This window comes from Streptomyces sp. NBC_01006 (assembly GCF_045162725.1).
Classification (GTDB): Bacteria; Actinomycetota; Actinomycetes; order Streptomycetales; family Streptomycetaceae; genus Streptomyces.
The window spans coordinates 402,402-460,072 of record NZ_CP108700.1; the positions used below are offsets into that span (position 1 = coordinate 402,402).

Sequence of the window (57,671 nt, forward strand, 5' to 3'; positions counted from 1 at the left end):
CACCCCCGACATGCAGGAGTACACCCTGGACCGGGTGCACCACCGCGACTACTACCTCGACCTGCGCGCCCTGCCCGCCGCGGGCCGCACCTGGCTGAACACTCCCCGCCCCACCTACGAGGCCGGCTCGTCCTTCAGGAAGGACCCGCTCCCCACCCTCGCCATCACCCGGGCCTACGACATCCTCATCCACCTCAACCAGATCCAGGCAGCCACGAACATCGCCCCATGACCGGGTGATGCCGGCCGAACCGCCCCGCTCCAAAGCTCCCGCTCTGAGCCGTACGGAAAGGCCCTGCCGCGGCGGTGAAGCCGCGGCAGGGCCGTGTGTGTGTTCCGTCGGTCAGGACGAGGAGGAGACCCCCTCGTCGAGAGCGACGACCAGCGGATCCGATTCCTGCGCCAGATAGTCGTGCCCCGGGTACTCCAGGTGGAGGTGCCCGGTCGGGTCACCGTCCTGCGCGAAGCCCTCGATGTTGGCGGCCAGGTAGGCCAGGGCATCGAGCCCGCCACGCACCTCCAGGGTCTCTCCGTCCGCGAGGACGGAGATCACCGCTTCGGCGTCCGCCTGCCGGAAGACGACGCGCGTCAGCGACCGGCTGTAGGGAGCCGGGTCGGCGACGTGGGAGAGACCCGTCTCGCCGAGGCCCCCGCGCACCTGCCGCCCGAAGGCGTACAGCTCGGCCCGGGACCCCGAGAGCGCAAGCTCTCCGGTCGCGTCACTCACCAGGACGTTCAGCATGGTTTCCCCTATGTTCCCTTCGGCCACCAGTCACCCGGCCGGATCGTAGCCGGATCGATCGGTGTGTGCGGATCCGCCATCGGGCCCTTGTCGATCGTCTTCTTGCCGATCTGGACTTCCAGGTTGAGATGCGGCTTGAGCTGCTGGACGTGCGTACTGTCCGGGTTCACGTCGAACCGGGCGATCTTCTTGAGTACCCGGCCGCTCTCGTCCGTGTGCTCCGCCATGAACTGGACACCACCGCTGCCGGACCGCACGATCCGCACCGGACCGCCGCCGCTGACGTGCGCGATGGCCCGGTCGATGGCCTCCTCCATCGAGATGCCGCAGTTGTGGACGAAGACCGGGGTCTGCCCCGCCACCACGTAGTACGTGTGGTGGCTGGCCACGGTGAGGTTGTGGACCCGCTTCTGTTGGGTCCAGGACTTCACCTGGGTGACCTGGACCCAGGTGCCCGAGGAGGTCTGGAGCCAGGAGCCGGCCTTCAGCTCGGCGGCGGTGATCCACGCCTTCAGGGTCGGGACCCAGAACGGGTGGCCGTCGGTCGCCGTGATGGTCTCCGACGCGTCGCCCCGGTCGCCATCGGTGTCGATGGTGACTTCCACCAGGTTCTTCCGGCCCTCGCCCACGATCTTGGCGACGACCGGCTCAGCCGTGGTGGTACCGGTCTTGGCGTCCGTGGAGACGACCTCGTCGCCGATCCGGACGTCCTCGATCGCCTTGGTCGAGCCGTCGGCGAGCAGCACTTGGGTGCCGGGCACGAAGCTGTTGCAGGTCTCGCCCTGCTCGGCCTTCTTGGCGGCTCCGCCGTGACCGCCGCCGTCGCCCTTCGCCTTCTCCTTGTTGTCGGCCTTCTTGGGCTCTTCGGCCTTCTTGGCCTTGCCGCCCTTGTCGGCCTTCTTGGCCTTGGCCGCGGCGTCCTTGGCCTGCCGCGCCGCGGTCGCCGCTGCCTCGTCGGCCTTCTTGGCCGCTGCGGCCGCGGCCTCTTGCGCGGCTCTTCTCGCCGCGGCCGCTTCCTCCTCCAGTTTTCGGGCCCGTTCGGCCGCTTCCTCGATCTGCCTCTTCCACTCGGCCAGGTCCTCGGCGTACTTCGCCATGGCCTGTTCGTAACGTTGGGCCCGGGAGATGATGTCCCGCGCGAGCTTCAGCTTGCCCATCCAGCTGTTGAACGCGTCCCAGGCCCGGTCCAGCGCCTTGAGGATCCGCTTGGCCTTGCCCGCGAAGGGCAGCGCCGCCTCGAAGGCGAGGCCCGCACAGGCACCCCAGTCGCCGCCCAGGCATGCCCGGATGTCGTTGTATCCGGACACGTCCTTCAGGATGCTCACCGCGACGTCGAGGGCGACGTCGAGCGCGCTGCGGCCGTTGGCCCAGTTCGCCCAGGCCAGTTCGGCGTCCGAGAAGTCCTTGATGGGCATGACCGGCGGGGCGATGGACTTGCCGGTCGGGTCGGTGAAGGTCACCGGCGAGTTGTTCGCGTAGGCGTAGGGCGCCATCTGCTTGGGCTCGTTGAAGTCGACCACGGGGTCGACCGACAGGAACCGTCCGGTCGCCGGGTCGTACTCGCGCGCACCCAGGTGGACCAGACCCGTGGACTCGTCCAGCTCCCCGCCGATGAAGCCCTTCTTGCCGGGCCAGACCGATGGGGCCTCGCCGCGTGCCTCGCCGAAGGGGGTGAACTTGCGGCGGGTGACCGCCTGCGTGGCGGCGTCCACGGCCGTGGTGGCCGTGCCGTTGTTGTCGCTGAGCAGGTACGAGGTCGACGTCACGCCGTCCTTGACGGTCTTGACCATCGTCGGGCCGGCGGGGTGGGCGTAGTACCGGTTGCTCTCGAACTTGCCGGCCTTGGTCAGCTTCACCTCGGTGCCGGGCAGGTAGAGCGTGGTGCCCGACGGATCCCGCTTGATGAGCCTGCTGCCCGCGGTGTCGTAGACGAACTCGGTCGTCTGCGAGCCCTCGGTGACCTTCGCGAGGTGCCCCTCGATGTCCCATTCCAGGTTCTGAGTGTTGCCCTGGACGGTCCGCGAGCGGGTGTTGCCGATCTCGTCGTAGGTGTAGGACTCGGTCCGCGAGCCACCGGGACCGGCGGTGTCGACCTTCGCGAGGCGGTTGGCTCCGTACGTGCCCGGGGTGCCGTGACCGTACGTGCGGATGACGTCCTTGGTCAGGTCACCGGTGGGAGAGTGCTTGGTCTCCTTGGTCCGGTTGCCGGCCGCGTCGAAGCCGTAGGACGACCAGTACGGGTTGGGACCGCCCACCTTGGGGGTGGAGCCCGGGCCCACCGCGCCCGGCTGGGCGGCGCAGTCGTCGGTCGCCGTCCAGGCGTCCGACATACGGCGCATGTAGTCGTAGGCGAAGCACTGCGTGTCGGTGGTCGCGGAGGCCTCCGGGCCCTCCTTGTCGGAGATCTTCAGGATGTTGCCGACCGTGTCGTACTCGTACGACGTGTCGTTGATCCGGCCCGGCGCCTTCTCCCGGTCGTTGACCGAGCGCGTCAGCCGCCGGGTCTGCTCGTCGAAGAAGTTGCTGGTGTACAACTGCGAGCCGGCCGGGCCCGCCTGCGTGCGCAGGACGTCGCCCATGGGCGAGTAGTCGATCTTGGAGACGAACGACTTGCCCGCGACGCCCATGGTGGTGGGCAGTTCGTAGCGGTTGTACGTCATCGTGACGCGCTCGGCGGGCAGTCCGCCGGCCGCGGGCAGCTGCGACCACGCCGTCAGACCGGTGTTGGGCCGGTAGCCGGCCGAGGACTCGTACGTGCCCGCCAGGCCGCCCTCGGACTGCGGGATCGTCACCGACGTACCGGTGGGCCGGTACTCGGTGTCGTAGCCGGTGACCGACGTGGTGTACGCGTTGCCGTTGACGTACCGGGTCGAGGACACGGCGAGTCCGAGGGCACCGGGGAGGGTGTCGTAGACCATCTCCGTGAGCTTGGGACCGCTGAGCGAACCCTCGTGCGTGGCCGTGGTGCGGCCCAGGGCGTCGTAGGCGAAGGCGATCGTCTTGCCCCGGGCGTCGGTGATCGACTCCAGGCGGTCGCCCTTGCCGTACGCCTTGGTCGCAACGCCCTTCTCGGGGTCGGAGACGCGGGTCTCGCGGCCGCGGATGTCGTACTCGAAGGACCAGGTGTCCCCGGCCTCGTTGACGACGCTCTGGAGCTGGCCCCGGCGGTCATAGGCGTACCGGGTCGTGTCGTACGGGCCGGTCGGCGAGTCCGAGCGGAAGAAGCGCAGCTCGGTCTTGCGGCCCTGGCCGTCGAGGAAGGCCTGGGTCGGGGTCTCGCCCTTCGGCGGGTCGACCGTGATCGAGTCGCCGCCGTAGCGGCTGGTCGTGCGGGAGGTCTCCTCGCCGAACTTCCGGGAGATCTGCGCGACCGAACGGCCCGACCCGTCGTACTGGGTCAGGGTCGAGGCCGGCACCTGGTTGTCCTTGGGCTCCCACTGGACGCCGGAGGGAGCACCGGCGGTGTAGTAGGCGCCGTTGGACTTCCAGACCTGGCCGAGGCTGTTGTAGAAGGTGTCGGCGATGATCCGACCGCCTCCGAGGGCCTCCATCTGGGTCTGGCGGATGCGCAGGCTGCTGTCGAAGATCTCGTAGCTGCTGCGGTACGTACCGTCGTCGAGCAGGCTCTTGGTCGAGATGACCACCGGCCCGTCGGTGCGCACGTCGTAGCCGAACTCCGCGTCCGGGGACTTGGTGTCGGGGTTGCGGTCCGGGGACCAGGCCTTGCTCACGCGGCCGAGGCCGTCGTACTGCATCACGGTGCGGCGGCCGTTGGTGTCCGTCTTGGCCAGGATGGAGCCGCGTCCGCGGTCGGTCTCCATGGTCTGGGTGTGGCCGAGCGGGTTGGTGCTGACGGTCTTGGTGACGATCTGGTCGGCGGCCGGCGTGTAGTCGACCTTCGTGACCTTGCCGAACGAGTCGGTGGTCGTCTTCGGACGGCCGTAGGCGTCGAAGGTGACCGATCCGTCCGTCACGTAGACCGGCTGACCACCCGCGTACCCGGACAGGGACTCGGTGCGGGTGACGTTGCCGACGGCGTCGTAGTAGACGCGCGCGTCGGACATGACGTCCTCGGGGCGCTTCACGTCGGTGGCGTCACAGGCCTTGCCGAGGGACTCGATCCGCTTCTGGCGGCCGATGATCCACAGGGATTCGTCCGACTCGTACTCGAAGCGGGTGCAGCTGTCGTCCTTCGGGTCGGCGACGTCGCCGAGGTCCGAGACGGTCTTCGGCAGACCGCGGTCGTCGAAGACCGTGTCCTGCGCGGTGCGGCGCCAGCCGCGGTTGTCCGACAGGAGGATCCGGGAGGCCACCTTGGCCGTGCCCCGGACGTAGGCCTCCATCGGCTCGATGCCCTCGCGGGCCCGGGAGGCGGTGGGTCCGTGCAGCCACGGCATGTACGTGGTCGCCGCTTCCAGCCGGCCGCCCTCGCCGTCGTACGCGAGCACCTCGCGGGTCTGGCCCGCGAAGAGGCGGTGGTCGGCGACCTCGTTGCCCTCGGAGTCCTTGACCTTGACCGACTTCTTGCCGCCCGAGGGGGCGGCGCGGTCGCCGTCGAGGCCGCGGAAGAACAGGCTCTCCGTCATGGCCCGCTTGTCGGGGGCCTCGCCGATCAGGGTGCGGACGCGCTCGTAGCCGCGCCACTGCGACCACGTGCGGGTGTTCGCCCGCATTGCCTCGGTCTCGTCGTCGTACGCCCACGCGGGCGCGCCCAGGTACTGGTACTGGGTGACGCGCGTCGGGGAGTTGCCGTTGCGGTCCTCTTCGGAGACCGTGTCGACGACGTGTTTGTGGAACCAGTCGGTGGTGTAGAGCTTCTTCTCGCGCTTGGGGTCGTTCGGGTCCGGTATCTCGTTGATCACCGGGTAGCAGCGCAGGGTGTTCGACTCGTGGGAGGCGGGCAGGATCTTGGGGTCCGAGGCCCGGCACTCCGGGTCGCGGTAGGTCACGTTGACGGTCGAACCGGTCTCGGTGTCGATCGCCATGATGCGGTAGCGCAGGTACGGCGGCTTGCCGTCGCCCATGCCGTCCACGCGGTTCGGGAGCTGCTTGCCGCGGAAGTTGACCGGCGGGAGGGTGATCTCCTGGCCGTTGCGGCCCGTGTGCTGGACGGCGGAGAGCCACAGCGGGTAGTCGGTGCCGTCACCGGTCTGCGGGAAGTCCTGGGTCAGCTTCCAGGTGTCCACCGGCTGGTGGGCGGTGCCGTTCCAGACCTTGGTGGTGATCTCGGTGAGGCGCTTGCGGGAGAAGAAGGTCGGCGTGAAGCGGGCCTTGCACTCCTCTCCCGCCCCGCAGAGCTGGTCGCCGGGGGTGTCCGGCCACATCTTGGCGATGTTCCAGTCGACCTCGGGCTTGAGCTTGCCCTCGGCGCAGTCGAAGTCCTTCGTCTTCAGGCAGCGCTCGGCGACGGTGAAGTCGACCTGGGCGGGCGCCGGGGCGAAGAGGTTGTCCTTGCGCAGGCCGTAGGAGACGTGGTCGAGCCAGCCGGCGCGGTCGTAGGCACGGTTGGTGGAACCACCGGCGATCTTGTAGTTCGACCCGTAGTGGTTGACCTCCTTGTTGTACCAGTAGGTCATCGCGTTGCCGCGGGGGTCGACGACGTAGTCCAGGTTCCAGCGGTAGGCCTGGTCGCAGACGGAGCCCGCGAAGTCACCGGACTTGAAGCAGTCCTCGCCGGGGTGGTTGCCGTAGACGGGGACGAGCAGGGCCGAGTTGGTGACCGGCTTGCCCGAGGTCCAGCCCGGGACCTTGTTCAGGCCGAAGTGGAACTGGATGCCCTGGGCGGTGGTGACGCGCCAGTGCTCGCCCTTCTTGTCGCCGTTGTCGGCGCCGGTCAGGAGCTCGACGCGTGAGCCGTCGTCCTGGGCCGGACGCCAGACGCCCGTCTTGTCATCCCGTACGAGCTGGGTGGAGCCGCCGTTGAGGGACATGGTGACGGCCGAGACGGCGTGGCAGAGGTCGCCGGTGTCGTCCTTCGGGTTGTTGAAGCCGGAACCCTCCTTCTTGTCCTGGCTGCACGGCAGGAACGAGCGCTCGATGAAGTTCGAGCCCAGGTCCCAGCCGTCGCCGACCCAGGAGGTCTGCTGCGAGGACGCGGAGGTGCGGCCGTCGATCTGCGCACTGGAGTAGCCGAGCGCCAGAGACGGGCTGGGGCCGCCGAGGGAGGCGGGGATCTCCAGCGGGTACGACCAGGAGAAGTCACCGGCGGAGCCGCCGGCCTGCCAGGTGCCCGTCGCGCTGAGCGAGGTGGCCTTGAAGGTGCCGTTCGCGCCGTCGGCGCTCGGCGCGGCGGCGAGCACCATCGGTGCGGCGCCGGCGGCCGAGGCCAGCATCATCGGCTGGGCGACCGACGGTGACGCCGACTTGGCGAAGGACCCGGCGGCCGGGGCCGAGGCCTCGCGGGCCGGGGCCTCGACGGTCGCCGTGAGCGTGCCGGTCTGCGCGTCGTTCCGCGTGGTGACGGGCGTGCCGTTACGGCACTCCGGCCGCTCAGGGGTGGTCAGCGCACAGGCGGGCAGGGCCGTGAGGCGCAGGCGCGAACCCCAGCTGCCGCCGTAGGCGTTCTTGAAGGCGTTGTAGTCGAGCTCCACCGACACCGGGGCGTCCCCGGTGCGGGCATCGGTCCGCTGCACGGTGAGGAGCAGGCCGTTCGGAACGCCGGCCCGGTCGGCCTGGGCGCGGTCGTGCAGGTCGACCCGGACCTTCACGTCGTCCTGGGCCTTGACGTCGTCCTGGGCCGGGGCACCGGGCGCGGGGGCGGTGAAGGCCTGCGGGCCCTTGGGCGCGCTGCGGGTCTGCGGCTGCGCCGTCGCTGCGGCGGCGAGCCGTACCGGCAGCGCCCCGGCCTTCACCTTGGGTGCGGCCGGAGCTTCGGGGCCGCCCGCCGCGGGCGCGGCGAGCGTCCCGGCGCGGGAGGCGGTGGGGGCGGCGGCCGCGGGGACCTGGACCTCGGCGGAGCCTGCTGCGGGCCAGGCGACCTTGGGGGCGCCGGTCCACTTGTTCCGCTGGGATTCCGCGGGGCCGGGTGCGGGTTTGCCGGTGACCGGCTTGCCCCCGACCTTGGTCAGTTTCTGCAGCTCCGGCTTGGCCGCGGCAGCGGCCGTCGCGGGCGGTGCGCTGAGTCCTGTGACGAGCAGGCTGACGGCAAGGGCTGGTATCGACCAGCCGAGCGAGCGTCTGCGCCGCCTGCCCTTACCGTACGAATTATGATTTGGCAAAGTAGATTCCGTGAAAAGTCACGCGTGAAAGCAATATACACGCTGTTTCGACAAGGACTCAAAAAGTAACAGCGAGGAGTGCGTCACACTTTATTACCGCCGTTGCCGCCGGTTTTCCGGAGCCTTTGACTGCACCAAGAACGGGCAAAGGCGGACAGGAAGCCTATGGAATAGGAATTTCCCCTTCCGCTTTATTCTTGGTGCATCCCACGTGAGAAGCTCACCCGGTCTTATTCGAGCCATCCGCGCGCGGAAGCCGGTTCCCGGGGCGCGCGGGACGACTTCAAGGAACACCCGTGAGACCACCCCTGGCGCGGCTCCGCGCCATCGGCCAGCCACGCCTGCGGGCATCGGCGCTGGTCACCACCGTGGCCCTGACTGCCGGCCTGCTGGCCGCGGCACCCGCCGCCCTGGCGGCCGGTGCCCGCCACGCGGCCGCCGGAAGCGAGGCTCCCGCCGCCCGGATCGATGCCGAAAGGGCGGCCGCAGAGGCACAGCGGACCGGCAAGCCGGTCGAGATCGTGAGCGGGCGCACCGAGACCGACGACGTCTGGGCCAACCCCGACGGGACCAAGACGGCCAATCGGGCTCTGGTGCCCGTCCGAGTCCGCAAGGCCGGAAAGCTGATTCCGGTCGATACCACGCTGGAGCGCGGCTCCGACGGACGCATCGCACCTAAAGCAACGGCAATGGGCCTGACCTTCTCCGGCGGCGGTGAGGCTCCGCTGGCTGTGATGTCGGAAAACGGCCGTGATGTCTCCCTGTCCTGGCCCAAGCCGCTTCCCGAGCCGAAGCTGGAGGGCGACAGCGCCGTCTACCCCGAGGTCCTCCCCGGAGTCGACCTGCGCGTCAGCGCGACCGTCGACAGCTTCTCCCACGCCCTGATCGTCAAATCCCGCGAGGCGGCGGCCAATCCAGCCCTCGCGCAGCTCGACTTCGGTCTCAAGGCCAAGGGACTGACCGTACGCGCCGAGGCCGACGGCCAACTGCGCGCGCTGGACCCGAACGGCCAGACCGTATTCGGCTCGGCGAAGCCGCAGATGTGGGACGCGGGCGGGCAGAAGACCGCCGAGCCCCAGGCCCAGCCCCAGACCCAGACCCAGGCCCCCGAGGCCGCCGCCCCGGCGACCCCCGCCGCCAAGACGCCGCGCTCGGCCGCCGCCGCAGCAGCGGCAGCCCCGCAGGCCGCCCCTCAGGCGCCCGCAGCCGCGGCCCCCGCACCCCCCGCCGCCCCGGTCGAGGGCGTCACCACCGGCTCCAAGCAGGCCGACCTCGGCATCCGGCTCTCCGGGTCCACGCTGACGCTGACCCCGGACCAGAGCCTGCTGCGGGCCCCGGACACCACGTACCCGGTCGTCATCGACCCGACCTGGGACGCCTGGAAGCAGGCCTGGACGATCGCGTACAAGCACAACGCGTTCCCGTCCTCGTCGAGCACCAACTACTGGAACGGCGGCACGCTCAGCAAGGACGCCCGCGTCGGCTGCGCCAAGGACGCCGCCAACGGCAACGCGGTGATCTGCGCCAAGACCTTCTTCCAGGTCGGCATGACCGACTACTGGGACAAGCAGATCATCGAGTCGACCCTGCGCATCAAGCAGAAGTCGGCCGGCTCCTGGAGCTGCAAGTCCGGTGACATCCAGGTCTGGGACACCGGCACCATCTCCAAGTCCACCACCTGGAACAACCAGCCGAACTGGGTCCGGATGGTCGACGCGACCGGCCAGTCCTACGGCGGGCGCAACTGCCCCGGTGACGGCGACCTGATCGAGCTGAACGTGAAGTCGGCCGTAGCGACGGCCACCCAGAAGCACTGGGGCAACTGGACGTTCGGTCTGAAGGCGGCCAAGGACACCGTCGACGTCTCCTGGCGCAAGCTCGACCCGAACAGCGCCCGGATCTCGGTCACCTTCAACACCACCCCGGAGAAGGTGACCGAGCGGTCCACCGACCCCTCCGTCCCCTGCACCGGCGGCATCATCGGGACGACCGACCAGGTCGTCCTGCGGGCCCGCGTGAAGGACAAGGACAAGGAGGACATCAATCTCTGGGCCGAGTTCCACTACTGGAAGGACGGCACCTCGACCCAGACCAAGGTCGAAAAGAAGATCACCAACGGCAATGTGGCCCAGCTGCCCATCCCCGCGACCGGGCTCGACGGCACCTACCGCTGGGACGTCCGGGCGCTGGACAAGGTCGGCACCCCCGGCCCCTGGGCGGGTCAGTGCACCTTCACGATCGACCGCACCCGGCCGGACAAGACCCCGTCCGTGAAGTCCGTCCAGTTCCCCGAGAACGAGGACGATCCCGAGAAGACGGGCTTCGCCCGCACCGAGGGCGTCTTCACCCTGGGCGCCAACGGCGTGAAGGACGTCACCGCCTTCGAGTGGTGGACCGACTCCAACCCCAAGGTCAACAAGGTCGCGCCGACCACCCAGGGCGGCTCGGTCGACGTCAAGTACACGCCGACCACTGCCGGTCCGCAGCGGCTCTTCGTCCGCAGCCTGGACGCCTCCGGCAACCGGTCGAACCTGAAGGAATACCTCTTCTACGCCAAGCGCCTGGCCACCCGTGACAAGCACGGCGACCTCAACGGCGACGGCACGGTCGACATCTGGAGCGTCGACCCGGGCGCCGGCACCCTGTGGCTGCACCCGGGCAAGGGCGACGGCACCTTCGACCTGTCCCGCCAGCTCGACCAGGGTTCCTTCGCCGACGCCACCTCGCTGGCGCACCGCGGCAGCTGGAACGAGGACTACTACGAGGACCTCGTCGTCCTGCGGCCCGGTCCCGACGGTTCGCGCAAGAACCTGTACGTCTACCCGAACAAGGGCGACGGCGATCTCGAAACCGCGGACGCCAACCGCCAGGAACTCCAGGTCGGCAACCCCGACGCGGACGACCACTGGGCCAATGCCGACCAGGTCGTCTCCATCGGCAGCGTCAACGACGACAACGGCGACGGGCGCACCGACGACAACGACCAGCCCGACCTGCTGGTCAAGTCCGGCGACCAGCTGTGGCTGTACCTCGGTTCCACGGTCGGCTTCCTGGACGCGTTCGGCGAGCCCGTCGGGCTCGGCAACGCCGACTGGAAGAACATGACGATCATGGCGCCCGGCGACCTCAACGGCGACCAGCTGCCCGAGGTCTGGGCCCGCGACACCGTCAGCGGCAAGATCCACCAGTACACCAGCCGCCGCACCACGGAGCCCGGCGCGACCACCACCGCCGACCTCGCGGTCTTCGGTGAGCCCTCCGCCCGCGAGAGCGCGATCGCCACCGGATTCACCGGCGCCGCGTACCCGCACCTGTCCAGCAACGGCGACTTCGAGACCGACGGCTTCGCGGACCTGTGGTCCCGCGGCGGCGACGGCCGGATCACCGAGTTCCCGGGCCGGGCCGCGTCCGCCGGCTCCGCCTTCGCGGCGGGCCGTCCGCTGGTCCTCGGCGGCACCTCGTGGTCCGAGTGCCAGGCCTTCACCTCGACGGCCACCGGCACGCACACGCTGTGCGGTCCGATCCTGTCCAAGTTCCTGGCCAAGGGCGGCACGTCGCTCGGCTACCCGACGACCGACGTCCTCGTCCCCGGCGACGGGGTGGGCCGGTACGTGAACCTCCGCGGTGCGGGCGCGACCAGCGACAACGGCTCCATCTACTGGCACCCCAGCAGCGGTGCCTGGGTCGTGTGGGGCGCCATCCGGGCCAAGTGGCTCAGCATGGGCGCCGAGAAGTCCATCATGGGCTACCCCACCTCCGACGAGGTCAAGAACTTCGACGGCGCGGGCTACAACTCCACCTTCTCCTCCACCGCGGGCGGCAAGGGCGGCATCTACTGGTCCGCCGAGACCGGCGCCTGGTCCGTCCACGGATCGATCTTCAACAAGTACACCTCGCTCGGCGGCCCGGCCAGTTACCTCGGCTACCCGACCACGGACGAGACGAACGTGGGCGACGGCAGCGTGGCCCGCTTCAACCACTTCCGCAAGCGCTCCGACTCCGCCGACACCGGCTCCGTTTACTGGAGCAAGGCCAACGGCTCCTGGTCGGTGTTCGGTTCGATCCGCAAGAAGTGGATCGCGCTGGGCGGCGAGAAGAGCACCCTCGGCTACCCCACCTCCGACGAGTACGACGTCGCGGGCGGCCCCCGGGAGGACTTCGAGAAGGGCTACATCCGCCACAACCGCACCACCGGCGCCACCGTCGAGCACCAGCCCGCCGACCGGACCGCGCACCTGCGGACCGACCTCTCGGGCGACTTCAACGGGGATGGCCGCAGCGACCTGGCCACCGCGTACGACTACGGCGACGGCACCACCGCGCTGTGGGTCTTCGACGCCCTGCCCAGCGGCGGCTTCTCGGAGCCGACGGTCCGCTGGACCAGCGCCAAGGGCGGCTTCTCCGCCGACCAGGCCAAGTGGGTCGCGGGTGACTTCAACGGCGACGGCCGGGCCGACATCGGCGCCTGGTACGGGTACGACGACGGCAGCACCGCGCTGTGGAACTTCGTCTCCAACGCCACGGGCACCTTCACCCCGGTGAAGAGCATCACCGTCGCCAAGGGCGTGTACACCTGGGCCAAGTCCCAGCCCCTGGCGGGTGACTTCAACGGCGACAAGCGGGCCGACCTCGCCCTGATCCAGGATTACGGCAACGGCGACACGGGCGCCCACACGTGGACGTCCAAGGGCGACAACACCTTCAACGCCTCCGTCGCGAGCTGGCGCACAGGCGCCGGCAAGTGGTGGATCGACTACGCCACCTTCCGCGTCGGCGACATGAACGGCGACGGCCGGGACGACTTCCTGGCCATGTACGGCTATGCCTCCTACGGCACGGCCCTGTTCACCGGACTCGCCCAGCCGAACGGCGGCTTCGCCGCCCCGGTGAAGCACTGGGCGAAGCCCGCCGGGGTCTGGGAGTACGCGAAGACGAAGCTGGCCGTTGGCGACTACGACGGCGACAAGCGCGCCGACGTCGCCCTGATGTACGACCACGGTGACGGCCACTCCTCGCTGGACACCCTGCTCGGCAAGGCCGACGGCACGGTCGGCGAGAACGTCCGCAGCTGGGACACGCCGGAGGGGAGCTGGTACGGCACCAGCGCCGCCCTGCCGGTCTCGGGCGACACCGACGGTGACGGCCGGGAGGACATCGGCATCGTGTACAACTACGCGAGCGGCGCCTCCAGCGCCTTCACGTTCAAGAGCCGCCCGGACGGCGGCTTCGAGAACAGCCTCCAGAGCTGGCAGGCCCTGCCCGGCACCTGGTGACCCCGCCGGCTCCGCGCCGGTAGGCCCCCAACGGCCCCGCACCTTCACCGAAGGTGCGGGGCCTCGCCGCTCACGGCCAAGAGGCAGTGCAGCGCTGGACGACCATCTGACCCGGATCCGCCCCCTCAACGGCAACATGGTGTTCACCACAACGCACACCCGGGGTAACAACCGCTTTCTAGCGTGACCGACCGTGGGATCACGGCCGTGAACAGGGTTGCCGGAAACCACTCATGACGGCCCATCGTCCCCGTCCTGTCAACGGCGCCATACGGGGCTCCGCATCGCATCACCTGCACCCAGCCCCACCGGGAGGCGTGGCATGAGCACCACCGAGTCACGACAGACGACGACAGAAGCGACGAGGACCGCTGCCGACCAGGCGGTCAAGGAGACGCTGGAGGACTACACCCTCCGTTTCGCACCCCGCAGTTACCGCCGCTGGACCCCCATGGTCGTGGCCACCACGGCCCTCGGCGGCATCGCCTACATGGCCGACTTCTCCATCGGCGCCGGCATCGGCCTGGCCCACGGCACCGGCAACGCGCTCGTGGCCATCGCCGTCGCCGCGGTCGTCATCTTCATCACCGGATTCCCACTGGCCTACTACGGCGCGCGCTACAACATCGACCTCGACCTGATCACCCGCGGCTCCGGCTTCGGCTACTACGGCTCGGTCGTCACCAGCGTCATCTTCGCCAGCTTCACCTTCATCTTCTTCGCCCTCGAAGGCTCGATCATGGCCCAGGGCCTCAAGCTTGGCCTCGGACTGCCGCTGTGGCTGGGCTACGCCGTCTCCACGCTCATGGTGATCCCACTGGTCGTCTACGGCATGAAGGCGCTCAGCACGCTCCAGGTGTGGACCACCCCGATCTGGCTGCTGCTCATGGCCGGTCCGCTGGTCTATCTGATCGCCAACGACCCCGGCACCGTCGACCGCTTCCTGGCCTACCCCGGCACGAACGGCGACGGCGCCGTGAACACCGCCTCCGTCATGCTCGGAGCGGGTGTGTGCCTGTCCTTGATCGCGCAGATCGGCGAGCAGATCGACTACCTGCGCTTCATGCCGCCCAAGACCGAGGCGAACAAGCGCACCTGGTGGACCGCCGTGGTAATGGCCGGCCCCGGGTGGGTCGTGCTCGGTGCGCTCAAGCAGGCCATCGGTGTCTTCCTCGCCGTCCACATCATCGCCGAGGTCGGACCGGCTGCCGCGCCCGAGCCCATCCAGCAGTTCCGCAGCGCCTTCGACGCGATGATGCCGTCCTGGATGGTCGTCCCGCTGGCCGTGGTCCTGGTGGTCATCAGCCAGATCAAGATCAACGTGACGAACGCATACTCCGGCTCACTGGCCTGGACCAACTCCTTCACCCGCGTCACCAAGCACTACCCCGGCCGTATGGTCTTCGTCCTGGTCAACCTGGCCTTCGCACTCGCCCTGATGGAGGCCGACATGTTCAGCTTCCTGGGCAGCATCCTGGGCTTCTACTCGAACTGCGCGATCGCCTGGGTGGTCACCGTGGCCACCGACATAGGCATCAACAAGTACGCGCTGAAGCTGTCCCCGCTCCAGCCGGAGTTCCGCCGGGGCATGCTCCACGCGATCAATCCGGTCGGCGTCGTGGCCTTCGTCGCCGCCTCCGGCCTGTCGATCGCGATGTATTTCCACCTCCTCGGCGACACCCTCCAGCCGTACTCGCCCGTGGCCGCAGCCGTCATCGCCTTCGTCGTCACCCCGCTGATGGCCGTGGTCACCAAGGGCCGCTACTACTTGCGCCGCACCGACGACGGCATCAGCGAGCCCCTGCTGGACACCGACGGGAACCCCAGCGCAGCCACCCTCGACTGCCACGTCTGCCACCAGCCCTACGAGCGCCCCGACCTCGCCGCCTGTCTCACCCACGACGCGGTCGTCTGCTCGCTGTGCCTGAGTACGGACAAGATCGGCGACCACGTCCTGCCGGCCACCGTGTAGGACAGCCCCGTTCGGGGTGAGGTGCGGTCGATGACCGACGTAAGTGCACCCGGCGCGCCCTGTCCGAGCTCCGTCAGCGGCTCAGCAAGTCGATCTCCACCAGCTCCTCCTCGGACAGGAGCCCCCCGTGCAGCGCCTCCAGGTTCTGGTCCAGCTGGATCACGCTGCTCGCGCCGATGATCACCGACACCACCCGGGGGTCGCGCAGCACCCAGGAGATCGCCAGCTGCGCCAGACTCTGTCCGCGTCGCGCCGCCAGCTCGCCCAGTGTCCGCAGCCGCTCCAGCTTGGCGCCGCTCAGCGCCTCCTCCTTGAGGAAGTGCCCGACAGACATCCGCGACCCGGCGGGCACCGCGCCGTCGAGGTACCGACTCGTCAGAAGGCCCTGTGCGAGCGGTGAGTAGGCGATCAGGCTGGTGCGGGGTCACCCACCGCGTCCAGCAGTCCGTCCTCCGGGGTGCGGTCGAGGATCGAGTAGCGGGCCTGGTTCAGCAGCACCGGTGTGCCCAGCTCCCGCAGGATCGCCACCGCCTCGCGGTGCTGCTCGGCCGGATAGTTGGAGATGCCGGCGTACAGCGCCCTGCCGGAGCGCACGGCCGTGTTCAGCGCCCCCATGGTTTCCTCGAGCGGGGTCTCGGGATCGTGGCGGTGCGAATAGAACACGTCCACGTACTCCAGACCCGTACGCCGGAGTGACTGGTCCAGGCTTGCCAGCAGGTACTTGCGGCCGCCACCGTCCCCGTAGGGACCGGGCCACATGTCGTAGCCCGCCTTGGAGGCGATGAACAGCTCATCCCGGTACGGACGGAAGTCCTGTACGAACAGGCGGCCGAAGTTGCGCTCCGCGCTCCCGTACGGCGGGCCGTAGTTGTTCGCCAGGTCGAAATGCGTGACGCCCCGGTCGAAGGCCCGGCGCAGCACCGCCCGCTATTTGGCGACGGTGAACCCTTGATCCGTTCCGTACTTGGCACTTGCGGCCCTCCAGGCCTCCAGCCCCTGGGCCAGCGTCGTAGAGGAGACGTACGCCTTGCCCACGGTGTCGTTGAAGACGGAGTTCGCGTACACCTGGTACGGCAGGTACGACCAGCCCGCGGCGACGTCACGGGCCGCGTCGGCCAGGATCCGGTTGGCCTGCTGCCCCCCGAAGTAGGGGAACGGGCTGTCCAGGAAGGCCTGCGACTCCAGGTCGGCCCGCGTGGCGGGGAAGGCGCCCTCGGAGACGCGGGCCGTGGCGCCGGCTCCCGTGGTCGCGTACTCGATGAAGGCGTAGGCCAGCGCCTTGTTCTTCGATGCCTTCGGCACAGCGAGGGAGCTACCCCCGTTCTCCGCACCCGCCTTGGCACCCTTGGTCCACTGCGGGAGGGGCGCCACGCGCCAGTCCCCCGACGCGGCAGGTGCACCCGAGACGAAGTTGGCGGGCATCCAGGCCCCCATGGACAGGGTGGCGATGTTGCCGTCCGACAGACCCTTGTACCACTCGTCGCTCCAGGAAGTGACCGGCGCGAGCAGTCGCTCGTCGATGAGTTTTTGCCAGGTACCCGCGTACCGAGCCGTGCCGGTGTCGCCGAAGTCGATGCCGATCTCGGTGCCCTCCACCTTGTACGGGCGTCCGCCCGCCTGCCAGATCAGGCTGGTCGTGGCGCCGGCGTCCCCGGTGTCGTTCGTGATGTAGAGCTTCGGGTCGGCCTTGTGCAGGGCGCGCGCCGCTTCGACGTACTCGTCCCAGGTGGTGGGGACGGCGATGCCGTACCGGTCGAAGACCTTCTTGTTGTAGAACAGCGCCATGGGTCCGGAGTCCATGGGGAGGGCGTAGATCCCCTTGCCGTACTTGACCGCGCTCCAGGGACCGGTGGTGAAGGCCTGGTCGTGGGCGGATGCGCCGTAGGAGGAGAGCTCCTCCAGGGATTTGCCGATGGCGAACTGGCCGACGGCGTAGTACTCGACCTGGGCCACGTCCGGGGCTCCCGAACCGGCGGCGACGGCGTTCTGCAGCGCGGTGTACTGCTTGTCTCCCGTGCCCGCGTTGACGAGCTCGATGTCCACCTTCGGATACTTCTTCTCGAAGTCGGCGGCCACCTTCTTCAGCGTGGGCTCCCACGCCCACACCGTCACCTTGCCTCCGGCTTCGAGTGCTGACGCCACGTCCTTCACGGAATTGTCGGCCCCCGGGTCCGGTGAACCGCAGGCGGTCATGCCGAGGGTCAGGGCGCACGTCGCTGCGACGGCGGCGTAGATCCGGCGGCGGCTGTTCGTTCTCATCGGTGGTGCTCCTGGTTCGGTGTGCGGATGAGGTGGGTCGGGACGAAGCACGGAGCCGGGCGCGTCACTCCTTGACGCTGCCGGCGGCCAGGCCTGACTGCCAGTAGCGCTGGAGCAGGAGAAAGATCACGACGATCGGCGCGATGGTGAGCAGGGATCCGGTGATGATGAGGTCGAACACGGGCTCGCCGCCCGCAGTCCTGGCCTGAGCGCTCCAGGCGTTGAGACCAAGAGTGAGCGGGTACCAGTCCGGATCCTTGATCATGATCAGCGGCAGGAAGTAGTTGTTCCAGGTCGCGACCATGGAGAAGAGCAGAACGGTCACGGTTCCCGGCATCAGCAACGGCAGGGCGACCCTGAAGAAGATGCGCAGCTCGCCGGCGCCGTCGATGCGGGCGGCTTCGAGCAGTTCGGAAGGGACCGCTTCCGCGGTGAACACCCACATCAGGTAGAGCCCGAAGGGCGAGACCAGGGAGGGGATGATCACTGCCCAAGGGGTGTTGGCCAGGCCCATGCCGCTGAACATCAGGAACGTGGGGACGGCGAGGGCCGTGCCGGGGACGGCCACGGCCCCGATGACGACGGCGAACACGGCCCGGCGGCCCGGGAACTCGTACACGGCCAGCGCGTATCCGCCGAGGACCGCGAGCAGCGTCGCACCACCCGCGCCGGCTGCGACGTACAGCAGCGTGTTGAGCGTCCAGCGGACGAAGGCGCCGTCGTCGTAGGTCAGCGTGCGGGAGATGTTGTCCCAGAGCTGGAAGTCCTTGCCGAGCCACAGGCCGAAGGAGTCGAGGAGGTCCTCCTGGTCCTTGGTGGCGTTGATGACCAGCCAGACGAGAGGCAGGAGGGTGTAGACGAGGACCAGGGCGGTCACCAGGGTCAGCGGGATGCTGGGCCCGGGGTCCAGCGGGGTGTGGGGCCGTCGGCGGCGACGCGGCGACGACGGACGGGGTGGTCCGGCGGCAGGGGGCCTTCGTGATCCGACGGCAGCGATGTTCGAGTCCGCGCCGGAGTGGACGGTGCGCTCCCTGGTGTCCGAGGAGACACCGGTGGGGTCCGTGATCATGTGCTCAGCCCTTCCGCATGCCGCGGAGCTGCACCGCGTAGGCGATGACCGCGGTGAAGACGCCCATCACGATGGCGACGGTCGCCGCGTAGTTGTGCTGCTGCCCGGAGAAGGCCAGCGAGTACGTGTAGAGGTTCGGGGTGTAGTCGGTCGTGATCGCATTGGGAGCGAGGTTCTGCATGATGTTCGGCTCGTTGAACAACTGGAAGCTGCCGATGATCGAGAAGATCGTCGCGATGACCACCGCACTGCGGATGGCCGGCAGTTTGATCGCGGCGACGATGCGCCACTCCCCGGCGCCGTCGATGGCCGCCGCCTCGTAGAGGGAGCGCGGAACCACCTTCAGGGCGGCATAGAAGATCAAGGTGTTGTAGCCGACGAACTCCCAGGTCACGACGTTGCCTATGGAGGCGAGCACCAAAGAGGGCGAGAGCGGATCCGGCAGGGCCAGGCCGAACGCGTCGTTCAGGTTGCCCACCAGGCCGAACCTGGAGCCGTAGATGAACCCCCACATCAGGCTGGCGACCACGGCCGGTACGGCGTAGGGCAGGAAGACGGCCACCCTGAAGAAGGCCTTGCCGTACAGCCGGCCGCTGTCGATGGCGAGCGCGACGAGCAGCGCGATCCCCAGCATCACCGGCACCTGGACGAGCAGGAACAGCCCGACCCGTGCCGATCCCTCCCAGAACCGCGCATCGGTCAGCGCTTGGAGATAGTTGTCCGCGCCGACGAACGAGGTGCCTCCGATGAGCCGGTCGCGCATCAGGCTGAGGTAGAACGCGTACCCGATGGGAGCCAGGAAGACCAGGGCGAACACCGCTGCGAACGGTCCGGCGAACCACCAGCCGACGAGGGCGTTCCGACGTGCGCGTGAACGGGAACGGGGCGGGGAGACTGCTTTTGCCGGTGCCGGCAGGAGCGTCATGGTGGGTCCTTGTGTCAGTGACCTACAGGTCCGCGACGGAGGGAAGAAGTGACGGCCTCGGGCCGGAATCGGCCTCATTGGGCAGGACCTGATGAGAAATGTTTACGTAACCATCGGTCCCGCGATGGTGGCACTCCCACTTGGGAGCGTCAAGCACCTTGCGCCCGCCGGGCCGAAAAATGCCGACCCGGGGCGTCACAGGTGAAGTTGGGTGAAGGAGCGCCACCCGGGCCGGCCGTGACGATTCACGTCCGACTGCTTGACAGGCCCTGACGCGGCTCCCAGACTCGCAGCCAGCCACTGGATGTTTACGTAAACATTGCAGAGATGGAACACCGACTTCACCGCGCACCCCACTCCATCCGCCGGCCATCACGAGGTACTCATGCGACGTCACCCCGCTTACCTGGCAACCCTGTTCGCCGTTGTGGCAGCCCTGTTCGCGATCCTGCCCGGCGGTCTCGGCACCGCCGCGGCTTCCCCCTCCCCCGTCACCGTCGTCAACGCGACGCAATTCACCGATCCCGCCGGCCGGCCCGTCCACGCCCATGGCGGAGGGGTCATCAAGGTGGACGAGTACTACTACTGGTTCGGAGAGGACCGGAACCCTGACAACAGCTTCCGGTACGTCTCCGCCTACCGCTCCACCGACCTCAAGACATGGGAGTTCCGCGGCCACGTCCTGTCCCAGGCCACCGACCCGGAGCTGGCCACCGCCAACATCGAGCGCCCCAAGGTGATGTACAACCGCGCCACCGGACAGTTCGTCATGTGGATGCACAAGGAGGGCAGCGCCACCGACTACGGCGAGGCCCGTGCCGCGGTGGCCGTCTCCTCCACGGTCGACGGCGACTACTCCTGGCACGGGAGCTTCCGGCCGCTGGGGCACATGTCCCGGGACATCACCACCTTCGTGGACACTGACGGCACCGGCTACATGATCTCCGCCGCCAATGAGAACGCGGACCTGCACATCTACCGGCTCACCGCCGACTACACCGGCATCGAGACCCTGGTAAAGAAGTTGTGGGCCGGCCAGTCCCGCGAGGCTCCGGCCCTGTTCAAGCGTGACGGTGTCTACTTCCTCGTGACGTCCGGTGCCACCGGCTGGTCCCCCAACCAGCAGAAGTACGGCACTGCGGACAGCGTCACCGGCGCCTGGAGCTCGCTGAGGGACCTGGGCGACGGCAGGACCTACGGCTCCCAGACGGCCTTCGTGCTCGCGGTCGAGGGCACCTCCGGTGCCACCACCCACCTGTACATGGGCGACCGCTGGGGCAACTCGATGGGCGGAACGGTCAACGATTCGCAGTACATCTGGCTCCCGTTGAAGTTCCCGACCAGGACCACCTTGTCCATGGACTACTACCCTCAGATCATCATCTCCACGGAAGCCGGCACCGTGCGGGGAATCGGGGACTGGAACACCCTGACGGCAGCGCACAGCGGCAAGTGCGCCGACGCCGCCGACTGGTCGGTGGCCGAAGGCGCCGCGCTGATCCAGTGGACCTGCACGGCGGGCAGCGTCAACCAGCAGGTGTGGTTCCAGGGCTTGGGAGACGGCACGGTGCGGATCATGCTCCGCCACAGCGGGAAGTGTCTCGCGACGCGTCCCCCGATGACGGCGCCGGCGTCGTCCAGACGACCTGCGGCGACGCGCCCGGACAGAAATGGAAGACGTCCCAGGCAGGCCCGACCGGCATGCGGCTCGTCGCCCAGCACAGCGGTAAGTGCATCGACGTCGCGAACCAGTCCTGGGCCGACGGCGCGCGGCTCATCCAGTGGACGTGCAACGGCGGCGACAACCAGAAGTGGCGGCGCTCGGCCGTCTGACCGTCGCGCCTGCGCCCCGGCACCGGTGGGGCCGTGTGAACCCACGGCGTGGGTCACGGCCCCACACGACCGCCGGGGCCGTCAGTCCTCGACGGGGCCGAGGTCGGGCGCTTCCCGGAAGGCCACGTTTCGTTCCCGGCCGGGTGCGTGCAGTTCGAGTACGACGACTTCGTTCGCACCCGCACGCAGCACCGGGCCGGGTACGTAGAGCGAGCGCTGGGGACCGCGGGACCAGTAGCGGCCGAGGGCGAAGCCGTTGACCCAGACGCAGCCCTTCGTCCAGCCGTCGAGGTGGAGGAAGGTGTCGGCCGCCCGGTCCGCGTCGAAGGTGCCACGGTAGAAGGCCGGTCCGATCGGCGTGGCCGACCTGGCGCCGAACGGAAGGTCCTGCGGCGCGGTGAGCGGCAGCGGACGGCTGGTCCATCCGTCGAGCGGGGAGCCGTTCAGCAGAACGCGGCCGAGCAACCCCTTGCGGTCGTGGATGCCCTGGCCGTAGTTCACGCGCCCCTGGTTCTCCACGAGAACGGTCAGGACGGTGCCCGGCCGCGGGACCGCGAAACTGAGGGAGTGCTCGTGCCTCTCGCGCTCCAGCACCCCGACGGGCTGGCCGTCGAGGAAGACCTGGGCGCGGTCGCGCACCTGCTCCAGTTCGAGCAGAGCGGGCCCCGCGTCCGGCAGGTCCGCCTCGTACAGCACGAACCCGTAGTTCTGCCCGAGTTCCTCCATCGTCAGCGGACGGCGTGAGGCGACGGCGTCCCCGAGGGCGGGCGCGGCGTCCAGCAGACCGATGCTCTCGGTCAGCTCCACCGCCGCCAGGCTGAACTTCCCGGCACGTGAAGGCGGGAACTCCGCCGGGACCGGGGCGTATTTTCCGATGACCTTGCGGAAGGCGGTGAACTTCTCGGTCGGGTCTCCGGCCTCGTCGAGAGGGGCGTCGTAATCGTAGGAGGTGACGGTCGGCCGGTAGGTGTGCTTGTCGTTGGCGCCGTTCATGAAGCCGAAGTTCGTACCGCCGTGGAACATGTAGAAGTTCACGGAAGCACCCGTCGCGAGCAGCTCGTCGAGCTCCTGGGACGCCTGCTCCGCGCCGCGGACGACGTGGTTTCCGCCCCATCGGTCGAACCAGCCGATCCAGAACTCCGTGCAGAGCAGCGGCCCGGACGGCCGGTCGGTGCGCAAGGTGGCGAGGTGCGCAGCCGACCGGCTGCCGAAGTTGGCGGTGGCGAGCACTCCCGGCAGCGCCCCTCGTTCCACGTCGGCCGGCTGGTCACAGGTGAAGAGAGGGACGTCGACCCCGTGGCGGTACAGGGAATCGGCGAGGTGTTCCAGGTAGGCGGTGTCGTCTCCGTACGCCCCGTACTCGTTCTCCACCTGTACGGCGAGCACCGGCCCGCCCCGGGTGGCGAGCCGGTCGTGCAGCGGGGGCAGGAGCCGGCCGAAGTAGTCGTCGACTGCGGCGAGGAAGTGCGGGTCGCGGCTGCGCAGCCGCATGGACGGGTCGGCCAGGAGCCATGAGGGCAGGCCGCCACCCTCCCACTCGGCGCAGATGTAGGGGCCGGGCCGCAGGAGTACGTGCAGCCCCTCGGCGGCGGCGAGATCGAGGAACCGGGGCAGGTCGAGGCCGCCGTCCATGCGGAACACGTCGGGCCGCGGCTGGTGGAGGTTCCACGGGACGTACGTCTCCACCGTGTTGAGCCCCATGAGACGGGCCTTGTGCAGCCGGTCGCGCCAGAGGTCGGGATGGACACGGAAGTAATGGAGTCCGCCCGAGAGGATGCGGAAGGGATCGCCGTCGAGCCGGAAACCGTCGTCTTCGATCTGGAGAAGGGGCATGCGCGTGCTCCTCAGCTGAGCAGGGATGCGCGGATCGCGCCGTGGGACTGTCGCCTCTGAATGTTTGCGTAAACATTCGCGACATGGCAAGCCCTGCCATCCCTTCCATGTGTCTGTCACGCTCTACGGCCGGGTCGTGCCCAGGAGCAGCTGCCCCACCGAATCTCTCAGGACGGAGCACGCCTCGGGGTCCAGGCCGTCGTCGGAGACGAAGTAGTCGATCTCCGACAGGGCGATGAACCGGCTGAGGCCCACGACCCCCCATTTGGTGTGGTCCGCGACCACGGCCACCTGAGTGGCGCAGTCGATCATCGCGCGGTTGGTCTGGGCTTCCGCGAGGTTCGGAGTCGTCACTCCGGCGCGTTCGGACACGCCGTGGGCGCCGACGATGAGCAGGTCCACCTGGAGCGAGCGGATCGCCTGGTCGGCGAGAGGTCCGACGAGAGAGGCCGACTTGGTGGGAGTGCCGCCGGTCAGGAGCAGCGTGGGGCCCGCGGGGCCCGGCTCGGCCCCGGTGGGACGCAGGAGCTGGGCGACCGGCAGGGAGTTGGTCACCACCGTCAGACCCGCGACGTCCCGGAGCCGCGCCGCTACCGCGTAGGACGTCGTCCCGCCGGAGATGGCGACGACACTGCCCGGTTTCACGAGAGCGGAGGCCGCCTCGGCCACCGCCGACTTGGCCCGCGACTCCATACCGGCTTTCGTTTCGAACGGTGGTTCGTCTCCCGTGGTGACGGAGGCACTGATGGCGCCCCCGTGCACCTTCGACAGGGAACCGGTGCGGGCCAGTACATCGAGATCGCGGCGGATGGTCATGTCCGAGACACCCAGCTGCTCCACGAGATCGGCCACGCGCACGGCACCGTCGCGGCGCACGATGTCGAGGATGAGAGCCCTCCGCTGGGGTGCGAGGCGTGCTGACTCGGTCACGATCTCGTCCCCGTTCCTGTGAGCGCCGTCCGTGTGCGCCGTCAAAGTCACACGGCATTCCTCACAAACGAACAGTCTACGTCGCCGGGCTTCGGCCTCACCGCGTTCTCACACGATGCGCCGGGCGCCGACGGCCGGGGAGACCGGGAACAGGTGCGGAGCCTGGTACCCGGCCGCACGGAACGCAGTGGTGACAGCGGCGCCGATCACCTCCACCCGGCCCGCCTCCGCCAGCACGATGACGGACCCGCCGAAACCGCCACCGGTCATGCGAGCCCCGAGAGCCCCGTGCGCCAGGGCCGTGTCCACCACGAGGTCGCTCTCCGCACAGGAGATCCGGAAGTCGTCGCGCAGCGACGCGTGACCGTCCGTGAGGATCGGCCCCAACGCCGCCAGGTCCCCGGCCCGAAGGCGGGTGACGGCCTCGGTGACCCGTGCGTTCTCCGTCACCACGTGCCGGACCAGGGGCACCAGGTGGGCGGGGAGCGCTCCGGCTGCCCCGGGCAGGTCCGCGGGAGTGAGGTCGCGCAGTGCCGCCAGCCCGAGCAGACGGGCGGCCTTCTCGCACCCGGCCCGCAAGGCCGCGTACGCGCCGTCGCCGAGGTCGTGCTTCACGCGGGTGTCTACGACCAGCAGTCTCATCCCCTGTTCCTCCGGAGCGAACGGGACCTGCTCGTGGGCGCCGGCACGGATGTCCAGGTGCAGGGCCGCGCCGGCGGTGCAACAGGCGGAGGCCAACTGGTCCATGGCCCCGCACGGCACCCCGGCGAAACCGTTCTCCGCGCGCTGGCCGATCAGCGCGAGGGCGGGTGCGCTCAGCTTCATCCCGTAGAGGTCGTTGTAGGCGAACGCGACCGCGCACTCGAGCGCGGCGGAGGACGAAAGGCCCGCGCCGGCGGGCACGGTGCTGTCGATGTGGAGGTCGGCGCCCCCGAGCCGGTGTCCGGCCTCGCGCAGCGCCCAGACGACCCCCGCCGGGTAGGCGCCCCATGTGGTGACGGCTCCGGGGGTGAGTCGGGCGACGTGGAGGTCGATGACCGGGCCGTCCCCCTGGGCGCTGTGCAGCCGCAACCGGCCGTCCTGTCGCCGCCGCGCCGCGACCAGGGTGTGCTGGGGGATGGCGATGGGCAGCGCGAAGCCGTCGTTGTAGTCGGTGTGCTCGCCGATCAGGTTGACCCGGCCGGGCGCTGCCCAGACCCCCTCCGGGTAGGCGCCGTAGATGCGCCGGAAGGCCTCCTTCACGCGGTCACCTCGCGTACGCGGGTGCCGTCGTCAGCTCCCGCGACGTCGGAGTACCGCAAGGACACGGCTGCCGGCCCGCGGGCCGCGGCCTCGCCGGTGATCAGGGTCGGATCGTCCGGCACGGTGACCGCGTGGCCGGCCGCGGGGAGCCGGGCCGTGACCGCGCTGCCGGTGCAGCCTGCGCCACCGGTGACGAGGTACCTGCTCATGACGCTGCCTCGCGGAGCCGCCGGGCCGCGTCTTCGGGGGCGATGTCGTTGACGAAGGAGTCCATTCCGGATTCGACCCCGGCCAGGAACTTGAGCTTGCCTGCCGACCGGCGGACCGTGAACAGCTCCAGGTGCAGGGCGAGTTCCTGTCCACCGGTCTTCGGCGCCTGGTGCCAGGCGGAGATGTAGGGGGTCGGGGCCGCTTGCGCGGGCTCCCCTTCTTGACGGAACAACCGGTCGAACCTGCGCAGCAGCTCCAGGTACATCCCGGGGAACTCGGCGCGTTCGGCCTCCGAGAGGTGGGTGAGGTCGGGGACGCGGCGATGGGGGTAGAGGTGCACCTCGTACGGCCAGCGGGCGGCATAGGGGACGAACGCCGTCCAGTGCTCCCCCGCCAGGACCACGCGCGACGTGGCGACCCGGGCCTCGGCCAGCAGGTCCTCGAAGAGGTTCCCGCCGGTGACGGACCGGTGCGTGTCGGCGACGGCGATCATCTTGGCGGTCCGCGGCGGGACGAAGGGAAAGGCGTAGACCTGCCCGTGCGGGTGCGCGAGGGTGACGCCGATCTCCGCGCCGCGGTTCTCGAAGCAGTACACCTGCTCGATTCCGGGAAAGGACGACAGCCGCGCGGTGCGGTCCGTCCAGGCGTCGAGTACGAGCCGGGCGCGGTCCTCGGTCAGATCGGCGAAGCTCGCTCCGTGCTCGGGCGTGAAGCACACGACTTCGCAGCGTCCGACGCGCCCCGCCAGGGAGGGGAAACGGTTCTCGAACACGGCCACGTCGTAGTCCGCCGCCGGTATCTCGCTGTGGCGCCCGTTCCCGGAGGGGCACAGGGGGCAGGCGTCGGTCGGCGGGAGGTGGACGCGTCCCTGCCGGTGCGAGGCGATCGTGACCCAGTCGCCGGTCGCCAGATCCAGGCGCAGCTCCGGGTTGCTGTCGACGGGCTCCGGCGCACGCCGGTCGACCGTGTCGCGTTCGGCGCTCTCGTCGAGGTCGTAGTAGATCAGCTCGCGACCGTCGGCGAGCTTCGTCGTGGTTCTCTTCACGGAAACGTGCCCGTCTCTCGGAGTACGGTACGGCGGCTATGGCGGGCCATACGTCGACAAGAGTAAACAGAAAACAACTGAAGTCAACGTGCGATCCTGTCGGCTGCGCGAGCGGCGGTGGGCGCTGCGGGGCGAGCCCGTCGTCTTGCACCGCCGCAGCAGGACGAAAGCGCCGGCCAGGGCCGCGGCGCCGCCCACGGCGCCACCGACGAGACCGGTCCGGCCGGACGAGGAGGCGGACGGCCAACCCGTGGGGGTGGGGCCTTCACGCGCGTTGCGCGGGGACCGGCCTTCCGGTACTGCGCTCTCAGGCGCTCACCCGTGGCTGAAGCTGCCGCGACCGCCAGCGGTGGGTACCGGCAAGGTCGCCCCGCCACCGGACGGGTGGACGACGCTCCGTGAGTTGCGGTCTCCCCGCGGCCGACTCACTGTGTCGCCGTTCCGCACTTTCCTGTTGCTCGACCGTCACGGCCGACCATAACGCCATGCCGTATATGCGACCAAGAGGTGCCGGCGAATGCATTGCACCGCTGCCGGATGCGCCAAGAGGCGTGCAGCGTAATCAATTTCCGGGCGAATCCTCGCCCGGAACAATTGCTTGACACCCGCCTGATGCATGGTCAAACGCACGACGCGCCCTCATATGAGCGTCGAAATGCCGCTTTGGTTCTGAACGATTCGGGGCGCCGGCGCGCATGGCTCCGGATGAATACGCGCGAAGGCGGACGATGGCAGGGCCCACCCGGCCATGGTGCGCCGCCCGGCGTCACGCCCCCCGGGTGTCCGCCAGGATCAGCCGGCCGACCTGCTCACCGAGGACGGTGCGTGCCTGCTCGGCGAGTCCGTCGTCTGACACGAAGTAGTCGATCTCGGACAGGCCGGCGAACCGGCTCAGCCCGACGACGCCCCACTTGCTGTGATCGGCCACAACGGCCAAGCGCGTCGCGGCGGAGATCAGGGTGCGGTTGGTCTCCGCCTCCGCGAGGTTCGGAGTGGTCACCCCGGCGCGCTCGGAAACGCCGTGCGCGCCGACGATGACGAGGTCGACTTGCAGGGAGCGGATCGCCTGGTCCGCCAACGGCCCGACCAGGGAGGCGGACTTGGTGGGCGCCCCGCCCGTGACCAGCAGGGTCGGGGCCGCGGCGCCGTCCTCCGTCCGGAACGACCGCAGCAGCTCGGCGACGGGCAGGGAATTGGTCACCACGGTCAGGCCCGCGATGTCGCGCAGACGGTGGGCGACGGCGTACGTCGTCGTGCCGCCGGAGATCGCCACGACACTTCCGGGCTGCACCAGTTGGGCGGCCGCTTCGGCGACCGCGGCCTTGGCCGCCGACTTGAGGGTGGACTTGGTCTCGAAAGCGGGCTCGTCGCCTGTGGTGCCGGATGTACTCACCGCCCCGCCGTGCACCTTCTCGACCGACCCGGCCTTCGCGAGCACGTCCAGGTCGCGGCGGATGGTCATGTCGGACACCCCGAGCTGCTCCACGAGGGCGGCAACGCGCACCGCTCCCTTGCGGCGCACGGTATCGAGGATCAGTTCTCGCCGCTGGGCCGCCAGCGGTGCCGACTCCGTCACAGTCCCACCCAATGATCTCTAGCAAATTCCAGACAGAGATCAATTGTACACGGCATCCAATAAGGGCAGGCAAGGGGTGCACAGGACCTGATCTGCCGAACGTTCGTACCGAAGGACGGATTTACCGGGATGCGTATCCGATTGGCCAGCACTCGTGACCGTCACCAGACACCATTATGACGAATTGGGGCGGCGCGCACCGAAAGGCTTCTCCCCCGATCCCCTCTCCCTCTCCCTCCCCCTCCCCCGCCTTGCGGCTGATCGTGTCTCAGGCCGGAGGACGTTTCGCCCGACGAGGCCCGCCCTCCCGGGCCGGGCCTCGTCGTACCGACCGCACTACCGTCGTGTGCGCCGTGTCAGTGGGGCAGCCCGACGGCCCGTTCGCCGCTGCGGCGCTGCTGGATGACGACGGCGGCGACGAGGAGGGCGCCCTGGGCGACGTTCTGCCAGAAGGTGTTGATGCCCTGGACGGTCAGTCCGTTCTCCAGCGCGCCGAGCAGCGCCACGGCCAGGAGCGTGCCGCCGATGCCGCCCTTGCCGCCCTTGAGCGCACAGCCACCCAGCGCCGCCGCCGTGATGGCCTTGAGTTCGAGGCCCTCGCTTCCCGAGACGGGCTGCCCCGAGCCGGTCCGCGCGGTCAGCAGGATGCCCGCGACCGCCGCGACCACACCGATGAGCGCGTAAACGGCGACCAGGTACTTGTTGATGTTGATGCCCGCCAGCCGCGCCGCGGTGTCGTTGCCGCCGATCGCGTAGATGTTGCGGCCGATGTCCGTGTACTTCAGCATGACGTGCACCGCCAGCGCCACGACCACCAGGATCCAGATCATCACCGGTACCCCGGCGATCTTCCCCCGGCCGAGGAACACGAAGAGGGGGTCGTTGAGGACGTAGCCCTGCGCGCGGCCGTCGGAGACGAGCTGGGCCACGCCCTTGTAGGCGGCCAGGCCCGCGAGCGTCGCGATGGTGGGGTTGACCCGGCCGTAGACGATGGCGACGCCGTTGACCACACCCACGAGGATGCCGATACCGATCGCGGCGGCCATCCCGAGGTAGGGGTTGGATCCACCGGACGTGAAGACCATGGCGCTCACGACGGAGGCCAGGCCGGCCTGGGAGCCGACGGATATGTCGAGGCCACCACAGATGATCACGACCGTCTGGACGATGGCGAGCAGCCCCGTGATCGTCACCGCCTCGCCGATGACCTGGATGTTGGCGAGGCTGAGGTAGTTGTCGTTGAGGAACCCGAACAGGGCCAGGACGAGGACGAGGGCGCCGATCAGGCTGAGGTTCTGGCCGCCGAGCGAGGAGAGCAGGGGGCCTCCGCCCTTCCGCGCCGGAGCGGGAAGGTTCTCGGTGGTGGCCGGCGTCTGGGTGGTGGTCATCGAGCGTCTCCATCGGCGGAGTCGGTGAGCGGTCGGTCGGATGAGACGGGGGCGAGGTCGTCTGCCATGGCGAGGTTGAGGATGGCCTCCTCGGTGGCTTCCGACCGGTTGAGCTCGCCGGTGACGCGTCCGTTCTGCATCACGACGATCCGGTCGGCGAGGCCCAGGACCTCGGGTAGTTCGGAGGAGATCACCAGCAGGGCGACCCCCTCCCGAGCGAGGTCGGCGATGATGCGGTAGATCTCGGCCTTGGCACCGATGTCGATCCCGCGCGTCGGCTCGTCCAGGATCAGGACCTTGGGCTTGCGCAGCAGCCAGCGGGCGAGCACGACCTTCTGCTGGTTTCCGCCCGACAGTTTGCGCACTTCGTGCTCGATCGAGGGTGTGCGCACCCGGAGCCTGTCGGAGAAGTCCTGCGCCACCGCCCGCTCCTGGCGGCTCTGGACGAAGCGCCAGCGGCGCAGCCGGTCCAAGCTCACCAGGGAGGTGTTGTCCCGGATGGAACGGTGGAGGAACAGCGCCTGGGCCTTGCGTTCCTCCGGGGCGAGTCCGATGCTCGCGCGGATCGCGTCCCTGGGGCTGCGCAGACGCAGGGGGCTGCCGTTCACGGAGACGCGACCCGATCGGATGGGCCGGTCGCCGGCGAGGGCGAGGGCCAGCTCGGACCGTCCGGCCCCCATGAGTCCGGCCAGGGCGACCACCTCTCCGGCACGGACGTGGAGGTCGACACCGCTGACGTCGTCGGTGGTCACGCCTTCCAGCTGCAGGACCACCTCGTCGCGGGCGACGTCCTGTCGCACGAACAGGGAGGACAGGTCGCGGCCGACCATCAGGCGGACGACCTCCCCCTCGTTGGTGTCGCGGGCTTCCAGCACGCCGGCGACCGCTCCGTCGCGCAGGACCGCGATGCGGTCGGCGAGACGGAAGATCTCCTTCATGCGGTGGGAGACGTAGATGACGGCGATGCCCTGGTCCCGGAGCCGGTCGATCAGGCCGAAGAGTGCTTCGACCTCGTTCTCGGAGAGGGAGGAGGTGGGCTCGTCGAAGGCTATGACCTTGGCGTCACCGGTCAGCGCCCGCAGGATCTCCACCAACTGGCGCTGTGCGGCAGTGAGTTCGGATCCCAGTTGATCGGGGTGGATGACCTTCTCGAATCCGAGGCGGGCCAGGTCGGCGGTGATGCGGCGGCGCAGCTCGGCCCGGTCGAGGCGGCGCAGGGCGGTGCGCGGCAGAGCCCCCGCGTACACGTTCTCGGCGACCGAGACGTGCGGGATGATCTCGGGTTCCTGCGGGATGATGCGGATCCCGGCCTTGTGGGCGTCGTGCGGTGACGACAGGGTCCTCGGACGCCCGCCCCAGACGATGCTCCCCTCGGTGGGCTGGTGGTCACCGGTGAGGATCTTCAACAGGGTCGACTTGCCCGCGCCGTTCTCCCCCATGAGGGCGGTCACCCGGCCCCGGGGGAAGGCGAGCGTGACGCCGCTGAGCGCCTGTACCGCACCGAACCGTTTGGTGATGTTCTCGACGGAGATCTCTTCGCCGGGATCCTGGTCGGGGGCGGGTGGCTCTGTACCGGCTGTGGTCATGGGGGCCTCGCAAGCTGGGGTTACGTGGGGCGTTCGTGCCGGCGACGCTGCTGGTCGGCGGTGGTGGTCTGGACGGGTGGCGGGTACGGCTGCCGCTGCGGCGGGCCGTACCCGTCCTGGCCTCGGGCTCGGGCTCAGCTGCAGGTGATGCCCGCGTCCTTCCAGTTGGAGGCGTCGACCATCTTGGTCGGGGCGAAGGCTTCCTTGGGGAAGTCCTTGCCGTTCTTGAGCTTGTCGTACATCGTCTGGACCGCCAGGGCACCGACGTCACTGCCGTTGATGAAGAGCGCGGCCTTCATCCCGGACGGCTTGCCGGAGCTCCAGTTCTTGCAGGCGAGGTAGGCGCCGAGGCCGACGCCGATCACGTTGTCGGCCTTGAAGCCGGCGTTCTCCAGGGCGGTGACCCCGCCCTGGACGTTCTCGTCGTTGCAGCCCCAGACCACCCAGTGCTTCACGGAGGCGTTGGCGGTGATCGTCGCGGCGATCTTGTCCTGCGCGCCCGTCGGGGAGTTGTCCGTCGGCACGTCGATGTTCTGCACCGACGCGCCCGCGGCATCCGCGAACGCCTTCTTCGAGGCGCTGACACGGTCGGTGCACACGGTGACGTCCTGCTTCCAGGCCGATATCGTCCGCGTCTCCGCCGGGTTCCAGCCGGCCTTCTTGAATTCCTCGGCGGCCCGCTTGCCGACCTCGCCGCCCATCTGCTCGCCACTGAACCCGATGCGGGGCACCAGGGCATCGCCGCCGCAGGCGGCGGGGTTCGGGCCGGTGCTGCAGATCTGGTCGTCCGAGGTCAGGAGCGCCACCTTGCCGGTCTTCGCCAGCTGTACGACCTGCGGGCCCACGGCCGGGTCGGGAACGACCACGATCAGCCCGTTGCTCTTCTGCGAGATGGCCGCCTGGGCCTCGCTCACCGTCTTGTTCGCGTCATTGCCCAGGTTCACCACCTTCAGGTCGATGCCGAGCTCACTCGCCTTCGCCTTCGCACCGGCGGCCTCGCCGATGAAGTACTCCTGGTCGCCCTGCTTCTGCAGATAGGTCAGGGAGATCTTCCCGTCGACCTTCCCGACGTCCGCGGTCCCGCCCGTCGTCTCCTGACCACTGGAACACGAGGACAGGACGAGCATCGTGGCCAGGCTCAGGGCCGCGGCGGCTACAGGGCGGTGGTGGTGAGTGAGCATGTCGATCCCTTTGCTTGAACGGTCGCACCGGGCGACCAGTGGGGCACTTGAGATGGGGTGGGGTTCGGTCCGGCCGTCGTGATCGCCGCCCGGGGCTGCAGGTCCCGGCGGACCGTGCGAGGGAGAGGTGTCCGACCTCGGCCGGCAAGCCCCAGGGGACGATCCCCTCGTGATGGAATCCGCCACAGTCGGCCGTTTTCAAACTTGATGCAACAGAGAAAAGCGCTGTTTCCGTCATAAGTCAACAGTGCGAAGCGGGGGTTTCGGATTGATGCGCCCCCGTGACCTCCAGGGGCACTCCGGAGCCGCAGGGCCGCCCCTGCGGCCGCTGGCGAGCGGTCCGGCCGAAGGCCGCGGGGCGCCGCCCATGCGGCACGGTACGCCGCAGACGCCCACATCGACAGACCTGACCATGTTGATTCACATCGGAATGTGTCTGAATCTGTTTGAATACCGGCGCAAGGGTGCTTACCCGGTGGGCTCGTTCCAGCGCTGCTCGGCCGCCGGGCCCGTACGGCCGAAGGCGACGGGTGCTCCGGGCCCACCGCTCCTGGACGTCACGGCGTAGCCCGGTGCGATCCGAGGTTTGATGCGCCCCGTCGCATCGGTGGAGAAAACCAGGTTGTCCCCCTCGGCCCTGCCGAATGCCGAGCACGACCAGATGCCCACGCCGTCCCCTGTGGAACCGCGCGCGTCCATGCAGTAGCCCGGGTTGGCGGCATTGTGCAGGAGGCCCATGTCATCGAGGCGCCACTGCTGCGCCGGCGCCCCGGCACGGCAGCGTGCGGTGATGACGTCGACGCCGTTGGAGAAGGTGCCGCCGCGGACGTCCAGACACAGACCGGTGGCGGAATTGACGGCCGGAACGTACGCCGAGGCCCGGAAGGGTTGTACCGGATCGGCCGTCGCGGCCTCCGTGGTCGGTGTGGGGCTGGGCGTGGGCCGGTCGCTGGGCGTGGTCCGGTCGCTGGGCGACGGCCCCGTCGCGGAGGGCGACGCGCTGGGCGAACGATGGGGTGAGGCGGACGCGGAGGGCCGCGCCCTGCTCCCCGACTGAGTCGGCGACCCCGCGCCGCCTGCCTCGACGTGCACTTGCGGTGGCTGCCCCTCAGCCGCGACGGGCGGCTCGGGCCCCCAGGCCGCAGGGACGACCACGGCGAGCGAGCACTCCGCCCGAGGCGTCCCGGTCCCCCGGCCCGCTCCCGAACCCTCCCCGGGGCGTACCGCCGACAGCGGGGAACGGGCCGGTGCGTACGCCGTCTTCGGCGGCCCCGTCCACGCCCACGACCGGCACGCCCACCGGTACGAACGCGGCGCCGGCCGCCGGCCGGCAATCCGGCAGTCCGAGCACCGTGCCGGCCTCCCCCACGGCGCCGACGGCCCCCTCCGAGAAGCCGACGCTGCGCCGGCACGACGCGGGGCCTCAGGTCACCGATCTGCAGCGGCGCCTCGCGCAGCTGGGGTTGTGGTCCCTCCCCCAGCGAGGACGTTACGACCAGCACCTCGACGACGCGGTGAAGCGGTTCCAGGCGAAGTACGGCGTCCGTGGCGACCCGCCGGGGGTCTACGGCCCGGCCACTCGGTGGCGGCTGGAGTCCTTGACCTCCTGACGCCCGGCCGGCCGCCTCGTGAGCCCCGCGCGGGGCTCAACGCCTCACCATTCGGCGAGGGATCCGTCGGCCCGTCGCCACACCGGGTTGCGCCATCGATGGCCGGTCTCGGCGGCGCGTTCGACGGCCTTCTCGTCGACGTCGATGCCCAGTCCGGGTGCGGTGAGCAGGGCGACGTGGCCGTCCTCGTAGCGGAAGACGGACCGGTCGGTGAGGTAGTCCAGCAGGTCCGACCCGGCGTTGTAGTGGATCCCGAGGCTCTGCTCCTGGATCAGCAGGTTGGGTGTGGCGAAGCCGACCTGGAGGCAGGCGGCCAGCGCGATCGGGCCGAGCGGGCAGTGCGGCGCCAGGGAGACGTCGTACGCCTCGGCCATCGCCGCGATGCGCCGCACCTCCGAGATCCCACCGGCGTGCGAGAGGTCGGGCTGGGCAATGGCGATCCCCTGTTGGAGCACCGGCTTGAAGTCCCAACGGGAGTACAGCCGTTCTCCGGTGGCGATGGGGATGCTGGTGGAGCGCACGACCTCGCCGATGTGGGCGCTCATCTCGGGTACCACCGGTTCCTCGACGAAGAACGGCAGGTACGGCTCCAGGAGGGGAAGCACCCGCCGTGCCATGGGAAGGGTGAGGCGGCCGTGGAAGTCCACGGCGATGTCGAAGCCGTCGCCGACCTCCGAGCGGACGCTCTCCACCCGTTCGACGATGTCGCGGACGGCGCGCGGCGTGTCGATCAGTTCCAGCTGGGGCGAGGCGTTCATCTTGATGGCCGTGAAGCCCTCGGCCTTGCGGGCGGCGGCCTGCTGCGCGACATCGGTCGGCCGGTCGCCGCCGATCCAGCTGTACACCCGGGCCCGGTCCCGGACGTTGCCGCCGAGCAGCTGCCACACCGGCACGCCCAGCGCCTTGCCCGCGATGTCCCACAATGCCTGGTCGATGCCCGCGACCGCGCTGGACAGGACGGGGCCGCCTCGGTAGAAGCCGCCCTTGATGAGGACCTGCCAATGGTCCTCGATGCGCATCGGGTCCTGGCCCACGAGATGGTCGGACAGTTCCTCGACGGCGGCCGCGACGGTGTGCGCGCGGCCCTCGACGACCGGTTCTCCCCAGCCGGTGATGCCCTCGTCGGTGTCCACGCGCAGGAAGCACCAACGGGGGGCGACCAGATAGGTCCGCAGGGATGTGATCTTCACTTGGACTCCTTCTTCACGGCCCAGCCGCCGTCCACGGTCAGGTTCGTTCCGGTGATGTACGAGGCGTCGTCGGACGCGAGGAAGGCGACGGCGGCCGCCACTTCTTCGGGGTGGCCGAGCCGCCCGAGGGCCGTGGCGCGGGCGGAGAGCAGGCGGCCCTCCTCGTCCACGTCCTGCCAGTTCTCGGTGAGGATCGGGCCCGGCAGCACGGAGTTGAACCGCACCTGCGGCCCGTACTCGACCGCGAGCTGGCGCACGAGCGCGCACATGCCTCCCTTGGCCGCGGCGTAGGCCGGATGGCCCGGCAGGCTGCACAGAGCGTGCACGCTGGACGTGGCGACGAAGGAGCCGCGGGCGGCGCGCAGGTCGTCGAGGAACGTCCGGACGGCCAGGTAGGGCGCCTTGAGGTTGACCGCCATGTCGCGGTCCCAGCTGCTCCCGGGCAGCTCGTGTGCGGGCGCGTACGTGTGGGTGAAGGCGTTGCTGTGCACGACGGCCACCGGGCCGAACAGCGTGTGGGTGCGTTCCCGGAGACGGATCCACTCCTGTTCGGAGGAGACGTCGCACCGTACGAACTCGGCGCGGCCGCCGCCGTCGCGGATCTGCCGCGCGACTGCGGTACCCGCCTCCTCGGCTATGTCGGCGAGGACGACGGCCGCTCCTTCGGCGGCCAGACGTACGGCGCTGGCTGCGCCGATGCCGGACGAGGCGCCGGTGACGACGGCGGTTCGCCCTGTGAATCGGTTCATGACTGATCTTTCCTGTGCTGTCGTGGGCCGGAATGCCGCTGGACGGGACGCCCCGGTCAGCGGGTGACGTCGTCGCCGTGGAGGAGGTCCAGTTCGGCGCGTCGGGGCAGGCCCTCCCAGTCGCCGGGAGCGGCTACCGCGAAGGCCCCGCACGTCGCGGCGAGCTGCAGACGGCCGGGGAGGGGCGCACCGTCGAGGAGTCCGGCGAGGTACCCGGCGACGAAGGCGTCCCCGGCGCCGATCGGGTCCACCAGGGTGACCGGCACGATGTCCTGGACGGCCTCCCCGCCGTCCGTGGCCGCGAGGGCTCCTCGGGCGCCGAGCTTCATGACGGCCTCGCGCGGGCCGAGCAGGAGCAGGGCGCGCGCCATGGAGGCGGGATCGGCCTCGGGGACGACCAGGGCGGCCTCGTCGGGGCCGGCGAAGACGATGTCGGCGCGGGTGACGAGGTCGGAGAGCTCGGCCGCGGCCTCCTCCCGGGTCCACAGCCGGGCCCGGTAGTTGAGGTCCAGGGAGACGGTGACTCCGGCGGCGCGGGCGAGGTCGACGGCCCGCCGGACCGCGGCGCGCGGGGCGTCGCCGAGGGCGGAGGTGATGCCGGTGACGTGCAGGACGCGGGCCCGGGTGACGAGTTCCGGGTCTATGTCCTCGGGAGCGAGGCGGGAGCCGGCGAGTCCGCGCCGGTAGTAGGTGACGCGGGTGTGGTCGGGTGTGCGGCGTTCACGCAGCATGAGTCCGGTCGGTGCGGCGTCGTCGACGCGGGCCCGGCTGATGTCCACGGCCTCGCCCCGAAGTCCGTCGAGGATCATGGTGCCGGAGCTGTCGGCCCCTACCCGTCCGGTCCAGGACGCCGGGTGGCCGAGGCGGCTGACGCCGATGGCGACCGTGGCTTCCGCACCTGCGAACCCCAGGCGGAGCGGGGTGCCGCAGGCCAGCGGGCCGGGCCGGTCGGCGGCCAGGACGGCCATGGCCTCTCCGAGGGTGACGAGCGCGGTCATGAGCGGATGCCGTCCAACAGCGTGGCCGCCCGTTCGCGCAGCGCGCCCAGGTCGCCGCCCTCGCAGGCGTCTCCGACCAGTGGGCTTCCCATGCCCAGGGCGCTCGCCCCGGCTGCCATGTAGGCGGGGGCCTGGTCGAGTCCGATGCCTCCCGTGGGGATGAGCGGGATGTGGGGCAGGGGCGCCCGGACGGCGCGCAGGTAGTCCGGGCCTCCGATGAAGGCGGGAAAGAGCTTGACCATGGTGGCGCCCTCTCGCCAGGCGGCCACGATCTCGCTCGGCGTCAGGGCGCCGGGGAGCACGGGGACGGCGAGGCGGCGTGCCTCCACGATGACGTCCAGGCAGGTGGCCGGGGTGATGAGGTAGGTGGCGCCGGCCTCCACGGCGCGCGTCGCGTCGGACGGTGTCATGACGGTGCCCGCGCCGAGGGCCAGTTCGGCGGGCCTGGACTGGGCGTACTCGCGCAGTGCGGGCAGGACGTCCGGGGTGGTGAGGGTGAACTCGACTGCTCGGATGCCCGCGTGGTGAAGGGCGTCGGCGGTGGCGGCGAAGCGGCGGGGCGAGTGCGAGCGCAGGATGGCTATCGCGGGGGCGGCGGCGAGTGCGGGGACCAGGTCGGTCATGATGCGCAACCTCGGGGGTCGTGAGGGGTGGTGAAGGACGCGGGGTACCGCGCCGGGTCGTCGGCGAAGGGCGGAACCGGCACACCGGTGGCGCCGGGCCGGCAGATGAAGATCCGGCCGGCGAGCGGCTCCGCCGAGAGCTGCTCGGGCGTCAGCCCGTCGGCCGCGGTGGTGATCATCAGGAGATCCAGGTCCGGGCCCGCGAAGGCGCAGCTGGACACCTGTGAGGCGGGGACCGTCACGACGGCGTGGAGTGCGCCGTCGGGGGTGTACGCCCTGACCTGCCCGGCTCCCCACACCGCCACCCAGATGCGGCCCTCGGTGTCGACCGCCAGGCCGTCCGGCACGCCGGCGGAGCCGGTGACGGCGAAGGGGCGGCGGGCCGAGAGGGCGCCGGTGACGGGGTCGTGGTCGAAGACGTCGACGCGGCGCGTCGGGCTGTCGGCGTAGTACAGCAGCCGGCCGTCCGGGCTCCAGCCGAGGCCGTTGGAGATGGTGACCGAGTCGATCACGACCGTCACGGTGCCGTCGGGGTCGAGGCGGTAGAGGGTGCCCGCGCCAGGGGTCGCGTCGTAGGCCATGGTGCCGGCCAGCAGTCGGCCGCCGGGGTCGCACTTGGCGTCGTTGAACCGTCGCGGCGTGCTGTCGTCCGGCCCGACCGGGGCGGAGAACTCCGTGACCACCCCGGCGTCGTCGACCCGCAGGAAGGACGTTCCGGCGGCCGCGAGGAGCCCGCCGGACGTGCAGGGCGCGACCGCCCCGACGGGCCGGTCGAGGCTGACGGTCGTCCTGGGCCCGAGGTCCGGCAGGCCGCTGTCGTCATCGCGGGCCACCAGACGAGCCCGGTGGACGAGGCCCGCCGTGATGTCCACCCACAGCAGGTCACCGCGTCCGGCGTGCCAGACGGGTCCCTCGGTGAGGCGTCCCGGCACGGGCGCGCACGGCAGTGCGGTCAGGTGCATGGTGTCGCTCCTCTCTTGTGCGACGAAACTCTAGGAGTTCTTCTAACCCATGTAAATACTCATCGTCCAACGCCTGGAATAAGCTCCTCCTCACCCGAGAGCCTCTGCCACGACACGGATCTGCCACGACACGGAAGGACGCACTCCATGGCGAAACGCACCGCCCAGGACATCCGCCGCCGCAACCGGTTCGACGCGCTGCGGTGCGTCTTCGCCGCACCCGGCCCCGTGAGCCGACAGGAGATCGCCGCAGCGACCGGACTGTCCTTCGCCACCGTGGCCAATCTCGTCGCGGAGCTGCTGGAGGCGGGAGTGCTCCGCGAGGCCGGCCACGAGGACTCGAAGGGCGGACGCCCGCGGGCACGCCTCGCGGTCAACGCGGAGCGCGGGACGCTCATCGGGATCGACGTGGCCGAGACGTCCGTCCAGGTCGAGCTGTTCGACCTGGCGCTGACGGTGCTGCGCAGCGTACGGGTGCCGCTGCCGCAGACCGATGTCCGGCCGGAGCACGTGGTCGACGCCATCGTGACGGGGGTCGAGGGCCTCTCGGACGCCACGGGCGTGACCCCGCACATCCTCGGCGCGGGGGTCAGCGTCCCCGGCCTCGTCGAGCGCGAGGGCGGCGTGTCCGTCTTCTCGCCCTACTGGTCCTGGCGCGACGTGCCACTGCGCTCCCTTCTCGCCGAGCGCCTCCCGATGCCCCTGTACCTGGACAACCCGCTCAAGGCCGGTACCGTCGCCGAGATGTGGTTCGGCGCCGGACGCGAGGTCGACGACCTCGTCGTACTGACCCTCCGGGCCGGCGTCGGCGCGGGCATCGCGGTCGACGGAGCGCTCTACCGGGGCGCCACCAACAGCGCCGGGGAGTGGGGTCACACCTGCCTGGTCCGCGGCGGCCGGGAATGCCGGTGCGGCCGGCAGGGCTGCGTCGAGGCCTACGTCAGCACCCGGGGCATCACCCGCACCGTGCGGGAACTGGACGGGGAAAGCCCCCTCCTGGACCCGGACGAGGACGCCGTCGTCACCAAGGTCGCCCGCGCCGCGGCGGCGGGCGACGCCGTGGCCGCCGAAACCGTGGCGCGGACCGCCCGCTACCTGGGGGAGGCCGCGGCCGATCTCCTCAACCTGTTCAATCCTCAGACCCTGGTACTGGGCGGGTGGGTGGCCGACCGGCTCGGCGAACCGCTGCTGCGGCAGACCCGCGACGTCATCGCGGCGCACGCGCTGCCGGCGACGCTCCAGGCGCTCAGCTTCCAGCTGAGCACCGTGCCGGACAACCCGGTGAGCCTCGGAGCCGCCACCTTCGCTCTGGAGGGCTTCCTGGACGACCGCGAGACTTTCGGCACCGTGGCGGCGGGGCGCCGTGCCGCCAGGGCGGCGAAAGCCCGGACGTCCTGAGGGTGGCCCGGCGCCCGGCCACTCAGCCGGCCGGGGCCGCCGTACTCTCGCGCACCACCAGGACGGGCGCCACCGACGCCTGGCGCGGGCTGCCCCTCTCGCCGCCGATCTGCTTGAGAAGCAGTCTGACGCAGTGGCGGCCCACGGCGTCGAAGTCCTGCCGGACCGTGGTGAGGGGGGCGGGGAAGAACGCGGCCTCGGGTACGTCGTCGAATCCGGTCACGCTCACGTCCTGCGGCACGCGCCGCCCCGCCTCCTGCAAGGCGCGCATGACGCCGAGGGCCATCTGGTCGTTGGCGGCGAAGATCGCGGTCGCTTCCGGGCGGCCGGCCAGTTCACGTCCGGCGCGGTACCCCGAGGCCGCGGACCAGTCACCGTAGAGCAGCGGTGGTACGACGGTGCCCGCATCCTTGAGCGAGCGGTGCCACGCCTCGGCCCGGCGGCGCGCCGCGTAGGAGTCGCGGGGCCCCGCGACGTGCCAGACCGTACGGTGGCCGAGGCCCAGCAGGTGCGCCACGACGCTGCGGGTGCCCTCGGCCTGGTCGATGTCTACGTTGGCGTAGCGGTGGCCGGTGTCCCCGTCGGCGAAGACCACGGGGACCGCGGACGGCAGGCGGAGTTCGGGGGTGTCCAGGATCTGCGACTCGATGAGGATGATGCCGTCCACCGACTGGACCATCAGCTGCTGGAACGCCTGGCGCACGGCGGCTCCGGTCTGCGCCCGGGCTCCCATGAAGTTCACGAACAGGTCGGCTTCGCGGGCGGCGTCGGAGATGGCGGCGAAGGTCCTGGCGTTGCCGTAGGCACTGATGTCGAAGCTGATGACGCCCAGCGTGCCGAAACGTCCGGTGACCAGCGCCCGGGCGGCCGTGTTGGGGCGGTACCCGAGCATCTTCATCGCGGCCAGCACCCGCTCGCGGGTGGACGCGTCGACGTTCTCCCGGTTGTTGGCCACGCGGGAGACCGTCTGTGACGAGACCCCCGCCATCGCGGCGACATCGGCCATGGAGGGTGACTGGCGCAGCGGACGGGACCTCGGTGATCTTGCTCCGACCTCGCGCGACATGTGAACCGGACCTCCGAACCCCTGCTCCGAGCCGAGTGCGTGGTGCACTCCGTACGGATGTTAGCGCTGCGCTCCGAAAGGGCGGGCGCTCGCGCTACTCGCCGGTCCTCTTGACACGTCCGCCCACCGCTTCGAAACTCTCCCCACCCTCCTATGTTAACGCAAACATCATGCTGCGCCCGGGAATCCGCTCCCGACAGGAGACCAGCTGTGCTCGGTATCAGAAGAAGGCCCCGGGGCGTCGCCCGGCGCCGCTTACGCACCGCCTCGCCACCTCGCTCGCGGCCGTCGCCGCACTCCTCGTCGGCGGTGCGGCGTCGCCTCCGGCCGCCGCCGCCCCCGTCCGGCCGGCAGCGGTCCCCGTCCGCCTCGATCCCGGTTACCAGCAGGCGCCGTTCGAGGGATGGGGCACCGCACTCGCCTGGTTCGCCAATGTCACGGATGGCTGGCCCGACGCCCAGCGCAACCGGCTCGCCGACGCCCTCTACGGCACCGAAGGAATCGGCCTCACCATCGCCCGCTACAACATCGGCGGTGGTGACAGCCCCGAGACCGAGCCCTACATGCGCGGGGGGCCGGCGAGCGGTCCGGCAACCGATGCATCATCAGGTTCGAACCTCGGTCCGGCGGCTGGTCGGTGAGGTGGATGCGGCGCGGGCATAGGGGCCCTCCGGGGCAGTCGGAATGTGCGGGGACACCCTTGCGCCGCCCATGGGCCGCTGTGAAATGACGAGATGACCGCCGTCCTATGCGTGGCGCGCATGGCAGGAGGAGGCGGCTCGGCCATGCGTGTCACACATGGGACGGCGCACATCCCGTCATTTCACAAGTCGGCCCCGCCGTTCCGAGGATGAGGTCATGACGAACGAGAACCACAGCCGCCCCGTCCAGGACCGCGCTCCCGTGGAGGGCTGGCAGGGCCGCTACTTCGAGGATTTCGCGGTGGGGGACGTGTACCGGCATCCCCTCGGACGGACCGTGCTGGAGACGGACAACTCGTGGATGACCCTGCTCACCCAGAACACGGCGCCACTGCACTTCGACCGGCACTACGCGGCGCAGACGGTATGGGGCCGCCCCCTGGTGGACTCCACCTTCACCCTGGCCCTGGTGACCGGGCAGAGCGTCACCGACATCTCCCAGCATGTGATGGCGAATCTGGGATGGGACCGGGTCCGCCTGCCGAACCCGGTCTTCGAGGGCGACACGATCTACTCGCAGTCGGAGGTCCTGGCCGCACGAACCTCCTCCAGCAGGCCCGACGTCGGCATCGTCCGCGTGCGTACGGTCGGCTTCAACCAGGACGGCGTCATCGTCATCACCTTCGAACGGACGCTCATGGTGTACCGGCGCGGCCACGGGCCGTCGTTCGCCGCCGTCCGACCCGTGTGGGACGAGCGCTCCAGGGTGGCGGCGGGCCTGGAGAGCTGACCGGGGCCGCCACGCGCGCGAGTGCTTCGTCCGGTTCCCGCAGGGCACGGGTACGGGGCCCCGCCGGCCTTCAGGAGGTCGGCGGGGCCCCGTACGAGCAGCTAGCGGCGGCCGGGGCCTCTTTATCCGTCCACCGCTGCCGCGAACTCCAGCAGGTCACGGGCATGGTCCAGGCGGGGCCGGTCGATCATCTCCCCGTCCACCCGGACCGCGGCGCCCTCACTGTGCGCGGCCTGTTCCAGCACCCGGCGGGCCCAGGCGATGTGCTGCGGAGCCGGGCTGTAGGCGGCGTTCACGGCGGCTGTCTGCGCCGGGTGGATGCAGAGCTTGCCGGTGAATCCCCCGGCCCGGCTCGCATACGCCTCGGCGCGTACCGCGGCGATGTCGTCCAGGTGCATGGCGGGACCGTCGACGGGGCCGCGCAGTCCGGCCGCGCGACTGGCGATGACCAGCCTGGTCCGGCAGTACGCCCACGCCTCGGTGCGTCACCCAGACCGGTCTCCCGGCGGAAGTCGGCGACGCCGAAGGCGAGGGCGAAGGTGGCCCTCTCGCGGGCGATGGCGAAGGCGTTCTCCATGCCGAGCGAGGTCTCCACCAGGGCGACGACGGGTGTACCGGCCGGCAGGAGGGCCGCCGTCGAGGCCACGTGCTCGGCGTGCTCGGCCTTCGGCAGCATCACCCCGGCGAAGGCGGGCAGGCCCGCGACGGCTTCCAGATCGTCACGCCAGTGCTCGCTGGTGCGGTCGTTGATCCTCACCCAGACCGGTACGTCGACGGCGCCGACCCGGGTGAGGTGGCGGCGGGCGAGCGCCTTACGTCCAGGGGCGACGGCGTCTTCGAGGTCCAGGACGACCGCGTCCGCACCGGGCCTGTCGCCACGCGGGTAGCGATCGGGACGGTCCGCCGGGGTGAACAGCCACGAGCGGGCGTACCGGGGAGCGAGGGCCATCACATCACCCCGTGGGGAGCGGGCGGGGTGAGGCTCAGGTCGGCCCGGATCATGTGCCCCTGGCCGGACGTCGTGGTCTCCACGCGGTCGGTGAGGTGGCCGACGATGGTGAGTCCCCGTCCGCGCTCCCCGGCCGGACGGGCCGTCGAACCGGACGGTCGCGCTGAGGGAAGGGGGCCACAGTCGCGTACGTCGATCGAAGGTGGTCGCCGGTGCGATCGCGTGGTACCCGGCGAGCAGTGCGGGGATCAGCCAGGTCCCGTAGGAGTGGAGAAAGCCGAGGGTGATGGTCCCGGTGTCGGGATCGATCAGGGTGGCGATGCGCTGTTCCGCGCGCTCCATCTCGCTGATGGCACGCACGGCGTGCGCGCGGAACACCTCACCGTACTTGTTGAGGTGGAGCCGGTTCTGCTTGCGGTCGAACAACGCCACCCCCACCCGCTTCTCCAGGCGGGCGAGCGCGCGAGAGAGGGTGGGCTGAGCGATGTTGAGTCGTTCGGCCGCGGAGGTCACGTGCTCGCACTCGGCGAGAGCCACGAACCACTGCAACTCTCTGATCTCCATGGAACCACCCTACGTGCGGTGCGTGATCCCGTCACGGAGCCGCCGGGGGGACGGGCGCGATCACCGCCGGCCGGGCCGCTTGAGGGGATCGAGGCCGAGGCGCAGCGTGAACCATGCGTGGAGCGCGGGCCTACAGGGCGAGTTCGAGGTAGACGGCGCGATTGTCCTCACGTGCCTTGAGGGCCTTGCGCCATATGGCGAGGGCGAAGGGCGGAACCATGCTGGGAGAGATGTCTTCGGGGAGACAGAAACGGATCTCACCGATCTCCGACTCCTGGAGCGTGATGGCCTGCTGCTGCTCCGGGCTCAGCTCGGGGCCGTCGAAGACGTAGAAGACGTGCGAGCCTTCCGCCCTGGTCACCCAGGCCGTCACGAGGAGATCCCCGATCTCCAGGTCCAGGCCGATTTCCTCACGGACCTCTCGGCGCGCGGCGGCGGCGGGGAGCTCCCCTTCCTCGATGTGGCCGCCCGGCAGGTTCCACCGCTCCTTGTAGACGGGGTTGACGATGAGCACTCGGCCCCGTTCGTCGCTGACGATGGCGGCGGCGGACGCGGTGGCCCTCGCGCGGCTGACGGATGCGGTCATGAATGACTCCTCGGAAGAGATGCCTCTCCAGCAGAAGGGATCTCTGCCGGGACGCCTGGCTCACGGACCGGAGCCCGAATGTGCAAGCACACATCCATGATCCAGTACGCCTGCACGGCGGCCTCGGCACGGGTCAGGGGGTCGCGGGTGTCTGCGGAGCCTGAGTCGGGGCTTCGTACGGGACCGGCGGGTGGCATGCGGCGCCGGTGTCGTCTTCCTCCGTGCGCGGCCAGTACCGTCCTTCGAGGGCCTCGGCGCTGCGGTTGAGCCGGACCAGGACGTCCTCCAGCTCCCGTACTTCCTCAGGGGACCAGTCGGCGACCACCCGGGCCAGGCAGGACTGGTTGACCTCACGGTCTCCGGCGAGCCGGCGCCCGCCTTCGGCGGTGATGCGCAGCTTGCGGGCCATGCCGCCGTCCGGGTCCGCGACGCGCTCGGCCAGCCCGCAGCGCAGCAGCGCGGCCGTCTGACGGTTCACGGTCGAGGTATCGAGCCCGAAGGCCTCCGCCAACTGCCCGATGGACATGGGGCCTTGTGTGTCGATCCGACTGAGCAGCAGGTACGCCGACCGCTCCAGACGCTCGGGATCGCGCTCGCGCCGGGCAAGCACCTGGTGCCGCGAGAGCAGCATCAGCTCCCGCTCCAGTTTCTCCAGCACTACGCCTCCAGCTCCTTCCGGCGCTCCATTATCGCCGACCCGGTAAGCCCGGGGCCCGGCGGACCCCTGCACGGCTCGGCCTGCGGGCGGCGCCGCACGACGGCCGGACGCTGCAATATGCATGATACATAGCATGTGTATTATGCACTCCTCGTTGTCACCGCTACGAGCCACAGCCTCACCCCGGAGGACCCGCATGACCGTCACCACGTCCACCGCCTCCCGCGCCGCCGAGATCCTGTCCCGGCCAGTCACGCTCAACGGCCTGACCGTCCCCAACCGCATCGCGATGGCGCCGATGACGCGGATGTTCTCCCCCGGCGGCGTGCCCGGCGAGGACGTGCAGGCGTACTACGCCAGCCGGGCCGCCGCGGGTGTGGGCTTGATCGTCACCGAGGGCACCTACGTCGGTCACGACTCCGCCGGGCAGAGCGACCGGGTCCCGCGGTTCCACGGCGAGGACCAGCTGGCGGGGTGGGCGAAGGTCGCCGCCGCCGTGCACGAGGCGGGCGGCACGATCGTGCCTCAGCTGTGGCACATAGGCATGGTGCGCAAGCAGGGCGAGGCACCGTATGCCGACGCCCCCGCCGTCGGCCCCTCCGGCATCCGCGTCGACGGCACCGAGGGGACCGGCAAGGCGATGACCCGCGCCGACCTCGACGACGTCATCGGCGCGTTCGCCGACGCCGCCGCGGAGGCCGAGCGGATCGGCTTCGACGGCATCGAACTGCACGGCGCCCACGGCTACCTGCTCGACCAGTTCCTGTGGGAGCGGACCAACCGCCGCACCGACTCCTACGGCGGCAACGCAGCGGCCCGTACGAAGTTCGCCGCGGAGATCGTGGCCGCGGTCCGCGAACGCGTCCCGGCCGACTTCCCTGTGATCTTCCGCTACTCGCAGTGGAAGCAGGAGGCCTACGACGCACGCCTCGCGCAGACCCCGGAGGAACTGGAGGCGATCCTGACCCCGCTGGCGGAGGCGGGCGTCGACGCGTTCCACGCCTCCACCCGACGCTACTGGATCCCGGAGTTCGAGGGCTCGGACCTGAACCTGGCGGGCTGGACCAAGAAGCTCACCGGCCGGCCGGCCATCACCGTCGGCTCGGTCGGCCTCGACGGCGACTTCATCCGCGCCTTCGCCGGCGAGGGTGCGGCCCTCGGCGACATCGACAACCTCCTGGACCGCATGGAACGCGACGAGTTCGACATGGTCGCCGTCGGCCGGGCGCTGCTCCAGGACCCGCAGTGGGCGGTGAAGGTCCTCGGCAACCGCTTCGACGAGCTGAAGCCGTACGATCCGTCGGCGCTCAAGTCCCTCAGCCGGTAGCCGGTAGCCGGTAGCCGTCCGGACGGCCGGTCCAAGGACGCCCCCGCGACATCGGTCCTGCGGGACGAGGAACCGTGCCGCGCCGCACGGGAGGCTCCGGCCCGCATTCGCTGGGGGGTGTACCTGGGTACACCCCCCTCGGCACCCACGTACAGAGACGGCGCGGGGCCGCACCGGCAGAGTCTTCGCAGGCCCGGCGTGACGGACGCGCCGGATGCGATCGACGGGGGGGCCGGGCACGATGCCGGACGGGATACGGGTACGGGTACGGGCGCGGAGTCAGGAACAGTCGCCGACGAGGTGGGCGGCGGAAGCGGGGGTCTTCGTCGCGGTCGCCTTCGTGGGAGCGGGGTTCTGGGGAGCCGTGCAGCCCGCGACGGGGATCCCACCCGAGGTGGTGCAACTGACCCAGTTCGGGCCGGCCGTGGCCGTGGCGGCCGTGGCGCTGCTGTGGCCCGGGCGGATCCGGGACCGGCTAAGGGGCGCCCTGCCCGTACGGGGCCGCCGACCGGCCGCGCGCGACGCGCGGATCCCGGCCGGCCGCCGTACGGCGCTCCTGCTCACGCCCGTCCTCATCACCGCGCTGTGCGCGGGCGGCGGCGCCCTGGCGTCGCCGGGCAACCTGTCCCTGACCGGCCCCTGGGCGCTGGAGAACCCCTTCGCGCTGGTCGTGGCCGCACAACTGGCCGGAGCCTGCGGTGAGGAGATCGGCTGGCGCTGCTACCTCCAGCCGCTGCTGCGCACCCGCTTCGGCCCCCTCGCGGCCTCCTGTCTGGCGGGCGTCGTCTGGGGGCTGTGGCACGTACCCGTCCTCGCTCAGGCACCGGCGTACGCGGCCGGATTCCTGCTGGGCGCCGTCGCGTTGTCAGTGATCCTCGGACTGGCCCTGGAACGGGTCCGCAGCAACCGGCTGTTGCTCGCGGGCACCTTCCACGCGCTGGTCAACCTCGGAATGCTGCTGGTGGCGGACGAGGAGTCCGGGGCGGTGCTGCCCATGGTGCTGTTCGGCGCCGCCTGCCTCACCGCGGCGCTCCCGTGGCTCGCCGCGGCCGCCCGCCGGGCTCCGGCGCACCCGGATATGATCACCGAGGCGGCGCACGGGGCGCGCTGACGTGACGGAACCACGGGTGGGCATGGCGCAGCGGGAGGGCAGCCGGCACCGCGGTGCACGTCCAGGCATCCGGGGCGCCCTGACGGATCTCGGCCGCTGCCAGTTGCTCTCGCTCGCCGCCTTCGCCGTGTTCGGGACCGGCGGCCTCGTGGTGTGCGCGCTGCTCCTGCTGCCCATCGGGATCGGCTTCCCGCTGCTCCCGCCCGCCGCGGCGGCGCTGCGCCGCCTGTCCGACCGCTACCGCGGCTGGGCCGCCCGCTGGACGGGGACCTCGATCAGCCCTCCGGAACCGCTCCCGGATACTCCGTTGCCACCTGACCCCACCTCTCCGCGCGTACCCGGACACCGGTGGCGCCGGGCCGTCGCCCTGCTCGGCGACGAGGGGTTCTGGCACGACCTGCGCTGGGCCTGGGGCGAACCGTGGACGGGTGCCCTGCTCGTCGCCGTGCCCCTGCTGCTCGTCGAGTACGGGGTCTTCGGCGCGCTCGTGCAGCCCTTCGTCTGGCAGCTCCTGGGCGACGGCAACTGGTACGCCTTCGTCCTGGTCGACTCCACCCCCTCGATGCTGGCGGCGCTCCTGCTCGGCCTCGGGCTCGTCGTCACGGGTGTACGTCTGGCTCCTGCCGTTCTGCGCCTGCACTCCCGCTGGAGCGGGCGGCTGCTGACGGCCCCGTACACGACCGAACTCCTCCGCCGCATCGAGCACCTCGCCGACAGCCGAGCCGACGTCCTCGACGTCCAGGCCGCCGAACTGCGCCGCATCGAACGGGACTTGCACGACGGCGCGCAGGCCCGGCTGGTCGCCCTGGGAATGACCCTGGACGAGGCCACCCGGCTCCTCGACACCGACCTCCCGGCCGCTCGCGCGCTGCTGCGCGAGGTGCGCGCCACCTCCCAGCGGGCGCTCCAGGACCTCAGGGAGCTGGTGCACGGAGTCCTGCCGCCCGTCCTCGCCGACCGGGGACTCGGCGACGCCCTGCGCTCGCTGGCCCTGGACAGTCATCTCGACGTCCACGTCGAGGCCGACCTGCCGGGTCGGCTGCCCGCGCCCGTGGAGTCCGCAGGCTACTTCGCCGTCGCGGAGCTGCTCGCCAATGCCGCCAAGCACTCCGGCGCCCCCGAGGTCCGCATCCGCCTGACCCATGCGGACGGCGTGCTGCGGGTCACGGTTGCCGACGACGGCCGCGGCGGCGCGGACCCCGGCGGGAGCGGACTGCGGGGCGTCCGGCGCCGGCTGGACCCCTTCGACGCAACCTTCGTCCTGCACAGCCCGCTGGGCGGACCGACCACCGCGACCTTGGAGATACCGTGCGCGTCGTCCTCGCCGAAGACCTCTTCCTCCTCCGGGACGGGCTGACGCGCACCCTCCGGGAGCACGGCTTCGAGGTGGTCGCCGCCGTCGACAACGGCCCCGCCCTGCTGCGCACGCTCATCGAGGAGGAGCCGGACGTGGCCGTGGTCGACATCCGGCTGCCGCCCACCTTCACCGACGAGGGCCTCCAGGCGGCCCTGGAGGCCCGGCGGGTCCGTCCGGCGCTGCCGGTCCTGGTGCTCTCCCAGTACGTGGACCAGCTCTACGCGCACGAACTGCTGGCCGGGGGCCGGGGCGCCATCGGGTACCTGCTGAAGGACCGGGTCACGCGCACCGCCCAGTTCGTCGACGCGGTCCGCACCGTCGCCGCGGGCGGCACCGTGATGGACCCGCAGGTCATCGCCCGGCTGCTGGCCCGCAGTGACGCGCGCGGCACCACGGCGGAGCTGACGCCTCGCGAGCTGGACGTACTGGGCCTGATGGCCGAGGGCCGCTCCAACGCGGCCGTCGCGCACGCCCTGTTCATCAGCGAGAGCGCGGTCGCCAAGCACACCGCGGCCATCTTCACCAAGCTGAGGATCGAACCGTCCGCGGACGACAACCGCCGAGTGTTGGCCGTACTGGCCTACCTGAAGCGGTAGGACCGCAGAGCGAGTTCGTTGACGCAGCATCTGAGCGTCGTGCGATGGGGCGGGCCGGGCGCTGTTGGGTCACAAACTGTGGGCGACGGGGTGCAGCGGTTCGTACAGCGGAAGTTCGCCGCCGCTGGGAAGCCGGACCGCAGTCAGTTTGCCCCAGCGCTGTTCGCTGACCGGGCGGGTGATCTCGACGCCCTTCGCGCGGAACTCGCCGAGCTGGGAATCAAGGTCGTCGCACATCAGGTAGAACTCGTGCCGGGGTGGGCCATCGGCCGGGTGCACGGCGACTTCGGACGGGGGCAGCTTGAAGATGAGCCAGCCGCCGCCCGCGTCGACGCCGGGGAAGCCGAGGACGTCACGGATGAAAGCACGGTCCGCCTCGGCGTCGCGGCTGTAGAGGATGACATGTGCACCGCTGATCACGGCTGGCCCCTGTTCATCGACGTGCTGACGGTCGTGTCCCCGGCATCCTGGCACGCCAGGGTCGAGAAGGTCCTCGGCCGGGTTCGATGACACGCCGACTGAGTTGAAGGCCGGCGGACAGCGGGATCTGGGATGCCGCCGGCCGTCCCCGCACCCGCCCGGACGCAGTCGCCGGGGACGAGGCGTACTCGTCCCACGGCAACCGCGCCCACCTGACATCACCCCGTCACGGGGCCACGGCTGCCGCGTGTCATACGTCGATCTGCTCGAAGAGGTGCGGGTACGACACGATGTCGTCGGGGAACTCGGCCGCCATGCGCTGGAACTCCGGGCTGCCGAGCGCCTTGGCGAGCGCCTCGGTCGACTCCCAGACCGCGACGTTCATCAGAAGCTGACTGTCCGCCGTTCCCTTGTGCATCTGCAGGGAGACGAATCCCGGCTGAGCCTTCATGAACTCGGCCTGCCTCCGAAAGAGGGCCAGGAACGATTCGGTCCTCTCCTTCGGGACGAAGAAGGTGTTGGCCAGGACGATGGGCCCGGTCTCTTCCTTGAACTGCGCGAACATCGGTGTGTGCGGGTCGAGACTCTGCAGCTTGGCCATTTTCGGTACTTCCTCTCGCTGTCGGTCAGTGGGTGTCACTGGGGCCCGCCTCCTGGGGATGCCAGCGGAGTTCGAGGGTGTTGGTGCCGGGGTCCTGGATGCAGATGGAGGTGGCGGTGCCGCGGGCTCAGGTGAGGGCGGTGACCAGCAGGGTGAAGGCGGCGATGATGACGGCGACGCGGATGTGGTGGTAGCGGTCCCAGCGGTTCATCTGCTCCTTCCAGTCGGCGGGCCGGTTCTCGGGGGTCCAGGTCTTGCTCCGGTTGTTGATCGGGACGAGCAGCAGGATCGACATGATCACGCTGAGGATCAGCAGTCCGGCGGCGGTGACGACGAGGCCGGTGCCCGGGTGGTGCCATCCGGTGATGGCCCAGGCCGCGGCGAGGACGAGCGAGGTGATGTACCAGATCGGCATCACGGCGCCGAGCATCCGGCCTCCGTGGGCGCGGCCGAGCTGGCCGCTGTCCCCGGGGAGTGCGTTGAGGATCCGGTTGATGACGAAGGCGACGGAGAACTCCACCCCCACCATCACGCCGACGACCACGGTGGTGATGACCTGGAGTGCGTTGGGCATGATGACCCCTCCTGGGATCTAGCATCGCTAGGTGTTGAGGCAACGCTAGTACTACTGCCGCTCGATTGTCTAGCGGTGCTAGGATCGATTCATGTCGGTACAGGAACGCAAGCAGCGCGAACGGGCGGACCGTGAGCGCCTCATCGTGGCGACGGCCCGCGAACTCGCCGAGCAGCAGGGCTGGGACGCGGTCACCACCCGCCGGCTCGCCGAGCGCATCGAGTACAGCCAGCCCGTCCTCTACAGCCATTTCCGCGGCAAGCGCGAGATCATCGGCGCCGTCGCCCTCGAAGGTGCCGCCGAGATGGCCGGGGCACTGCGGGCCGCGACCGCCGCCGCGGACGGCCCTCGTACCCGGGTCACCGCCCTCGCCCGCGCCTACCTCGACTTCGCGGAACGCAATCCGGCGGTCTACGACGCCATGTTCCAGCTCGACGGCGGCCTGGCGTTCGCGCACGAGGACACCCCGGAGCCGTTGAAGGACGCCTTCGCCGCCCTGCTCGAGTGCCTCGCCGAGGTTGCCGGGGACGGCGTCCACCCGGGACTGTTCACCGAGGTGTTCTGGGCGGCCCTGCACGGCCTGGCCACCCTGACCCGGGCGGGACGGCTGCCGCCGAAGGACACCGAGCGGAGGGTGGAACTGCTGGTGGACCGGCTCGCCATCATCTGACACCCCACCCCGGCGGGCACGCAGCCGGGGCCCGCGGGCCCCGCCGCCGCCTGCCTGCGGCAACGCTCCTGGTCAGTCGCGCCCACACGGCGCAGCCGCAGATCACCGGGCCCCGTACCCCCGACGGGGCACCCGCCCCGGAAGCTGCGGCGCCCACTGACCTGAACCGGGGACACTCCGCCGCTGTCGCCCTGCACTTCGCGGATGACGGCGGCGGAGCAGGGGCCCGCTCCCCGGGTTTTCAGGGGGTGAGGCGGGCGGCCAGGGTGGGCAGGAGGCGGAGGGCGTTCGTACGGCCGATCTCGGCGCGTTGGGCCTCGGTCCAGCCGTCGAACTCGGCGAAACCGTTGGTGTTCTCGGTGGTGTGGGCGGCGGGCATGAAGGGGTAGTCGCTGCCGTAGAGGATGTGGTCCGTGCCCGTGAGGCGGGTCAGGGCGGGGAGCGCGAAGTCGTTGGCGGACATCGCGATGTCGTAGTGGAGGCGGCCGAGGGTGCCGATGACGTCCTCCGGGGCGCGGTCCTTGAGGTACGCGCCGATGGTGGTGCCGAAGGTGAGGCGGCGGGCCAGGAAGGGGAGGGTGCCGCCGGCGTGCGAGAGGATCATCCGCAGGTCGGGCAGGCGGTCGAGGACGCCGTTGAAGAGCAGGCTGGCTGCGGTGCGGGTGGTCTCGAAGGTGAACTCGTAGAGGGAGACCGGCAGGTCGAAGGTGGCCAGGTCGCGGCTGGGCGGGGCGGCCGGGTGGACGTGGACGGCCGCGCCGCGCTCGGCGATCTCCGCGAAGAGGGGCTCGAACTCGGGGTCGCCGAGGTAGCGGTGGCCGTACGAGGTCAGGACACCGGCACCGTCCAGGCCCAGCTCGTCGAGCGCGTAGCGGAGCTCCTCGCGGGCGGCGGCCACGTCGGGGAGGGGCAGGACCGCGAAGGCGCCGAAGCGGGTGGGGTGCTCGCGTACCAGGTCGGCGAAGTACTCGTTGACGCGGCGGGCCAGCTTCGGGGCGTCCGGGCCGTCGAGGAAGGTGACACCGGGGGCGGTGATGGACAGGACGGCGGCGGCGATGCCGTGGGCGTCCATGACCTCCAGGCTCTGCTCGGGGGTCCACGTCGGGTAGTCCACGCCGGGGATGGCCTTCCGGTCGCCGAGGGCCTCGGCGTAGAAGGGCGGGATGGCGTGGTGGTGGACGTCGATCAGACCGGTGGGTGCGGGCATGCGGAGGCTCCTGGCGTGAGGACGGGTCCGGCGAAGTCTTCGCCGTTCGACGGGCTTCGCGTGGACCATAAGGCCGCGCGGGGCGGCTGCCCTCGGGGCGCGGCCTTCGCCTGTCAACTCCAGGGCGTCGCGGTCGCCGCGGGGGCAGTCCGGTGGCGCTGACGGCGGCGCCGCTCACGGAATACCGTTCCGTCACGTCACTTTGGACGGCTGCCCAGCACCTTCCACCACAGGAGCCAGGCGCCGGTGGCGAAGATCAGCATGTCAGTGGCGATCAGCCCGAGATTCCAGGACGTTCCCAGGTCTGTCAGGCCCACCCCCACGGCGAGGAGTCGGTGAAGGAAGAGCCACTGGACGGCGTCGGCAACGACGAGTACGGGCAGGACCCATGCGGGGCGCCAGCGGGGGCGGGGCAGGGCATGGCCCAGCGCGAACAGGATCAGGACGAGCAGGGTCTGAATGTTGAAAGCCCGGAGGTAGTGCTCCATGAAGTTCCACGGGAGCAGGGTTCCGATCAGCAGCAGGGCGAAGCAGCCGCCGAAGCGGATCAGCCGGGCTCGCGACGGGCTCGACCACGACGGGCTCAAGGACGACGGCCCGGGAGCCACCGCCGCGGCGGCGGTCGGCGGTACCGCGGGAATGGCGGCCTGCGGCGTTCCGGCCGCCCGCGGCTCGGTCAAGGGCGGGGGCGAATGCCGGTGCCGGGACCGGAGCTGGAGCCGGAGCCGGTACGAAGGCGGGCGCACCGGCCGCCGGAGCCGTCATCGTCGGGGTGGATGCCAGCGGCGGAGCCGGGGCATCCGCGGGGCCGGACCAGCTGCCGTGCGCCAGCCGCTCCAGCTCGGCCAGGGCGATCTCGGCCGTGGCCCGCTGAACCGGTTCCTTGGTCAGGCGAGCGGCCGGCAGCGGCGCCAGCGCTCCGGCCCGCAGGGCCGGGCGCGGATCCTGGGTCGCCACCGCGATGCACAGCGCGCTGAACGTCTCGCCGCTGAACGGCGCTTCGCCCTCCACGGCGGCGTAGAGCGTGGCTCCGAGGGCCCACAGGTCGTTCGCCGAGGACGGCGGCCGTCCGAGCAGTTGCTCGGGCGCCATGAAGGCGGGAGTGCGCATCACCGTGCCGGTCCGGGTCAACGCCGTGGTGGCGTCCGGCCATGTGCGCGATGCCGAAGTCGGTGATGATCCGATACCAGAGACCCACTTCGCCGCGAGCTACCGCCAGTCGTGGGCCCTGCGCTTCGGCGCCGGCACCTACGCCGAGGTGCCGCACTCGCGGGCCCTCGACATCGCGGGCGACCTCACCCTGGAGGTGTTCCTCACCGTTGACGCGCTGGGCACCGCCCAGGGCGTACTGTCCAAGGGCCGGATCGACGACGGCCGCGGTACCAAGGTGCCGTACCAGCTCGCCGTGGACACCGACGGCGCCAACGCCTCGACGTCCGGGGGTCCCGGGGGTGGTGCGCGTGTCCCATGGTGGGGCGGGTTCGGGCGAGACGGTGCTGGTCACGGGCCTGGGACGGGTGTCCCGTCCCAGGGAAGTGCCCGACTTCTTCCCTGGGACCGCCGGGGGTGCGTAGGGCCGTTCCGGGTGTGGAACAGTCCTCACTGCCGCCGCACATCCCATTCGCGGTTCGTCATGGCCGGGCTGCCGCCACGGCCTCACCACGCAGGAGAACAAGCCCCGATGCGTAGAAGGCTCACCGCCCTCGGCACCGCCGTACTGTTCGCGGGACTCGGCCTGGCCACCGCACCCGCCGCCTCCGCCGCCCGTCCCGGAGCGGTCTGCGGGCAACACTCCACCGACGAGCCGATGCTCCGGTACGGCGACAGCGGCCCCGCGGTCAAGGCCTTGCAGTGCGAGCTGAACCGCACCCTGCGCTGGAGCAACCTCGACGTCGACGGGATCTTCGGGCAGCAGACGTACAACGCCGTGATCAGGTTTCAGGACAGCGACTGCATGGACATCGACGTAGACGGGATCGTGGGTCCGGTCACGTGGAACCTGCTGGACCGCTGGAGCACCACCGCCCAGACCATCTGTTGAACGTTTGCCGCCGCCGGGGGCCGGCCGCTGTCCTGGCACACTGTGCGGCTGCTCACCGCGGGCGAGGGGTGACTGGGCAGTCGGGAACCCTCGCATGATCGACCTCCGTGGCAAGCTCCAGCCACGATCCGATGCCGGACCCGGGATGCGGGTCTTCGGCCACCCCAGGGGGAACCATCTTGACCACCCGTCACACCGCTCGACTGCGCTCGCTGGCGTTCGCCGGAGCCCTCGCCGCCGCTTCCCTCTGCTCCATCGGGACCGCCTCGGCCGAAGGAAATCCCGTGGGCGCGGACAATGCCGGCACCCTCCAGTCGATGGAGAAGTGCGCGGACCAGTCCGAGGAATTCAGGTTCCGTTTTTACTACAACTCCAACAACCGCGGCGCCTGGATCAACATAGGCCATGACGTCTACGACCTGGCACGGATCAGCATGGGCGGCAGCAGCAACCAGGAGTACGCCCTGCAGTTCTGCGACAAGGGCAACGGTGCCTACGTGAACGTGGCCAACAACGCCGCCTCCGTCTACAACTGGTACCGGGGCTACTGCGCCACGGTCCACTACAACTCCGGCTACCGAGGCGCCACCGACCGCATCTACCCCAACAACAGCGCCGATCTCGGTGCGACGAAGAACAACAACAAGTCCATCGACTTCGACGCCTGCTGACCCGGGGACGGGACCGCACCGATGCAACGAAGCCACCGCAGGGCCGGACTCTCCGTCGCCCTGGCCTTCGCAGCCGTGTGGGCGGCGGGCTGCACGGCCGGCAGCGCTGGGGGCGGGGCCGGACCTGCGGTGTCCCGGCCCGCCTCGCCACCGCCCTCCGACGCGGGGAGCGCGGCCGATCCCGCCACCTGGGAGCTGCCCCTCATGCGGTACGCGCCCACGCCGGCAGAGGAACGGACCCTGGCGCGCGCCGAGGAGGGCCTCGTACAGCAGTGCGCGGCGGGCTTCGGCGTGCGGCTGCCGCCCGAACCCGAACTCCCGCCGATCGGCGGGAGGAACCTGATGGACTGGCGCTACGGCATCCACGATCCGGCGCTGACCTCCCTGCGCGGGTACCAGACGGACGCCGCCCAGCAGGCCCGTTACGACGCCTCCCTGCGCGAGGCCTCGCGGACGCCGCGGTCGGCGCCGGACACCGACGTCCTGCTGATGGGACGGGACATCCCGCCCGATCTGCTGGCCAGGGCGAGTCCGGGGGTGCGCGACGGCGTCTTCGCCGGCAAGACGATTCCGCAGGGCGGTTGTGTCGGCGAGGCCCGCCGCACGCTGTACACCTCCACCAGGGGCGTGTCGCCCCTGGTCCGGCAGCTCAGCAGCGACTCGTACCCGAAGTCGGCCGAGACCCCGGAAGTCCGCGCGGTCTTCGAGCGGTGGTCGCGCTGCATGGCGGAGAAGGGCTTCACCTACGCCAAGCCGATGGACGCCAACGACGACCCGCGTTTCCGGCCGCGGCCCGATCACACCGTGACCTCGCTGGAGACCACCACAGCCCTGGCGGACCTGGGCTGCCGCACCGCCGGACACGTCGCCGAGACCTGGCACGCGGCGGAAGTCCGCGTCCAGCAGGAGTCCATCGCCGGCCACAGCGGCGCGCTGGACGCCGACCGGCAGGCTCTCGACCGTTCCCTGGCCGTCGCCGCGCAGGTGCTGGCCGCTGCGGGTCCGCCGCAGCCCAGCGCCCCCGCCGCGGGGGCCCGGGGCTGACCCACGCGTCCGATCGCCCCGGCGCGCCCACATCAACTCCGAAGGAGAGAGATGAAGTTGCACCGCAGAGCGCGTGCGCCCCTCGCGGCCCTGGCCGCCGGGGTCACGCTCAGCGCGCTGCTCCATACGACGGCCCGGGCCCAGGAGTCGGGCCCGCCCGCACCGGTGCCCTCGGCCAAGGCGGCCGCCGACTCTATGCGCATACCCGCCCCGGACCGCGACAAGGTCCTGGGCAAGGGCTGGCAGAAGTCGGCCGACCGTGCCTGGACCACCAGCGGCGACGGCACCGGCTTCCACGTCCTGACGGCGGTCAAACGCGACGGGTACGCATGGCGCACGGCCGCCACCCTCTCGGAGCCCGGCTTCGACGCCGACACCTGGATAGGCAACGCCTGCGTCACCGGCTCCGGTACGCGGGCCGTCGTCGCGTACGCGCCCCGTACGTTCACCAACAAGCCGGATCTCATGGCGCGCGGAGCCTTCGCCGCCATCGTGAACCTCGAAACGGGCGCGGTCACCAAACTGGCCCACCAGGTGTCGCTCGCGTACTTCTCTCCGGGCTGCGGCACCGGCGAGAAGGCCGTCTTCACCCAGGCCGGCGACGAGAGCCGCAATGCCACCCGCCTGATCACCGTCGACGCCGCGACCGGTACCGCGGCCCGGCCCCTGGAACTGGCCGGGCAGGTCACATCCGCCGTTCCGGTGGGCGACGCGATCGTCGCGGCGGACGCCAACCGCCTGGTACGGATCACCGCCGACGGCAACCGCACCCAGATCGCCCGTACACAGGCGATCCCCTTCCTGCTCAAGCCAGACGCGCAGGGCGGCGTCGTCTACATGGACCGGGGCCAGAAGGCGGGCTCGACCGGCCGGGTGCTGCGCGTCGCGGCGACCGGCCCGGCGACCGTGAGCCGCGTCCCCTTCACGGCGGCAGCGCCCGCCCTGCCCGCCGCGGCGGCGACGGCCGAGCCGCAGCTGCTGGCCACC

General features: G+C 70.4%; 47 protein-coding genes and 2 pseudogenes (2 of these 49 cut by a window edge). 18 read left to right on the plus strand and 31 right to left on the minus strand.

Features of this window, described 5'->3' with window-relative positions:
• Window positions 1-232: the 3' portion of an erythromycin esterase family protein gene (locus OG509_RS01815; protein WP_406179469.1), read on the plus strand. 1,151 nt of this gene lie to the left of the window's left edge; 232 of the gene's 1,383 nt are visible here — the last part of the coding sequence; the start codon falls outside the window, past its left edge; it ends in the stop codon at window positions 230-232.
• Window positions 233-343: 111 nt separating this feature from the next.
• Here the strand turns inward: OG509_RS01815 and OG509_RS01820 are convergent, their stop codons facing one another.
• Window positions 344-742: a hypothetical protein gene (locus tag OG509_RS01820; protein WP_406179470.1), complete on the minus strand. Its 399-nt coding sequence runs from the start codon at window positions 740-742 to the stop codon at window positions 344-346.
• An 8-nt stretch (window positions 743-750) separates the two neighbouring features.
• On the minus strand, window positions 751-7,959 hold the full coding sequence (locus OG509_RS01825) for a polymorphic toxin-type HINT domain-containing protein (RefSeq protein ID WP_406179471.1): 7,209 nt from the start codon (window positions 7,957-7,959) through the stop codon (window positions 751-753).
• Window positions 7,960-8,255: 296 nt separating this feature from the next.
• Between OG509_RS01825 and OG509_RS01830 the strand changes: the two genes are divergently transcribed.
• Both OG509_RS01830 and OG509_RS01835 read left to right on the plus strand, forming a co-directional pair.
• Window positions 8,256-13,232 (plus strand): FG-GAP-like repeat-containing protein, encoded by a 4,977-nt coding sequence (locus OG509_RS01830; protein WP_406179473.1) that lies wholly within the window; start codon window positions 8,256-8,258, stop codon window positions 13,230-13,232.
• 322 nt (window positions 13,233-13,554) lie between these two features.
• Window positions 13,555-15,204, plus strand: coding sequence for a purine-cytosine permease family protein (locus OG509_RS01835; protein WP_406179475.1), 1,650 nt, complete (start codon window positions 13,555-13,557; stop codon window positions 15,202-15,204).
• A 73-nt stretch (window positions 15,205-15,277) separates the two neighbouring features.
• Here OG509_RS01835 and OG509_RS01840 read toward each other — a convergent pair.
• From OG509_RS01840 to OG509_RS01855, 4 genes and pseudogenes are all read right to left on the minus strand, one after another.
• Window positions 15,278-16,131, minus strand: a pseudogene (locus tag OG509_RS01840) (aldo/keto reductase); the annotation flags it as partial.
• Window positions 16,132-17,463 (minus strand): ABC transporter substrate-binding protein, encoded by a 1,332-nt coding sequence (locus OG509_RS01845; protein ID WP_406179476.1) that lies wholly within the window; start codon window positions 17,461-17,463, stop codon window positions 16,132-16,134. It lies immediately after the preceding pseudogene.
• Window positions 17,464-17,527: 64 nt separating this feature from the next.
• Window positions 17,528-18,532 carry a carbohydrate ABC transporter permease gene (locus tag OG509_RS01850; RefSeq protein ID WP_406179477.1) on the minus strand — a complete coding sequence of 335 codons (1,005 nt, stop codon included), beginning with the start codon at window positions 18,530-18,532 and terminating at the stop codon, window positions 17,528-17,530.
• Between the two features lie 4 nt (window positions 18,533-18,536).
• Entirely contained in the window at window positions 18,537-19,457 is a 921-nt protein-coding gene (locus OG509_RS01855; RefSeq protein ID WP_406179479.1) for a carbohydrate ABC transporter permease, read from the minus strand.
• Window positions 19,458-19,842: 385 nt separating this feature from the next.
• Between OG509_RS01855 and OG509_RS01860 the strand changes: the two are divergent.
• Window positions 19,843-21,290 (plus strand): annotated as a pseudogene (locus tag OG509_RS01860) (RICIN domain-containing protein).
• A gap of 81 nt (window positions 21,291-21,371) precedes the next feature.
• Here the strand turns inward: OG509_RS01860 and OG509_RS01865 are convergent.
• The 10 genes from OG509_RS01865 to OG509_RS01910 all read right to left on the minus strand — a co-directional run bounded on the left by OG509_RS01865 (window position 21,372) and on the right by OG509_RS01910 (window position 33,121).
• A complete protein-coding gene (locus OG509_RS01865; RefSeq protein ID WP_406179481.1) occupies window positions 21,372-23,123 on the minus strand; it encodes a glycoside hydrolase family 35 protein in 1,752 nt (583 codons plus the stop codon).
• A 123-nt stretch (window positions 23,124-23,246) separates the two neighbouring features.
• Window positions 23,247-24,053, minus strand: coding sequence for a DeoR/GlpR family DNA-binding transcription regulator (locus OG509_RS01870; protein ID WP_406179483.1), 807 nt, complete (start codon window positions 24,051-24,053; stop codon window positions 23,247-23,249).
• 108 nt (window positions 24,054-24,161) lie between these two features.
• Window positions 24,162-25,295, minus strand: coding sequence for a galactokinase (galK, locus tag OG509_RS01875; RefSeq protein WP_406179485.1), 1,134 nt, complete (start codon window positions 25,293-25,295; stop codon window positions 24,162-24,164).
• The gene (locus tag OG509_RS01880) at window positions 25,292-25,504 is read right to left on the minus strand and encodes an NAD-dependent epimerase/dehydratase family protein (protein WP_406179487.1); all 213 of its coding nucleotides are present in this window, start codon (window positions 25,502-25,504) and stop codon (window positions 25,292-25,294) included. Before OG509_RS01880 ends, galK begins: the two co-directional genes overlap by 4 nt.
• The gene (gene galT / locus OG509_RS01885; protein ID WP_406179488.1) at window positions 25,501-26,550 is read right to left on the minus strand and encodes a galactose-1-phosphate uridylyltransferase; all 1,050 of its coding nucleotides are present in this window, start codon (window positions 26,548-26,550) and stop codon (window positions 25,501-25,503) included. The genes OG509_RS01880 and galT overlap by 4 nt, the downstream gene beginning before the upstream one ends.
• A 766-nt stretch (window positions 26,551-27,316) precedes the next feature.
• Window positions 27,317-28,126, minus strand: a complete 810-nt coding sequence (locus OG509_RS01890) for a DeoR/GlpR family DNA-binding transcription regulator (protein WP_406179489.1) — start codon at window positions 28,124-28,126, stop codon at window positions 27,317-27,319.
• A gap of 356 nt (window positions 28,127-28,482) precedes the next feature.
• The gene (locus OG509_RS01895; protein ID WP_406179491.1) at window positions 28,483-29,514 is read right to left on the minus strand and encodes an ABC transporter permease; all 1,032 of its coding nucleotides are present in this window, start codon (window positions 29,512-29,514) and stop codon (window positions 28,483-28,485) included.
• Window positions 29,511-31,100 (minus strand): sugar ABC transporter ATP-binding protein, encoded by a 1,590-nt coding sequence (locus OG509_RS01900; protein ID WP_406179493.1) that lies wholly within the window; start codon window positions 31,098-31,100, stop codon window positions 29,511-29,513. The genes OG509_RS01895 and OG509_RS01900 overlap by 4 nt, the downstream gene beginning before the upstream one ends.
• A gap of 134 nt (window positions 31,101-31,234) precedes the next feature.
• Window positions 31,235-32,281 carry a substrate-binding domain-containing protein gene (locus OG509_RS01905; protein ID WP_406179494.1) on the minus strand — a complete coding sequence of 349 codons (1,047 nt, stop codon included), beginning with the start codon at window positions 32,279-32,281 and terminating at the stop codon, window positions 31,235-31,237.
• Window positions 32,282-32,749: 468 nt separating this feature from the next.
• Window positions 32,750-33,121 (minus strand): ricin-type beta-trefoil lectin domain protein, encoded by a 372-nt coding sequence (locus OG509_RS01910; protein WP_406187444.1) that lies wholly within the window; start codon window positions 33,119-33,121, stop codon window positions 32,750-32,752.
• A gap of 4 nt (window positions 33,122-33,125) precedes the next feature.
• Between OG509_RS01910 and OG509_RS01915 the strand changes: the two genes are divergently transcribed.
• Both OG509_RS01915 and OG509_RS01920 read left to right on the plus strand, forming a co-directional pair.
• Window positions 33,126-33,338, plus strand: a complete 213-nt coding sequence (locus OG509_RS01915) for a hypothetical protein (RefSeq protein WP_406187850.1) — start codon at window positions 33,126-33,128, stop codon at window positions 33,336-33,338.
• A gap of 190 nt (window positions 33,339-33,528) precedes the next feature.
• Window positions 33,529-33,891, plus strand: a complete 363-nt coding sequence (locus OG509_RS01920; protein ID WP_406179496.1) for a peptidoglycan-binding protein — start codon at window positions 33,529-33,531, stop codon at window positions 33,889-33,891.
• A gap of 44 nt (window positions 33,892-33,935) precedes the next feature.
• Here the strand turns inward: OG509_RS01920 and dgoD are convergent, their stop codons facing one another.
• The 5 genes from dgoD to OG509_RS01945 are packed head-to-tail and all read right to left on the minus strand — an operon-like array spanning window position 33,936 to window position 38,413.
• Window positions 33,936-35,081 carry a galactonate dehydratase gene (gene dgoD, locus OG509_RS01925; RefSeq protein ID WP_406179498.1) on the minus strand — a complete coding sequence of 382 codons (1,146 nt, stop codon included), beginning with the start codon at window positions 35,079-35,081 and terminating at the stop codon, window positions 33,936-33,938.
• Window positions 35,078-35,830, minus strand: a complete 753-nt coding sequence (locus OG509_RS01930; protein ID WP_406179500.1) for an SDR family NAD(P)-dependent oxidoreductase — start codon at window positions 35,828-35,830, stop codon at window positions 35,078-35,080. The genes dgoD and OG509_RS01930 overlap by 4 nt, the downstream gene beginning before the upstream one ends.
• Window positions 35,831-35,886: 56 nt before the next feature.
• Window positions 35,887-36,828 (minus strand): sugar kinase, encoded by a 942-nt coding sequence (locus tag OG509_RS01935; RefSeq protein WP_406179502.1) that lies wholly within the window; start codon window positions 36,826-36,828, stop codon window positions 35,887-35,889.
• Window positions 36,825-37,451: a bifunctional 4-hydroxy-2-oxoglutarate aldolase/2-dehydro-3-deoxy-phosphogluconate aldolase gene (locus OG509_RS01940; RefSeq protein WP_406179503.1), complete on the minus strand. Its 627-nt coding sequence runs from the start codon at window positions 37,449-37,451 to the stop codon at window positions 36,825-36,827. The genes OG509_RS01935 and OG509_RS01940 overlap by 4 nt, the downstream gene beginning before the upstream one ends.
• Window positions 37,448-38,413, minus strand: a complete 966-nt coding sequence (locus tag OG509_RS01945; protein WP_406179505.1) for an SMP-30/gluconolactonase/LRE family protein — start codon at window positions 38,411-38,413, stop codon at window positions 37,448-37,450. Before OG509_RS01945 ends, OG509_RS01940 begins: the two co-directional genes overlap by 4 nt.
• Window positions 38,414-38,560: 147 nt before the next feature.
• Between OG509_RS01945 and OG509_RS01950 the strand changes: the two genes are divergently transcribed.
• On the plus strand, window positions 38,561-39,811 hold the full coding sequence (locus tag OG509_RS01950) for an ROK family protein (RefSeq protein WP_406179507.1): 1,251 nt from the start codon (window positions 38,561-38,563) through the stop codon (window positions 39,809-39,811).
• 22 nt (window positions 39,812-39,833) lie between these two features.
• Here OG509_RS01950 and OG509_RS01955 read toward each other — a convergent pair whose 3' ends face one another.
• Window positions 39,834-40,817 carry a LacI family DNA-binding transcriptional regulator gene (locus tag OG509_RS01955; protein ID WP_406179508.1) on the minus strand — a complete coding sequence of 328 codons (984 nt, stop codon included), beginning with the start codon at window positions 40,815-40,817 and terminating at the stop codon, window positions 39,834-39,836.
• A gap of 230 nt (window positions 40,818-41,047) precedes the next feature.
• Between OG509_RS01955 and OG509_RS01960 the strand changes: the two genes are divergently transcribed.
• Together OG509_RS01960 and OG509_RS01965 are read left to right on the plus strand one after the other, a co-directional pair.
• Window positions 41,048-41,518: a hypothetical protein gene (locus OG509_RS01960; protein WP_406179509.1), complete on the plus strand. Its 471-nt coding sequence runs from the start codon at window positions 41,048-41,050 to the stop codon at window positions 41,516-41,518.
• A 217-nt stretch (window positions 41,519-41,735) separates the two neighbouring features.
• Complete coding sequence (locus tag OG509_RS01965) at window positions 41,736-42,308, plus strand: MaoC family dehydratase (protein WP_406179511.1); 573 nt, start codon at window positions 41,736-41,738, stop codon at window positions 42,306-42,308.
• A 122-nt stretch (window positions 42,309-42,430) separates the two neighbouring features.
• On the opposite strand, the gene OG509_RS01970 is transcribed toward OG509_RS01965, so the two are convergent.
• From OG509_RS01970 to OG509_RS01985, 4 genes are all read right to left on the minus strand, one after another.
• Window positions 42,431-42,604 carry a hypothetical protein gene (locus tag OG509_RS01970; RefSeq protein ID WP_406179513.1) on the minus strand — a complete coding sequence of 58 codons (174 nt, stop codon included), beginning with the start codon at window positions 42,602-42,604 and terminating at the stop codon, window positions 42,431-42,433.
• The gene (locus OG509_RS01975; protein ID WP_406179514.1) at window positions 42,601-43,821 is read right to left on the minus strand and encodes an aldolase/citrate lyase family protein; all 1,221 of its coding nucleotides are present in this window, start codon (window positions 43,819-43,821) and stop codon (window positions 42,601-42,603) included. Before OG509_RS01975 ends, OG509_RS01970 begins: the two co-directional genes overlap by 4 nt.
• Window positions 43,822-43,951: 130 nt before the next feature.
• Entirely contained in the window at window positions 43,952-44,407 is a 456-nt protein-coding gene (locus OG509_RS01980; protein WP_406179516.1) for an NUDIX domain-containing protein, read from the minus strand.
• A gap of 133 nt (window positions 44,408-44,540) precedes the next feature.
• On the minus strand, window positions 44,541-45,038 hold the full coding sequence (locus OG509_RS01985; RefSeq protein WP_406187445.1) for a MarR family winged helix-turn-helix transcriptional regulator: 498 nt from the start codon (window positions 45,036-45,038) through the stop codon (window positions 44,541-44,543).
• 223 nt (window positions 45,039-45,261) lie between these two features.
• Here OG509_RS01985 and OG509_RS01990 point away from each other — a divergent pair, with 223 nt between their 5' ends.
• The 4 genes from OG509_RS01990 to OG509_RS02005 all read left to right on the plus strand — a co-directional run bounded on the left by OG509_RS01990 (window position 45,262) and on the right by OG509_RS02005 (window position 49,456).
• The gene (locus tag OG509_RS01990) at window positions 45,262-46,392 is read left to right on the plus strand and encodes an NADH:flavin oxidoreductase (RefSeq protein ID WP_406179518.1); all 1,131 of its coding nucleotides are present in this window, start codon (window positions 45,262-45,264) and stop codon (window positions 46,390-46,392) included.
• Window positions 46,393-46,606: 214 nt separating this feature from the next.
• A complete protein-coding gene (locus OG509_RS01995; protein ID WP_406179520.1) occupies window positions 46,607-47,503 on the plus strand; it encodes a CPBP family intramembrane glutamic endopeptidase in 897 nt (298 codons plus the stop codon).
• A gap of 1 nt (window position 47,504) precedes the next feature.
• Window positions 47,505-48,860, plus strand: coding sequence for a sensor histidine kinase (locus OG509_RS02000; protein WP_406179522.1), 1,356 nt, complete (start codon window positions 47,505-47,507; stop codon window positions 48,858-48,860).
• Window positions 48,812-49,456: a response regulator gene (locus OG509_RS02005; RefSeq protein ID WP_406179523.1), complete on the plus strand. Its 645-nt coding sequence runs from the start codon at window positions 48,812-48,814 to the stop codon at window positions 49,454-49,456. The genes OG509_RS02000 and OG509_RS02005 overlap by 49 nt, the downstream gene beginning before the upstream one ends.
• 69 nt (window positions 49,457-49,525) lie before the next feature.
• Here OG509_RS02005 and OG509_RS02010 read toward each other — a convergent pair whose 3' ends face one another.
• From OG509_RS02010 to OG509_RS02020, 3 genes are all read right to left on the minus strand, one after another.
• Complete coding sequence (locus tag OG509_RS02010; protein ID WP_406179525.1) at window positions 49,526-49,876, minus strand: VOC family protein; 351 nt, start codon at window positions 49,874-49,876, stop codon at window positions 49,526-49,528.
• A gap of 250 nt (window positions 49,877-50,126) precedes the next feature.
• Complete coding sequence (locus tag OG509_RS02015) at window positions 50,127-50,477, minus strand: antibiotic biosynthesis monooxygenase family protein (protein WP_406179527.1); 351 nt, start codon at window positions 50,475-50,477, stop codon at window positions 50,127-50,129.
• Between the two features lie 127 nt (window positions 50,478-50,604).
• Window positions 50,605-51,051: an anthrone oxygenase family protein gene (locus tag OG509_RS02020; protein ID WP_406179528.1), complete on the minus strand. Its 447-nt coding sequence runs from the start codon at window positions 51,049-51,051 to the stop codon at window positions 50,605-50,607.
• 91 nt (window positions 51,052-51,142) lie between these two features.
• On the opposite strand from OG509_RS02020, the gene OG509_RS02025 reads away from it, so the two are divergent.
• Entirely contained in the window at window positions 51,143-51,721 is a 579-nt protein-coding gene (locus OG509_RS02025) for a TetR/AcrR family transcriptional regulator (protein WP_406179530.1), read from the plus strand.
• Window positions 51,722-51,962: 241 nt separating this feature from the next.
• On the opposite strand, the gene OG509_RS02030 is transcribed toward OG509_RS02025, so the two are convergent.
• Window positions 51,963-52,928, minus strand: a complete 966-nt coding sequence (locus OG509_RS02030; protein ID WP_406179532.1) for an amidohydrolase family protein — start codon at window positions 52,926-52,928, stop codon at window positions 51,963-51,965.
• A 197-nt stretch (window positions 52,929-53,125) separates the two neighbouring features.
• Window positions 53,126-53,608: a hypothetical protein gene (locus OG509_RS02035; RefSeq protein WP_406179534.1), complete on the minus strand. Its 483-nt coding sequence runs from the start codon at window positions 53,606-53,608 to the stop codon at window positions 53,126-53,128.
• Window positions 53,609-53,952: 344 nt separating this feature from the next.
• Here OG509_RS02035 and OG509_RS02040 point away from each other — a divergent pair, with 344 nt between their 5' ends.
• The 4 genes from OG509_RS02040 to OG509_RS02055 all read left to right on the plus strand — a co-directional run.
• Window positions 53,953-54,969, plus strand: a complete 1,017-nt coding sequence (locus tag OG509_RS02040) for a peptidoglycan-binding protein (RefSeq protein ID WP_406179536.1) — start codon at window positions 53,953-53,955, stop codon at window positions 54,967-54,969.
• Between the two features lie 179 nt (window positions 54,970-55,148).
• Entirely contained in the window at window positions 55,149-55,640 is a 492-nt protein-coding gene (locus OG509_RS02045) for a hypothetical protein (protein WP_406179538.1), read from the plus strand.
• Window positions 55,641-55,661: 21 nt separating this feature from the next.
• Window positions 55,662-56,684, plus strand: coding sequence for a hypothetical protein (locus OG509_RS02050; RefSeq protein WP_406179539.1), 1,023 nt, complete (start codon window positions 55,662-55,664; stop codon window positions 56,682-56,684).
• A 51-nt stretch (window positions 56,685-56,735) separates the two neighbouring features.
• Window positions 56,736-57,671, plus strand: the 5' end (the start) of a protein-coding gene (locus OG509_RS02055; protein WP_406179541.1) for a hypothetical protein. It continues 3,471 nt past the right edge of the window; the window shows 936 of its 4,407 coding nt (coding positions 1-936); its start codon is at window positions 56,736-56,738; its stop codon lies beyond the right edge, outside the window.

What these genes read in the sequence shown, in the direction of transcription:
- OG509_RS01835 (WP_406179475.1), top strand. Translation starts at nt 13,555, where the DNA reads ATGAGCACCACCGAGTCACGACAGACGACGACAGAAGCGACGAGGACC.
- OG509_RS01950 (WP_406179507.1), top strand. Translation starts at nt 38,561, where the DNA reads ATGGCGAAACGCACCGCCCAGGACATCCGCCGCCGCAACCGGTTCGAC.
- OG509_RS01955 (WP_406179508.1), bottom strand. Translation starts at nt 40,817, where the DNA reads ATGGCCGATGTCGCCGCGATGGCGGGGGTCTCGTCACAGACGGTCTCC.
- OG509_RS01965 (WP_406179511.1), top strand. Translation starts at nt 41,736, where the DNA reads ATGACGAACGAGAACCACAGCCGCCCCGTCCAGGACCGCGCTCCCGTG.
- OG509_RS01850 (WP_406179477.1), bottom strand. Translation starts at nt 18,532, where the DNA reads ATGATCACGGACCCCACCGGTGTCTCCTCGGACACCAGGGAGCGCACC.
- OG509_RS01995 (WP_406179520.1), top strand. Translation starts at nt 46,607, where the DNA reads ATGCGATCGACGGGGGGGCCGGGCACGATGCCGGACGGGATACGGGTA.
- OG509_RS01960 (WP_406179509.1), top strand. Translation starts at nt 41,048, where the DNA reads ATGCTGCGCCCGGGAATCCGCTCCCGACAGGAGACCAGCTGTGCTCGG.
- OG509_RS02015 (WP_406179527.1), bottom strand. Translation starts at nt 50,477, where the DNA reads ATGGCCAAGCTGCAGAGTCTCGACCCGCACACACCGATGTTCGCGCAG.
- OG509_RS01940 (WP_406179503.1), bottom strand. Translation starts at nt 37,451, where the DNA reads ATGACCGACCTGGTCCCCGCACTCGCCGCCGCCCCCGCGATAGCCATC.
- OG509_RS01900 (WP_406179493.1), bottom strand. Translation starts at nt 31,100, where the DNA reads ATGACCACAGCCGGTACAGAGCCACCCGCCCCCGACCAGGATCCCGGC.
- OG509_RS01990 (WP_406179518.1), top strand. Translation starts at nt 45,262, where the DNA reads ATGACCGTCACCACGTCCACCGCCTCCCGCGCCGCCGAGATCCTGTCC.
- OG509_RS01905 (WP_406179494.1), bottom strand. Translation starts at nt 32,281, where the DNA reads ATGCTCACTCACCACCACCGCCCTGTAGCCGCCGCGGCCCTGAGCCTG.
- OG509_RS01880 (WP_406179487.1), bottom strand. Translation starts at nt 25,504, where the DNA reads ATGAGCAGGTACCTCGTCACCGGTGGCGCAGGCTGCACCGGCAGCGCG.
- OG509_RS01865 (WP_406179481.1), bottom strand. Translation starts at nt 23,123, where the DNA reads ATGCCCCTTCTCCAGATCGAAGACGACGGTTTCCGGCTCGACGGCGAT.
- OG509_RS01935 (WP_406179502.1), bottom strand. Translation starts at nt 36,828, where the DNA reads ATGACCGCGCTCGTCACCCTCGGAGAGGCCATGGCCGTCCTGGCCGCC.
- OG509_RS02020 (WP_406179528.1), bottom strand. Translation starts at nt 51,051, where the DNA reads ATGCCCAACGCACTCCAGGTCATCACCACCGTGGTCGTCGGCGTGATG.
- OG509_RS01895 (WP_406179491.1), bottom strand. Translation starts at nt 29,514, where the DNA reads ATGACCACCACCCAGACGCCGGCCACCACCGAGAACCTTCCCGCTCCG.
- OG509_RS02030 (WP_406179532.1), bottom strand. Translation starts at nt 52,928, where the DNA reads ATGCCCGCACCCACCGGTCTGATCGACGTCCACCACCACGCCATCCCG.
- OG509_RS01945 (WP_406179505.1), bottom strand. Translation starts at nt 38,413, where the DNA reads ATGCACCTGACCGCACTGCCGTGCGCGCCCGTGCCGGGACGCCTCACC.
- OG509_RS01975 (WP_406179514.1), bottom strand. Translation starts at nt 43,821, where the DNA reads ATGGAGATCAGAGAGTTGCAGTGGTTCGTGGCTCTCGCCGAGTGCGAG.
- OG509_RS01985 (WP_406187445.1), bottom strand. Translation starts at nt 45,038, where the DNA reads ATGCTGCTCTCGCGGCACCAGGTGCTTGCCCGGCGCGAGCGCGATCCC.
- OG509_RS02050 (WP_406179539.1), top strand. Translation starts at nt 55,662, where the DNA reads ATGCAACGAAGCCACCGCAGGGCCGGACTCTCCGTCGCCCTGGCCTTC.
- OG509_RS01845 (WP_406179476.1), bottom strand. Translation starts at nt 17,463, where the DNA reads ATGAGAACGAACAGCCGCCGCCGGATCTACGCCGCCGTCGCAGCGACG.
- OG509_RS01820 (WP_406179470.1), bottom strand. Translation starts at nt 742, where the DNA reads ATGCTGAACGTCCTGGTGAGTGACGCGACCGGAGAGCTTGCGCTCTCG.
- OG509_RS01930 (WP_406179500.1), bottom strand. Translation starts at nt 35,830, where the DNA reads ATGAACCGATTCACAGGGCGAACCGCCGTCGTCACCGGCGCCTCGTCC.
- OG509_RS01980 (WP_406179516.1), bottom strand. Translation starts at nt 44,407, where the DNA reads ATGACCGCATCCGTCAGCCGCGCGAGGGCCACCGCGTCCGCCGCCGCC.
- OG509_RS02025 (WP_406179530.1), top strand. Translation starts at nt 51,143, where the DNA reads ATGTCGGTACAGGAACGCAAGCAGCGCGAACGGGCGGACCGTGAGCGC.
- OG509_RS01855 (WP_406179479.1), bottom strand. Translation starts at nt 19,457, where the DNA reads ATGACGCTCCTGCCGGCACCGGCAAAAGCAGTCTCCCCGCCCCGTTCC.